Annotated in this window: 68 protein-coding genes (1 of these 68 cut by a window edge); 12 read left to right on the top strand and 56 right to left on the bottom strand. The window is 70.1% G+C overall.

Annotation, left to right across the window (positions count from 1 at the left end; all coding sequences use genetic code 11):
* Nucleotides 1-60: 60 nt before the first annotated feature.
* Together BLW76_RS05055 and BLW76_RS05060 are read left to right on the top strand one after the other, a co-directional pair.
* Nucleotides 61-960 carry a hypothetical protein gene (locus tag BLW76_RS05055; RefSeq protein WP_091304665.1) on the top strand — a complete coding sequence of 300 codons (900 nt, stop codon included), beginning with the start codon at nt 61-63 and terminating at the stop codon, nt 958-960.
* 28 nt (nt 961-988) lie between these two features.
* A complete protein-coding gene (locus BLW76_RS05060) occupies nt 989-1,846 on the top strand; it encodes a DUF4333 domain-containing protein (protein ID WP_091304666.1) in 858 nt (285 codons plus the stop codon).
* Nucleotides 1,847-1,939: 93 nt separating this feature from the next.
* Here BLW76_RS05060 and BLW76_RS05065 read toward each other — a convergent pair whose 3' ends face one another.
* The 5 genes from BLW76_RS05065 to eccCa form a co-directional block, all read right to left on the bottom strand.
* Nucleotides 1,940-2,233, bottom strand: a complete 294-nt coding sequence (locus BLW76_RS05065; protein WP_091304667.1) for a WXG100 family type VII secretion target — start codon at nt 2,231-2,233, stop codon at nt 1,940-1,942.
* A gap of 56 nt (nt 2,234-2,289) precedes the next feature.
* On the bottom strand, nt 2,290-2,616 hold the full coding sequence (locus BLW76_RS05070; RefSeq protein WP_091304668.1) for a WXG100 family type VII secretion target: 327 nt from the start codon (nt 2,614-2,616) through the stop codon (nt 2,290-2,292).
* A 255-nt stretch (nt 2,617-2,871) separates the two neighbouring features.
* Complete coding sequence (locus BLW76_RS05075) at nt 2,872-3,231, bottom strand: hypothetical protein (protein ID WP_091304669.1); 360 nt, start codon at nt 3,229-3,231, stop codon at nt 2,872-2,874.
* 14 nt (nt 3,232-3,245) lie between these two features.
* Nucleotides 3,246-5,264 (bottom strand): type VII secretion-associated protein, encoded by a 2,019-nt coding sequence (locus BLW76_RS05080; RefSeq protein WP_091304670.1) that lies wholly within the window; start codon nt 5,262-5,264, stop codon nt 3,246-3,248.
* A 103-nt stretch (nt 5,265-5,367) separates the two neighbouring features.
* Complete coding sequence (eccCa, locus tag BLW76_RS05085) at nt 5,368-9,381, bottom strand: type VII secretion protein EccCa (protein ID WP_091304671.1); 4,014 nt, start codon at nt 9,379-9,381, stop codon at nt 5,368-5,370.
* A gap of 305 nt (nt 9,382-9,686) precedes the next feature.
* On the opposite strand from eccCa, the gene eccD reads away from it, so the two are divergent.
* Complete coding sequence (gene eccD, locus BLW76_RS05090; RefSeq protein WP_091304672.1) at nt 9,687-11,051, top strand: type VII secretion integral membrane protein EccD; 1,365 nt, start codon at nt 9,687-9,689, stop codon at nt 11,049-11,051.
* Between the two features lie 20 nt (nt 11,052-11,071).
* Nucleotides 11,072-12,661 carry a type VII secretion-associated serine protease mycosin gene (gene mycP, locus BLW76_RS05095; RefSeq protein WP_091304673.1) on the top strand — a complete coding sequence of 530 codons (1,590 nt, stop codon included), beginning with the start codon at nt 11,072-11,074 and terminating at the stop codon, nt 12,659-12,661.
* Nucleotides 12,662-12,665: 4 nt separating this feature from the next.
* Here mycP and BLW76_RS05100 read toward each other — a convergent pair whose 3' ends face one another.
* The 3 genes from BLW76_RS05100 to eccB all read right to left on the bottom strand — a co-directional run bounded on the left by BLW76_RS05100 (nt 12,666) and on the right by eccB (nt 15,695).
* Nucleotides 12,666-13,685 (bottom strand): WXG100 family type VII secretion target, encoded by a 1,020-nt coding sequence (locus BLW76_RS05100; protein ID WP_091304674.1) that lies wholly within the window; start codon nt 13,683-13,685, stop codon nt 12,666-12,668.
* Nucleotides 13,685-13,999: a hypothetical protein gene (locus BLW76_RS05105; RefSeq protein WP_244170046.1), complete on the bottom strand. Its 315-nt coding sequence runs from the start codon at nt 13,997-13,999 to the stop codon at nt 13,685-13,687. The genes BLW76_RS05100 and BLW76_RS05105 overlap by 1 nt, the downstream gene beginning before the upstream one ends.
* Nucleotides 14,000-14,063: 64 nt before the next feature.
* Nucleotides 14,064-15,695: a type VII secretion protein EccB gene (eccB, locus tag BLW76_RS05110; RefSeq protein WP_091304675.1), complete on the bottom strand. Its 1,632-nt coding sequence runs from the start codon at nt 15,693-15,695 to the stop codon at nt 14,064-14,066.
* Nucleotides 15,696-15,948: 253 nt separating this feature from the next.
* On the opposite strand from eccB, the gene BLW76_RS49440 reads away from it, so the two are divergent.
* The 3 genes from BLW76_RS49440 to BLW76_RS05125 all read left to right on the top strand — a co-directional run bounded on the left by BLW76_RS49440 (nt 15,949) and on the right by BLW76_RS05125 (nt 18,393).
* On the top strand, nt 15,949-16,491 hold the full coding sequence (locus tag BLW76_RS49440) for a hypothetical protein (protein ID WP_244170048.1): 543 nt from the start codon (nt 15,949-15,951) through the stop codon (nt 16,489-16,491).
* On the top strand, nt 16,413-17,600 hold the full coding sequence (gene eccE / locus BLW76_RS05120) for a type VII secretion protein EccE (RefSeq protein WP_244170062.1): 1,188 nt from the start codon (nt 16,413-16,415) through the stop codon (nt 17,598-17,600). The genes BLW76_RS49440 and eccE overlap by 79 nt, the downstream gene beginning before the upstream one ends.
* A 73-nt stretch (nt 17,601-17,673) precedes the next feature.
* A complete protein-coding gene (locus BLW76_RS05125) occupies nt 17,674-18,393 on the top strand; it encodes a hypothetical protein (protein ID WP_091304676.1) in 720 nt (239 codons plus the stop codon).
* Nucleotides 18,394-18,444: 51 nt separating this feature from the next.
* Here BLW76_RS05125 and truA read toward each other — a convergent pair whose 3' ends face one another.
* The 41 genes from truA to BLW76_RS05330 all read right to left on the bottom strand — a co-directional run bounded on the left by truA (nt 18,445) and on the right by BLW76_RS05330 (nt 44,194).
* On the bottom strand, nt 18,445-19,275 hold the full coding sequence (truA, locus tag BLW76_RS05130; protein ID WP_091304677.1) for a tRNA pseudouridine(38-40) synthase TruA: 831 nt from the start codon (nt 19,273-19,275) through the stop codon (nt 18,445-18,447).
* Between the two features lie 73 nt (nt 19,276-19,348).
* A complete protein-coding gene (gene rplQ, locus BLW76_RS05135; protein ID WP_091304678.1) occupies nt 19,349-19,897 on the bottom strand; it encodes a 50S ribosomal protein L17 in 549 nt (182 codons plus the stop codon).
* A gap of 41 nt (nt 19,898-19,938) precedes the next feature.
* A complete protein-coding gene (locus tag BLW76_RS05140; protein ID WP_091304679.1) occupies nt 19,939-21,009 on the bottom strand; it encodes a DNA-directed RNA polymerase subunit alpha in 1,071 nt (356 codons plus the stop codon).
* 105 nt (nt 21,010-21,114) lie between these two features.
* A complete protein-coding gene (rpsD, locus tag BLW76_RS05145) occupies nt 21,115-21,720 on the bottom strand; it encodes a 30S ribosomal protein S4 (protein WP_043781959.1) in 606 nt (201 codons plus the stop codon).
* Between the two features lie 23 nt (nt 21,721-21,743).
* Nucleotides 21,744-22,151, bottom strand: a complete 408-nt coding sequence (rpsK, locus tag BLW76_RS05150) for a 30S ribosomal protein S11 (protein ID WP_004558885.1) — start codon at nt 22,149-22,151, stop codon at nt 21,744-21,746.
* A gap of 18 nt (nt 22,152-22,169) precedes the next feature.
* A complete protein-coding gene (locus BLW76_RS05155) occupies nt 22,170-22,355 on the bottom strand; it encodes a hypothetical protein (protein WP_004558884.1) in 186 nt (61 codons plus the stop codon).
* Entirely contained in the window at nt 22,352-22,732 is a 381-nt protein-coding gene (gene rpsM / locus BLW76_RS05160) for a 30S ribosomal protein S13 (protein ID WP_004558883.1), read from the bottom strand. Before rpsM ends, BLW76_RS05155 begins: the two co-directional genes overlap by 4 nt.
* A 206-nt stretch (nt 22,733-22,938) precedes the next feature.
* Nucleotides 22,939-23,052: a 50S ribosomal protein L36 gene (gene rpmJ / locus BLW76_RS05165; protein WP_004558882.1), complete on the bottom strand. Its 114-nt coding sequence runs from the start codon at nt 23,050-23,052 to the stop codon at nt 22,939-22,941.
* A 37-nt stretch (nt 23,053-23,089) separates the two neighbouring features.
* The gene (gene infA, locus BLW76_RS05170; RefSeq protein ID WP_004558881.1) at nt 23,090-23,311 is read right to left on the bottom strand and encodes a translation initiation factor IF-1; all 222 of its coding nucleotides are present in this window, start codon (nt 23,309-23,311) and stop codon (nt 23,090-23,092) included.
* 268 nt (nt 23,312-23,579) lie between these two features.
* On the bottom strand, nt 23,580-24,356 hold the full coding sequence (gene map, locus BLW76_RS05175) for a type I methionyl aminopeptidase (RefSeq protein ID WP_091304680.1): 777 nt from the start codon (nt 24,354-24,356) through the stop codon (nt 23,580-23,582).
* A gap of 44 nt (nt 24,357-24,400) precedes the next feature.
* Nucleotides 24,401-24,955 (bottom strand): adenylate kinase, encoded by a 555-nt coding sequence (locus BLW76_RS05180; protein ID WP_091304681.1) that lies wholly within the window; start codon nt 24,953-24,955, stop codon nt 24,401-24,403.
* A complete protein-coding gene (gene secY / locus BLW76_RS05185; RefSeq protein WP_091304682.1) occupies nt 24,952-26,259 on the bottom strand; it encodes a preprotein translocase subunit SecY in 1,308 nt (435 codons plus the stop codon). The genes BLW76_RS05180 and secY overlap by 4 nt, the downstream gene beginning before the upstream one ends.
* Before the next feature lie 253 nt (nt 26,260-26,512).
* Complete coding sequence (locus BLW76_RS05190; RefSeq protein ID WP_091304683.1) at nt 26,513-27,127, bottom strand: LysE family translocator; 615 nt, start codon at nt 27,125-27,127, stop codon at nt 26,513-26,515.
* Nucleotides 27,128-27,131: 4 nt separating this feature from the next.
* Nucleotides 27,132-27,908: a hypothetical protein gene (locus BLW76_RS05195; RefSeq protein WP_244170049.1), complete on the bottom strand. Its 777-nt coding sequence runs from the start codon at nt 27,906-27,908 to the stop codon at nt 27,132-27,134.
* 469 nt (nt 27,909-28,377) lie between these two features.
* Nucleotides 28,378-28,947, bottom strand: a complete 570-nt coding sequence (locus tag BLW76_RS05200; protein WP_143060539.1) for a hypothetical protein — start codon at nt 28,945-28,947, stop codon at nt 28,378-28,380.
* Nucleotides 28,948-29,025: 78 nt separating this feature from the next.
* On the bottom strand, nt 29,026-29,472 hold the full coding sequence (gene rplO, locus BLW76_RS05205) for a 50S ribosomal protein L15 (RefSeq protein WP_086842934.1): 447 nt from the start codon (nt 29,470-29,472) through the stop codon (nt 29,026-29,028).
* On the bottom strand, nt 29,469-29,684 hold the full coding sequence (gene rpmD / locus BLW76_RS05210) for a 50S ribosomal protein L30 (protein WP_091304685.1): 216 nt from the start codon (nt 29,682-29,684) through the stop codon (nt 29,469-29,471). The genes rplO and rpmD overlap by 4 nt, the downstream gene beginning before the upstream one ends.
* Before the next feature lies 1 nt (nt 29,685).
* Nucleotides 29,686-30,330: a 30S ribosomal protein S5 gene (gene rpsE / locus BLW76_RS05215; RefSeq protein ID WP_004558874.1), complete on the bottom strand. Its 645-nt coding sequence runs from the start codon at nt 30,328-30,330 to the stop codon at nt 29,686-29,688.
* Between the two features lie 34 nt (nt 30,331-30,364).
* Nucleotides 30,365-30,763, bottom strand: coding sequence for a 50S ribosomal protein L18 (rplR, locus tag BLW76_RS05220; protein WP_167384469.1), 399 nt, complete (start codon nt 30,761-30,763; stop codon nt 30,365-30,367).
* A 2-nt stretch (nt 30,764-30,765) separates the two neighbouring features.
* Entirely contained in the window at nt 30,766-31,305 is a 540-nt protein-coding gene (gene rplF, locus BLW76_RS05225; RefSeq protein WP_091304687.1) for a 50S ribosomal protein L6, read from the bottom strand.
* 16 nt (nt 31,306-31,321) lie between these two features.
* Nucleotides 31,322-31,720: a 30S ribosomal protein S8 gene (rpsH, locus tag BLW76_RS05230; RefSeq protein ID WP_004558871.1), complete on the bottom strand. Its 399-nt coding sequence runs from the start codon at nt 31,718-31,720 to the stop codon at nt 31,322-31,324.
* 90 nt (nt 31,721-31,810) lie between these two features.
* Nucleotides 31,811-31,996, bottom strand: coding sequence for a type Z 30S ribosomal protein S14 (locus BLW76_RS05235; protein ID WP_004558870.1), 186 nt, complete (start codon nt 31,994-31,996; stop codon nt 31,811-31,813).
* Between the two features lie 4 nt (nt 31,997-32,000).
* Complete coding sequence (gene rplE, locus BLW76_RS05240; RefSeq protein WP_091304688.1) at nt 32,001-32,564, bottom strand: 50S ribosomal protein L5; 564 nt, start codon at nt 32,562-32,564, stop codon at nt 32,001-32,003.
* The gene (gene rplX, locus BLW76_RS05245; protein ID WP_013222610.1) at nt 32,564-32,878 is read right to left on the bottom strand and encodes a 50S ribosomal protein L24; all 315 of its coding nucleotides are present in this window, start codon (nt 32,876-32,878) and stop codon (nt 32,564-32,566) included. The genes rplE and rplX overlap by 1 nt, the downstream gene beginning before the upstream one ends.
* Nucleotides 32,878-33,246, bottom strand: coding sequence for a 50S ribosomal protein L14 (rplN, locus tag BLW76_RS05250; protein WP_004558867.1), 369 nt, complete (start codon nt 33,244-33,246; stop codon nt 32,878-32,880). Before rplN ends, rplX begins: the two co-directional genes overlap by 1 nt.
* A 78-nt stretch (nt 33,247-33,324) precedes the next feature.
* Nucleotides 33,325-33,603, bottom strand: a complete 279-nt coding sequence (gene rpsQ, locus BLW76_RS05255) for a 30S ribosomal protein S17 (protein WP_004558866.1) — start codon at nt 33,601-33,603, stop codon at nt 33,325-33,327.
* Nucleotides 33,600-33,848 (bottom strand): 50S ribosomal protein L29, encoded by a 249-nt coding sequence (gene rpmC, locus BLW76_RS05260; protein WP_013222608.1) that lies wholly within the window; start codon nt 33,846-33,848, stop codon nt 33,600-33,602. Before rpmC ends, rpsQ begins: the two co-directional genes overlap by 4 nt.
* Nucleotides 33,848-34,267 (bottom strand): 50S ribosomal protein L16, encoded by a 420-nt coding sequence (gene rplP / locus BLW76_RS05265; RefSeq protein WP_004558864.1) that lies wholly within the window; start codon nt 34,265-34,267, stop codon nt 33,848-33,850. Before rplP ends, rpmC begins: the two co-directional genes overlap by 1 nt.
* Nucleotides 34,268-34,270: 3 nt before the next feature.
* On the bottom strand, nt 34,271-35,104 hold the full coding sequence (rpsC, locus tag BLW76_RS05270; RefSeq protein ID WP_091304689.1) for a 30S ribosomal protein S3: 834 nt from the start codon (nt 35,102-35,104) through the stop codon (nt 34,271-34,273).
* Nucleotides 35,104-35,523 carry a 50S ribosomal protein L22 gene (gene rplV / locus BLW76_RS05275; protein ID WP_086675501.1) on the bottom strand — a complete coding sequence of 140 codons (420 nt, stop codon included), beginning with the start codon at nt 35,521-35,523 and terminating at the stop codon, nt 35,104-35,106. Before rplV ends, rpsC begins: the two co-directional genes overlap by 1 nt.
* Nucleotides 35,524-35,554: 31 nt before the next feature.
* Nucleotides 35,555-35,836, bottom strand: coding sequence for a 30S ribosomal protein S19 (gene rpsS, locus BLW76_RS05280; RefSeq protein WP_003102083.1), 282 nt, complete (start codon nt 35,834-35,836; stop codon nt 35,555-35,557).
* Between the two features lie 18 nt (nt 35,837-35,854).
* Entirely contained in the window at nt 35,855-36,691 is an 837-nt protein-coding gene (gene rplB / locus BLW76_RS05285; RefSeq protein WP_003102084.1) for a 50S ribosomal protein L2, read from the bottom strand.
* Nucleotides 36,692-36,706: 15 nt separating this feature from the next.
* Nucleotides 36,707-37,018: a 50S ribosomal protein L23 gene (gene rplW / locus BLW76_RS05290; protein WP_003102087.1), complete on the bottom strand. Its 312-nt coding sequence runs from the start codon at nt 37,016-37,018 to the stop codon at nt 36,707-36,709.
* The gene (rplD, locus tag BLW76_RS05295) at nt 37,015-37,704 is read right to left on the bottom strand and encodes a 50S ribosomal protein L4 (protein WP_091304690.1); all 690 of its coding nucleotides are present in this window, start codon (nt 37,702-37,704) and stop codon (nt 37,015-37,017) included. Before rplD ends, rplW begins: the two co-directional genes overlap by 4 nt.
* Complete coding sequence (rplC, locus tag BLW76_RS05300) at nt 37,701-38,357, bottom strand: 50S ribosomal protein L3 (protein WP_003102093.1); 657 nt, start codon at nt 38,355-38,357, stop codon at nt 37,701-37,703. Before rplC ends, rplD begins: the two co-directional genes overlap by 4 nt.
* Before the next feature lie 33 nt (nt 38,358-38,390).
* Nucleotides 38,391-38,696, bottom strand: a complete 306-nt coding sequence (gene rpsJ / locus BLW76_RS05305; protein ID WP_003102098.1) for a 30S ribosomal protein S10 — start codon at nt 38,694-38,696, stop codon at nt 38,391-38,393.
* Between the two features lie 409 nt (nt 38,697-39,105).
* A complete protein-coding gene (gene tuf, locus BLW76_RS05310) occupies nt 39,106-40,299 on the bottom strand; it encodes an elongation factor Tu (protein ID WP_091304691.1) in 1,194 nt (397 codons plus the stop codon).
* Between the two features lie 129 nt (nt 40,300-40,428).
* Nucleotides 40,429-42,528, bottom strand: coding sequence for an elongation factor G (gene fusA / locus BLW76_RS05315; RefSeq protein ID WP_091304692.1), 2,100 nt, complete (start codon nt 42,526-42,528; stop codon nt 40,429-40,431).
* 75 nt (nt 42,529-42,603) lie between these two features.
* A complete protein-coding gene (gene rpsG, locus BLW76_RS05320; protein ID WP_003102106.1) occupies nt 42,604-43,074 on the bottom strand; it encodes a 30S ribosomal protein S7 in 471 nt (156 codons plus the stop codon).
* Complete coding sequence (rpsL, locus tag BLW76_RS05325; protein ID WP_003102113.1) at nt 43,074-43,448, bottom strand: 30S ribosomal protein S12; 375 nt, start codon at nt 43,446-43,448, stop codon at nt 43,074-43,076. The genes rpsG and rpsL overlap by 1 nt, the downstream gene beginning before the upstream one ends.
* Before the next feature lie 590 nt (nt 43,449-44,038).
* Nucleotides 44,039-44,194, bottom strand: a complete 156-nt coding sequence (locus BLW76_RS05330) for a hypothetical protein (protein ID WP_091304693.1) — start codon at nt 44,192-44,194, stop codon at nt 44,039-44,041.
* 157 nt (nt 44,195-44,351) lie between these two features.
* On the opposite strand from BLW76_RS05330, the gene BLW76_RS05335 reads away from it, so the two are divergent.
* Genes BLW76_RS05335 through BLW76_RS49445 form a run of 4 tightly spaced genes read left to right on the top strand, consistent with a single transcriptional unit; the run spans nt 44,352 to nt 47,077 of the window.
* Nucleotides 44,352-44,888: a YbaB/EbfC family nucleoid-associated protein gene (locus BLW76_RS05335; RefSeq protein ID WP_091304694.1), complete on the top strand. Its 537-nt coding sequence runs from the start codon at nt 44,352-44,354 to the stop codon at nt 44,886-44,888.
* Nucleotides 44,888-45,220 (top strand): hypothetical protein, encoded by a 333-nt coding sequence (locus tag BLW76_RS05340; RefSeq protein WP_091304695.1) that lies wholly within the window; start codon nt 44,888-44,890, stop codon nt 45,218-45,220. The genes BLW76_RS05335 and BLW76_RS05340 overlap by 1 nt, the downstream gene beginning before the upstream one ends.
* A gap of 10 nt (nt 45,221-45,230) precedes the next feature.
* A complete protein-coding gene (locus tag BLW76_RS05345) occupies nt 45,231-46,457 on the top strand; it encodes a hypothetical protein (protein WP_091304696.1) in 1,227 nt (408 codons plus the stop codon).
* Between the two features lie 2 nt (nt 46,458-46,459).
* Nucleotides 46,460-47,077, top strand: coding sequence for a hypothetical protein (locus tag BLW76_RS49445; protein ID WP_244170050.1), 618 nt, complete (start codon nt 46,460-46,462; stop codon nt 47,075-47,077).
* Here the strand turns inward: BLW76_RS49445 and BLW76_RS05355 are convergent.
* From BLW76_RS05355 to BLW76_RS05385, 7 genes are all read right to left on the bottom strand, one after another.
* Nucleotides 47,058-47,282, bottom strand: a complete 225-nt coding sequence (locus BLW76_RS05355; protein ID WP_091304697.1) for a hypothetical protein — start codon at nt 47,280-47,282, stop codon at nt 47,058-47,060. The genes BLW76_RS49445 and BLW76_RS05355 overlap by 20 nt on opposite strands.
* Before the next feature lie 58 nt (nt 47,283-47,340).
* Nucleotides 47,341-47,568, bottom strand: coding sequence for a hypothetical protein (locus tag BLW76_RS05360; protein ID WP_091304698.1), 228 nt, complete (start codon nt 47,566-47,568; stop codon nt 47,341-47,343).
* A gap of 12 nt (nt 47,569-47,580) precedes the next feature.
* Nucleotides 47,581-47,787 carry a hypothetical protein gene (locus tag BLW76_RS05365; protein WP_091304699.1) on the bottom strand — a complete coding sequence of 69 codons (207 nt, stop codon included), beginning with the start codon at nt 47,785-47,787 and terminating at the stop codon, nt 47,581-47,583.
* Nucleotides 47,788-47,812: 25 nt separating this feature from the next.
* On the bottom strand, nt 47,813-49,519 hold the full coding sequence (locus tag BLW76_RS05370; protein ID WP_091304700.1) for a hypothetical protein: 1,707 nt from the start codon (nt 49,517-49,519) through the stop codon (nt 47,813-47,815).
* A gap of 5 nt (nt 49,520-49,524) precedes the next feature.
* Complete coding sequence (locus BLW76_RS05375; protein ID WP_091304701.1) at nt 49,525-51,372, bottom strand: hypothetical protein; 1,848 nt, start codon at nt 51,370-51,372, stop codon at nt 49,525-49,527.
* A 298-nt stretch (nt 51,373-51,670) separates the two neighbouring features.
* Complete coding sequence (locus BLW76_RS05380; RefSeq protein WP_091304775.1) at nt 51,671-52,300, bottom strand: zinc ribbon domain-containing protein; 630 nt, start codon at nt 52,298-52,300, stop codon at nt 51,671-51,673.
* A 73-nt stretch (nt 52,301-52,373) separates the two neighbouring features.
* Nucleotides 52,374-53,546 carry an MFS transporter gene (locus tag BLW76_RS05385; RefSeq protein ID WP_091304702.1) on the bottom strand — a complete coding sequence of 391 codons (1,173 nt, stop codon included), beginning with the start codon at nt 53,544-53,546 and terminating at the stop codon, nt 52,374-52,376.
* Between the two features lie 95 nt (nt 53,547-53,641).
* On the opposite strand from BLW76_RS05385, the gene BLW76_RS05390 reads away from it, so the two are divergent.
* A protein-coding gene (locus BLW76_RS05390; protein ID WP_091304703.1) for an Lrp/AsnC family transcriptional regulator crosses the window boundary here: on the top strand, nt 53,642-53,682 show its 5' portion. Its footprint extends 460 nt past the window's final position; only the first 41 of its 501 coding nucleotides appear in the window; it begins with the start codon at nt 53,642-53,644; the stop codon falls past the right edge of the window.

Genomic DNA, 53,682 nt, shown 5'->3' on the forward strand with positions numbered 1-53,682 from the left:
GCGCCACCGCGACACGCGAGGATGGGGCCATCCGGGCGACACAGGCGAGCAGGGGACGGCATGAGGAAACGACCGACGGCGATCTTCGTCATGGGCGCCCTGCTGGCACTGGTGGTCAGCGCGTGCGGCCAGGCGAAGGCGGGCACCGCGCTGCCGAAGGGCGACGACGCGGCCGACTACGTCGGGGCCAAGTTCGAGCAGGTGATCGGCAAGCTCGGTGACGCCATCACCGACTCGCGCGACGTCACCAACTCGCTGGACGCCTACTTCAAGTTCGACGACAAGTGGATCCACAGCACGGTGACGTCCGCGCGCACCGGCAGCCCGGAGAGCCGGGTGGTGCGGCACCGGTCGCAGAAGAACCCGGACGAGATCATCGACACGTACACGCCCGCGGACGGCACGGTCGAGTACACCTACCTCGGCCCGCTGTACGTGCAGAAGGGCGTCTCGCCGACGGCGTGGGTGTCGATGGCGAAGCCGGAGGGCGGCGGCCTGCTCGTGCCGTGCGCCTGGGGTGGCGTGCTGACGCCGTGCCGGATGGCGGACTCGACCGTGGACGCGTACAAGGCCGACAAGCGGGCCGTCCGCGGGGCGAAGAGCCTCGGCGACGGCAAGACCGCGCTGACCGTGAACGTGCCGTTCGGGGTCTTCGTCGAGAACCGGGTCGAGATCCTGCCGCCGAGCCTGACGAGCCAGATCGGGCCGGAGCTGAAGAAGGCCGCGGTCCCGGCCACGATCACCCTGAACCCGGACGGCAACCTCGCCTCCTTCGTGATGGAGGCCAAGTTCGCCGGCGACGGCCACCAGCTCGAGCTCAAGTACGACTTCCGGTTCACCGGCAAGGCGAGCCTGCAGGACATGCCGAAGCTGCCGGACGCGAACCAGATCACGGCGCTGCCGGACCAAGCCGCGAAGGACGCGTTCTACCAGCGTCTCGGCGAAGCGCAGGGCAGTTGAGCGTGACCACGACCCGAGGTGATCTCCGATGACAGCACCGTCTCAGCCGCCTGACCCGCAGCAGCAGCCGCAGCAGCCGCAGTGGTGGCAGCCGCCTGCTGCCGGGGCCGCGCCGCAGCCCGGCGCAACACAGCCCGGCGCAACACAGCCCGGAGCGGCCCAGCCCGGTGCGTGGCAGCCCGAGCAGCAGGCGACCGGCCCGCACTCCGGGCAGTGGCAGCAGCAGCACGCCGACCCGGGCGCGGTGTCGGGCTCCTACACCGGCCAGTGGCAGCCGGGGCAGCCGTCGGGCTCGTTCTCCGGGCCGTGGCAGCCGGGCCAGCAGAGCGGACCGTGGCAGCCGGGGCAGCAAAGCGAGCCGTGGCAGCCGGGGCAGCAAACCGAGCCGGGGCAGCAGAGCGGGCCGGGGCAGCAGAGCGCGCCGTGGCAGGCCACTCCGTCGCAGCCGACGCCTGCCCAGCCGATGGCCGCTCCCGGCCAGGGGGCGCCGCCGCAATCGCAGTACGGGGGCGGCTTCCAGCCGTCGCAGTACGGCGGCCTGGGCGCTTTCCCAGCCGAGCCGGCGAAGAAGCCGAAGTCGAAGAAGCCGGTGCTGATCGCCGGCGCGGCTGTCCTCGTGCTCGCCCTCGGTGGCGGTGCGGCGTGGCTGCTGGGCGCGTTCCGCGGGGACGTGCTGGACCAACAGTCCCTTCAGGACGGTGTGGTCAAGGTCCTCAACGAGAACTACGGCGAGCCCGACGTGAAGAACGCGCAGTGCCCGGCGAACCAGGCCGCGCAGAACGGCACGACGTTCGACTGCACGGTGACCATCGGCGGGCAGCAGAAGAAGGTGACCGTGCGGGTGCTCAACGACCGGCCGGACTACGAGGTCGGCGCCCCGCACTGAGTTTTCCCTGCCCCAAAGGGCCCTGCTGCTCAAAAGAAAACGGCGGGCCCCGCACCGGAGTGCGGGCCCGCCGTGGTTTCCGGGGTTACCGGCTCAGAACAGGCCTTCGACGGCGCTGTCCGTGGCCTGGTAACCGTCGGCGATCGACGGCAGGGCGGACGCGATCTGCGCCAGAACCTGCTTCAGGTCCTCGAACTTCTGGTCCCAGGTGCGCTGGGCCTGGTCGTACTGCTCCTTCGCGGAACCGGTCCACGTGGTGGTCAGCGGACGCAGGTCGTCCTTGAGGCGGTCGAACGCCGCCTGCAGCTCGCCCCCCGTCGCGGTGCAGTCATCCGCGGCCTGGCGGATGGTGGCGTAATTGACGACAATGCCGGCGCCATCAGGCATGGCTTACTCCTTTTGAGCTGAAGATGAGAGGTGGTGGGAAAGGATTCGGGAGGTGCTCAGCCGAGGGCGTCGAAGCCGCGGTTCACGGCGCCGAGGATCTCCTGCTGCTGCTGCTCGGAACGCTCGTACTTGGAGCCGGCCTCGCGGAGCAGCTCACCGATGCGCTGCAGCGCCTGGTTCATGCCGCGGGCGTCCTCGTCGAACCGCAACATCACGTTGTCGAACGCCTTCTGCGCCTCACCCTGCCAACCGGCGCGGGTGGCCTCGATGCGGTCGCGCAGCGTCGAGAGGTTCTGGTCCATCTGGGCGCGAACCTCGGTCACCCGGCCTTCGGCCTCGGTGAACTGGGCGACTGTCCCTTGGAATCCCTGTCCGGCGCTCATACCGGAACCCCCTTCATAAGAGTGGTGGTTGTCCGTACCAAGCTTGTTCGTTCGTACGGCCCTACGACGCAGACACTGCCACGTCCGGTTCCCTCGTGTCGTGGTTTGCCCGGAAGTAGTTGCTTGCGTTAACGCTCCCCGCGGGAACCGGTCGCCACCGGTATCCGGGAAGCTCCCCGAACCGGTGGCGCGTCACCCGGAAAAGCGTTCCCCACCAGGGGGATTAGCACGCGCACAGCAACCGGCGACCGGATTTCACTGATCGCGCTGCATGATTCGCATCTGGGAAAAGTCCTCATCCTCATCACCCGATCGAGGGGTTCGCGCGGCAGGTTGCGAACGCGAAGGAACCGGATCGGGAACCGCGGGAACCGGATCGGGAACCGCCAGTCCCCGGGCGCGGCGGAACCGTTCGGCGGCCGCGCGCAGCGTGCCCGGCGTCGGGTCGCCGGACTTCGTGCCGCGCCCGCTCTGCTTCAGCAGTTCGGCGTTCTCGCTGTGCCGCCGGTGGCTGCGCGCGAGGGCGTTCCCGGCGACGCGCCGCGAATGCGTCACCGCGTCCTGGCCGATCCGCTTGAAGGACGCTGCAGCGCTCTCGAATTCTTCGGACGGCACCGCGTGCCCTCCTCTCAGTTGAGGATTTCGACCGTGCGCACAGCCTGCTCGCAAGCCGCGGCAACCCGCGCCCGCAGCGGGGCCGTGGCGTACTGGCAGCCGACGTGGACGCGGATCCGGCCCTTCGCCACGACGTACCAGTCGACCTGGAGGTCGGGCCGGTCCGGCTTGCTCTCGTGGTACCCGATCACCGTCTTCCCGGCGTAGGACAGGCTCGGGTTGAACGCGCTCCAGCGCTCCGGTTTGCCGGCGGCGAGCCGCCGGAGCTCCTCGACGAGCTTCTGCGGGTCGGCCGTCGCGTCGTAGTCCATGACGTACTCCTGCACGACCACGAGGTCGTTGCCGTCACGGGACTCCTGCGGGTGGATCACGACCTGCTTCTCGGCGACCCGGTCGTCGGTCTGGACCCAGTCCTCCGGGGCGACGAACTTGAAGTCGTACGCCGAGAGCGTCCGGCCGCTCTCGGCCCCGGAGCCGCGGAACACCGCGAACCCGGCGACGACGAGCGCGGCCACGACGACCACCGCGACCGCGACGATCCCCGCGAGCTTCCGGCGGCTCTTCGCGGCAGGCTCGGGCGCGGGCCGGGCGCCGGTGGCCGGGCCCGGCGGGTTCGGCCGGCCGGGCGGCCCGGCGGGCGGGGACCACGGCCGGGCCACCGGCTGGCCGGACGGCGGTGACGGCGGGGGCACCGGGCGGTTCGGGAACCCGGCCGGCGCGGGCGCCGGGGTGTGGGGCGGCCCCGGACGCCGGCCGGCGTCACCGGGGCGCGGGGCGACGTCGCCGGGGCGGACGACCTCCGTGCGCTGCGCCGCCGGGTTGTGGGCCCCCGGGCCGGGCGCGGCACCCAGCCGCGCCATGGCTTCGCCGGGCAGCGCGCCGGTGCGGTCCGGGTCCACCAGCACCGCCCGCAGCGCGCCGCGCGCGACGACCGTCTCGGGCTGGTCGAGGCTCGTCGGCACGACCCCGGTGCGTTCGTGGACCAGCCGCGAAATCATCGGGATCCGGCTCGAACCGCCGACCAGGAAGATCGCCGTGAGCTGCTTCGGCCGCAGGCCGGCGTCGCCGATCGCGGCGACGGTGAGCTCGACGGCCCGGCCCAGCGGCGCCGCGATCAGCCGTTCGAGGTCCTCGCGCGTGACGTGCGCGTCGGCGAACGGCGGCGGCATCGGCACGTCGGTGTAGGCGTGCCGCGACAACGTCTCCTTCGCGCCCCGCACGTCTTGCCGCAGCACGCGGCGACGGCGCCGGTCGGCCAGCTCGCGGCCTTCGACGAGCTCGCGCCAGGCGTCCGGGTCGGCGGCGCCGACCAGGGAGCCGACGTGCTCCAGCAGCGCCTGGTCGATGTCCGCGCCACCGAAGCCGGGGTCGCCCCGGGTGGCGAGCACCTGGAAACCGCCGCGCTGCGGACGGCCGGCCCGGTCGCGCGCGGTGTCCGGCGGCAGCCGCCGCACCACGCTGACGTCGACCGTGCCGCCGCCGAGGTCGAGCACCGCGAGCGCGTCGCCGGGGCGGCCGCTGAACTCGACGGTGCGGTCGTTCGTCACGTCCTGCGGCGCGAACGTCGCCGCGTGGTACACCGCCGCCGCGACCGGCTCCGGCACGAGCGCGACCTCGCGCGCCAGCCCGCCCGCGGCCTGCCGCAGCAGCCGGGTGCGGATCGCGCCCCAGTCCGCGGGGTGGGTCAGCACGAGCAGGTCGACCTCGGCGTCGCCGGCCAGGCGGCGTGCTTCGGACACCGCACGCCCCAGCACGGCGTGCACGACGTCGGTGACCCGCAGGACGTTCTCGCCGAGCAGCAGCTCGCCCTCGTCGATCCGCCGCTTCGGGTTCGGCTCGTACCGCGACGGGTCGACGGCCGCCTGCCGCTCGGCCTCTTGGCCTACGAACAGCGTGCCGTCCGCGGCCGCGTACACCGCCGAGGACATCAGCGGCTGGCCGTCGATCACCACGACCTGCGGTTCGCGCCCGTTGACCGAGGCGACGACGCAGGTGCTCGATGTCCCGAAGTCCACCGCAACCCGGACCGTCACCAGCAGCTCCCGAAAACAACACAGTCGATGTTCGCGCTCCACCGGGACGCGCCCTCGGGGAGGAACCTACCCACCTCGCCGAGAGCGCGTCCGGCCGACGTCGTCAGTCGGGCTGGATCCACGACACCTGGATCAGCTGCTTGCCGTTCTTCCGGGTCAGCAGGTTGCCCCGGCCCGGCGGCATCGCGCTCGCCTTGATGTTGCCGACCAGCGCGCCTTCGTCGCGCGAGCCGTTCATCACCATGCCCGGGGCCGCGATCTCCTTGAGCTTGCCGATGATCGGGTCGTACATCGCCTTGCTCGCGCCACCGGTGCGCCGCACGACGACCAGGTGCAGGCCGACGTCCTTGGCCTGCGGCAGGAAGTCGGAGATCTTGCGCAGCGGGTTGTTCGTCGACGTGGCGACCAGGTCGTAGTCGTCGACGAGGATGAACAGCTCCGGCCCCTTCCACCAGGACCGCGTCTTCAGCTGCTCCTGCGTGACGTCCGGGCCCGGCAGGCGGCGCGTCATCGAGTTGAAGACGTCGCCGACCATGCTCTCCAGCTGCGCGGACGAAACCGCGTACCCGAGGAGCGAGTCGCCCTGGATGAAGCCGAGCATCGTGCGCCGGTAGTCGACCAGCAGGATGAGCGCTTCCTTGGCGGTGTAGCGCTCCGAGATGCCCCGGGCGATCTGCCGCAGCAGGTTCGTCTTGCCCGACTCGCCGTCCGCGAAGGCGTAGAAGTGCGGCTCGGCGTTGAAGTCGATGTAGATCGGCTGCAGGTCTTCCTCGTTGACGCCGATCGGGATCAGCTTCGAGTCCCGCGCGGTGTCGAGCTTGAGCACGTCCTCGTAGGTGATCAGCTCCGGCAGCAGGCGGACCTGCGGCGCGACGCGGCCGCGCCAGGCGCCCTTGATCTTCGCCACCGCGTCGGCCACGCCGGCCGCGATCGTCTCCGGGTCGCTGGAGCCGTCGATCCGCGGGAGGCCGCCCAGCATGTGCAGCTTCTCGCGGGTCAGGCCGCGGCCCGGCCGCCCGGCCGGGATGTTGACCGCGACGCGCCGGTCGATGTCGGACTCGGTCGGGTCACCGAGGCGCAGCTCGAACCGGGTGCCCAGCATGTCCTTGATCGCCGGGCGGATGTCGGCCCACCGGTTGGCGGCGATGATGACGTGCACGCCGTAGGACAGACCCTGCGTGGCGAGCCGGGTGATCGTGGTTTCCAGCTCTTCGAAGTCGTCGCGCAGGGCGCGCCAGTTGTCGACGATCAGGAAGGCGTCGCCGAACGGGTCCTGGTCCGGCCGGATCTCCCCGCGGCGCTTGCGGTTGCGGAACTCGGTCATCGAGTCGATGCCCATCGCCCCGAACCGGCCTTCGCGCTCGGTGAGCAGGGTGGTCAGCTCGGCCACGATCCGGCGGGCCTTGTCCGGCTCGCGCCGGGCCACGGCCACGCCACCGACGTGCGGCAGGTCGGCCAGACCGGCCAACGTGCCACCACCGAGGTCGAGGCAGTAGAACTGCGCCTCTTCCGGCGTGTGGGTCAGCGCCATCGACATGATCAGCGTCCGCAGCATGGTGGACTTGCCGGTCTGCGGGCCGCCGACGATCACGCCGTGGCCCGCCGCACCGGAGAAGTCCGCCCACAGCGGGTCGCGCCGCTGCTCGTACGGCCGGTCGATGATGCCCAGCGGCACCTGCAGCCGCCCGTTGCCGAAGTAGCCCACCGGGGACAGGCCCCGGTCGTCGGTCGGGTTCAGGTTGGGCAGCAGGGTGTCGAGCGAGTTCGGGTCCTTCAGCGGCGGCAGCCACACCTCGTGCGCCGGCGGGCCCTGGCCGACCAGGCGCGAGACGATGACGTCGAGCTCGCTGGGTTCGACCGCCTCTTCCGACTGCCGCTGCTGTTCCTGGACCGGCGCCTCGATCTGCTGCGGCTCCGGCTCCTTCGGCAGCTCGACGAAGTCGGGGACGAACAGCTGCGGCCGCTTGTCCGCGCGGACGACGGTTGCCGCCGGGCCCGCCACCTTGAGGCCGGCCGGCCGGTACGGGCCCGAGACGTAGGACGCCTTGAACCGCACCAGCGTCGAGGTGTCGTACTTGAGGTAGCCACCACCGGGGACCGACGGCAGCTCGAACGCGTCCGGCACGCCGATCGCGGCGCGGGATTCCGCCGCCGAGAACGTCTTCAGGCCGATCCGGTACGACAGGTGCGAATCGAGGCCGCGCAGCTTGCCCTCTTCGAGGCGCTGCGAGGCGAGCAGCATGTGCATCTGCAGCGACCGGCCCAGCCGGCCGATGGCGACGAACAGGTCGATGAAGTCCGGCTTCGCCGACAGCAGCTCGGAGAACTCGTCACAGACGATGAAGAGCGCGGGCAGCGGGTCGAGGTCCGCGCCGTTTTCGCGCGCCTTCTCGTATTCCCAGACGTTCTTGAAGTTGCCGCCGTTCTTCAGCGCTTCCTGCCGCCGGTTCATCTCGCCGGCCAGCGCGTCCTTCATGCGGTCGACCAGGGTGACCTCGTCCGCGAGGTTGGTGATGACCGCGGAGACGTGCGGGGCCTTGTCGAGGCCGAGGAACGTCGCGCCACCCTTGAAGTCGACGAGCACGAAGTTCAACGTCGAAGACGAGTGCGTGGCCAGCAGGCCCAGCACCAGCGTGCGGAGGAACTCCGACTTACCGGAACCGGTGGCGCCGATGCACAGGCCGTGCGGGCCCATGCCCTCGGCGGCGGCTTCCTTGATGTCGAGCTCGACCGGCTGCCCGTACTCGCCGACGCCGAACGGCACGCGGTAGCGGTCGCGGATCGGGCGGGGCCGCCACGCCTGCTGGACGTCGAAGGTCATCGGGTCGCCGGGGATGCCGAGCAGCTCCAGCAGCGACGGGTTGGACAGCAGCGGCTCTTCGTCACCGACGTCCTGTCCCCCGGCACCGCCGACGCGGTACGGCGAGATGAGCCGGGCCAGGGACTCGGTCTCGACCAGGCTGAGGGTGTCCGGCCTGCCGAACCACTCGACGCCGCCGGCACTGCGCGCGCCGAGCCTGTCGGCCTCGACGACCAGCCGCAGGCCGCGGCGGGCGGCGAGGTTGCCGAGGGAGTCGGACAGGTCGATCAGCGTGACGCCGACCAGCCCCTCCTCCAGGACGATCTGCTCTTCGCGGGTGACCTCGGCGTCGTCGATGATGATGACGACGTGCGGCTGGTCCGGCGCCGGCGTGGCGTTGCGGGAGAAGCGCTGGCGGTCACGGAGTTCTTCGTCGAGCCAGTCTTCGATCTGGGCCAGCGAGCCTGCCATCATGCGGAGCTGGCCGATGCCGTCGGACAGCGTGGGGTGCTGGACGTGCGGGAGCCACTTCGCCCACTCCCACTCCTCCTTCGCCCGGCCCGCGGTGGCGACCGCGATCAGGACGTCGTCGGGGCTGTGGAAGGAAACCAGCTGCGCGAGCATGGCGCGGGTGAGTCCGCGGGTCAGCGTGCGGTCGCCCTGCATGCTGACCGCGGCGAACCCGCGGAGGGTGATCTGCGTGGGCAGGTCGGGGACGATCGAGTGCGCGCGCACGAACCGGCGCAGCGCGAGGGTGGCGATCGGTTCCAGCTCGTCGACGGGCCCGGTCTGGGGCGGGACCAGCCGCGTGGCGAGCCGGTGCGAGCTGCGCCCGACGCGCAGGTGCAGGAAGTCCTGGTCGTTCTGCCGTCGTTCCCACATCCGGCGGCTGGCGGCCAGCGACCAGAGCGACTGCGGGTCGGGGTGCACCCATTCCAGGGCGGCGCGCTGGTCGACCATCGCCTCGCGGGCGCGGTCGCGCATCTGGCCCAGGTAGCGCAGGTAGTCCTTGCGGTCCTCGTCCATCTCGGCGCGCTTGGCGCCGCCGCCCTTGCCGCCACCGCCCGCCATCATCCCGAGCGTCCCGACGACCATCATGCCGCCCATGGCCATCATCATCGGGTTCCGGTTGCTGGCCTGGAACATGAAGACCATCATCCCGAGCGACGCGACGATCATGACGACCGGAAGCGCCTTCATCACGATGTTCCCGGGGATGACCCGGGGCACCTCGGGCGGCGGCTCGAGGTGCACCTCACCGCCCGGCGGCCGCGGTGCCGCCAGCCGCGGCGACTTCTTGAACTGCAGCGTGCTCATCGAAGGACCCCTCATTCAAACTCGACGATGGCGGCCACCGCTTGGTGCGCGACCAACCTATCGAACGCCTCCGTGGAATTCCGCCGGATGCCGGAACCGCCCGGTAACGCTGTCTCATCGTCGTGGAGCGAGTGTACGGCCCGGCACCGACAGTAATCCCCGGTTCGTGCCTCTGAGCTGCTGTTGCCGGTGATTTTCGGACGTTCGATGATGTCGGCACCGGGGTTCGGTATAAGTTCCCCCGGGAGCAGTCTCATCAGAGCGGGGGCAGTGCAGTGGCTACGGGCACGACAGTATTCAGCAGGGTGACGGTCGTCGCGCCGTCCACCCGGATCGACGTGGCGCTGCCCGCCGACGTCGCGGTGGCCGATCTGCTGCCGATGCTGCTGGACATGGCCAAGGAGACCTCGCCCGACGGAGGCGCCCGGCACGGCGGCTGGGCGCTGGCGAAGCTCGGCGACGCCCCGCTCGACCCGAGCCGCACCCTGGCCTCGCTCGGCGTGGTCGACGGCGAGCTGCTCCAGCTGCGCAAGCGCAACGAAAACCCGCCGCCGCCGCTGTACGACGACGTCGTCGACGCCATCGCCGAATCCTCGCCGGACAGCTTCCGGCCGTGGACGAAGGAGACGGCGAACCGGTTCGGGCACGTCGCGGGCGGGCTGGCGCTGTTCGCCGCCGCCGTCGCGCTGTTCATGAGCGGCTCCTTCTACGGCGGCAGCGCGCTCGGCGCGGCCATCGCCGGCGGCATCGGCGCGATCGCCTGCGTCGCGGTCGGCGCGACCCTCGCCAAGGGCTACCAGGCCGAGCCGACCGGGGTGCTGATCGCCGCGGCCGGCGGCCTGCCGCTGGCCTTCGTCAGCGGCTTCTACATCGTGCCGGGCCTTTCCCTGCGGGCGAACCTGCTGCTCGGCGCGGTCCTGGTGATCATCGTCGCCTCGGTCTGCATCATGGTCATCGGCGCCGGCATCACGACGTTCATCGCCGCGGCCACCGCCGGCACCTTCGGCGCGCTGGCCTTCCTGTTCGGCACGCTCGTCGCGCACCCGGCCGCCGGCATCGCGGCCGGCACGGTCGCCGTCGCCCTCGCCTGCATCTCGATCCTGCCGCGCGCCACGATCTGGCTCGCGAAGCTGCCGCTGCCGCACGTCCCGAGCAACGCCGAAGAGCTGAAGGAAGACTCCGGCTTCCCCGACTACCGGGCGATCGAGCGCCGCACGGCGATCGCGCACAACTACATGACCGGCCTGATGGTCGGCTGCGGTGCCACGGTGGCGATCTCGGCGATCATCGCGGCGACCGCGCCCGGCGCGTTCGGCATCATCCTCGGCGTCGTCGCGACGCTCGTCCTGCTGCTGCGCGCCCGCGCGTACGCCAACGGCAGCCAGGCGATCGCCCTGCTCACCACCGGCCTGGTCTCGGCCACCGGGATCGCGGTCGGCTGGCTCGTCTCGGCGAGCGCGCAGAACCGCCTGCTCTACGTCTTCGGGCTGCTGATCCTGCTCGCCGCGGGCGCGCTCGTGGTCGGCGTGATCTTCCCGAACCAGCGGTTCTCGCCGCCGCTGCGGCGCACGGTGGAGATCATCGAAGCGATCTGCATCGCCTCCGTGCTGCCGCTGGCCCTCGGGGTGATGGACCTTTACACCACCCTGCGGCACCTGAACTTCAAGTGACCGGATCGGGTGAATCTCGGATGGCAGCAGGACGCCGTTTCGGCGCGACCCGGCGAACCACGACGGCCCTGATCGCCGGCACGCTCGGCGTCCTGGCCCCGCTGGGCGCGACGATCCCGGCGCAGGCCCAGACCGCCCCGGCCGACGGCTACTTCGCGACGCCGCCCCCGGTCGACATGGGCAAGCTGATCCCGGATTCCCGGCAGCCGGACAAGAAGTACAAGAAGTCGAAGGCCTGCGTCCAGCGCAGCACCCTCGGCCAGAACATCGTGCTGAAGAACCGGCCGTGGGGCCAGGACTACCTGCAGATCGCGAAGGCGCAGGAGATCGTCAAGGCGGCCACGGGAAGCGCCGGGGGCGGCGTCCGGGTCGCGGTCGTCGACACCGGCGTCACCCAGCACCCGTGGTTCCAGAACCGGGTGAAGTCCGGCGGCGACTACGTCGCGAAGCCGGACGGGAAGCAAGAAGGCCTCGAAGACTGCGACGGCCACGGCACCGAGGTCGCCGGCATCATCGCGGGCAAGCCGGACAACCCGGAGGTCGGGTTCATCGGCGTCGCCCCGGACGCGACGATCGTGTCCTACCGCCAGCTGAGCGAGAACTACGAGCCCGACACCTCGACCCAGGCACCGCCGCCGTCGAGCAGCACCGGGGGCACGCCGCCGTCGTCGAGCACCAGCCCGCCGCCGGGTGGTGGCGGGGGCGGTGCCGAAGGCGATGGGACGTCCCCCGGGCAGTCCAACGGCGGGCGCCAGCTGGAGAAGGCCGGCACCGCGGGCACCCTGAAGACGCTGGCCGAGATCATCCGCGGCATCGCCGAGCGGAACGAGGCCGACATCATCAACATGTCGGTCGACAACTGCCGCCCGGCGACCGGGTCGATCACCGAAGGCGAGCAGCAGGTCCAGGCCGCCGCCCGCTTCGCGGCGCAGCGGGGTGTCGTGATCATCGCCGCCGCGGGCAACGCGACGGACACCTGCCCGCAGAACGACCAGCCGGACGCGCGGAAGCCGAAGACGATCGTCACGCCGCCGTGGTTCGCCGACGACGTGCTGTCCGTCGGGGCGATCGACGAGTTCGGCAGCGTGGCCCCGTTCAGCGTGCACGGCCCGTGGGTCGGCGTCGCGGCACCGGGGACGCAGATCATGTCGCTCGACCCCGCCGAAGGCTCCGACGGCCTGGCGAACCTCACGTTCGAGAACGGCGACAAGGCCAGCCCGATCCAGGGCACGAGCTTCGCGGCACCGTACGTGTCGGGGCTCGCGGCCCTGGTCAAGGCCAAGTACCCGAGCCTGGACGCGAAGGGCATCATCAACCGGATCAAGGAGACGGCCCAGCACCCGGCGGCGCCGGGTGGGCGCGACAACTTCGTCGGCTACGGCGTCATCGACCCGGTGGCCGCGCTGACCCAGAGCCTGCCCTCCGAGGTGGGCAACCTGGCGCCGATGCCGGGCCCGCAGCTCGCCCAGCTCCCCCCGGCCAACGACCGCAGCCCGACCCCGGTGATCGTGGCGCTGGCCGGCACGGGCGGCGGCCTGGTGGCGTTGCTGATCACCCTGTTCGTGATGCGGACGATCCGCCGCAACCGGCCCGAACCCACCGGCCGCTGAGGCCTTACTTCGCGGGCGGTTTCTTCTGCTGCGGGTTCTCGTCCTCGCCGATCACCGGCGGGGCGACCAGGCCGGGCTCGCCCAGCAGGTCCGACGACTTCGTGACCGGGCGCGTCTTCGACGGGCGGCGCGCCTGGCCGCCGCCCCCGAAGGCGCCGAAGCCCATCATCGGCATCATCGGGACGCCGCCCGACGTGCTGTGCCGGTCCTCTGTGGACGGAGCGGGCTGCGGGTCCGCGGGGTGGTCGGGATCGGTCGGACCGGCGCCCGTGTGCCGCCCCTCCGCCGGGCCGTCGGCCGAGGACGGCGTCATGACCTCGTCGGTGGAAGCCGGCGCCGAGGCAGACGCCGCCGCGGTGGCCTGCTCGTCACCCTCGTTCAGCGCGTCGTCGTGCAGCTTGAAGCGTTCCGGTGGGTACCGGTGCCGGATCTCGATCGTGCGGGAGGCCGCGTCCGGGTCGTCGACGCCGTTGCACAGGCGGTCGAACGCCTCCATGACGTCGCGGGCCGTCTCGTGCAGGGCCTTCGCCGAGTCCTGGGTCTCCTGCAGCTGCGTCCGGGCCCGCTTCGCGCCGCCGGTCGGGAGCAGCATCGTCTCCGAGGTCAGCTCCGCCGCGTCCACCAGCACCTCGACCAGGTCGACGACGACGTGCCGCACGGTCGTCACCATCTCGTCGAGCGCGCCGGCCAGTGTCTCGAGGGCCTCGCGGAGGTCGCCGCCCGCCGCGCCGATCGAGCGGATGTACGCGACGAACGAATCCGCGTCGCGGCCGGCCCAGCCCGCGTCGAGCCGGCCGAGCTGGTCGTCCAGGCGCGCCGACACCTCGGCCGCGACGGACGCGGCCTGCCGCAGCCTGTCCGCTTCGGCGCCCAGGTCGGCCCAGCGGCCGAGCAGCGGCCGGAAGTACGTCTCGACCGGGTCGATCACGCCCAGCTGCCCCGACAGCTCCGTGAGGTACGCCAGGTACGGCTCGGCCGCCGCCGCGATGTCCTCGCCGGCCGGTACCGGCACCGAAGTCGTCATCACTCGAGCCGTCCGGCCCGCTTGATCAGCTCCGCGGCTTCCTCGTCCTGCCCGCCGTGGCGGACCGTCACCTGCCGCAGGGCCTCCGCGGCCGAGCGCAGCGCCTCGGCGCCGTCGGCCAGCTGCCGCCGCAACGCCCCGGCCGCGCGGCCGTACGACTCGCCGAGGCCGAGCTGCGCCCCCAGCGCCCCGTAGGACTCCGCGCCGACGTCGCCGCCGACCTCGGCCGCCGCCGCGTCCAGGTCGGCCGCGGCGGCGTCCGCCGTCTCGGCGTACCGGGCGACGACGACGCCGTCCATCTTCAAGCCGGCCACGGCACCTCCGCTCACGAGAAAGACCTACGAGCGTGGGACGCCCGCCGCCGGACGGCGGTTCCGCTCAGTTCCCGGCCGGTGCGGTCGGGGTCGGGTAGGCGCCGGCGTTCGGGTCGATCGGCACCGCGTCGAACTGCCGCAGCACGTCCTGGGTGTTCAGCGACGCCCCGGTCGGCAGCAGGCCGATGATCGACTCGGGCGCGGGCTGCCGGTTGTTCAGGCCGATCGCGTCCGCGGTCTGCGCGTCCGGGACGCTGTAGCGGACGCCCCGGTCGGAGATCAGCTGGATCGCGCCCTTGCCGAAGCTGGCCTTGCCGGTGGCGGACTGGACGACCGCGGCGAACCCGGGCTTGAGGTAGAAGCCGTTGAGCGGCACCCGGTTCGGGCCCGGCGTGGTCACCGCCATCGGGGCGAACTTGTCGCCGGTGCTCTTCTGGCCGGGCAGCTGCGTGTCGACGTACACCGAGGTGTGCGCGTCCTGGTCAGGGCCGGACCCGACCAGCGACCAGCCCAGGCAGGCGACCGACGAGTTCTTCGTCGCGTCGAGGACCGTCGGCACCGAGCGCGGGAAGTCGTCGACCGGGATGTAGTCCGGGTCGGTGGGCTGCAGGGTGCGCACGCCGGCGAGCTTGTCGAGCCCCAGCGTCTGGATGCTGCTGGAGCTGCCGTTCTTCGCGACGCGGATGATGTCGGCGACCGCGTTGGACACCCGCTGGATGCCGGTCGTGGTGATCGCCCAGTAGTTCAGGTCACGCTGGCCGGCCTGCTGCGTCGCGAAGACGTCACCGGCGGTCAGGCCGTCGAAGTCCGCCGGGGCCGGGCCGTTCGCGATCTTCGGCGGGGTCAGCTTCGCGACCTCGGGGATCGCGTTCAGCAGCCCCTGCGTGATCTTCCGCGGCGACGGCGGCAGCTGCAGCGCCGTCCGGACGGCGTCGTTCGGGTTGTCGACGTCGATCTCGGCACGCACGGTGTTGGCGTTCGGCCGGTTCCGGGAGCTCGGCAGCCGGTAGACGAGGTAGGTCTTCCCGTTGTCCGCCTTGGCCAGCAGCGCCTCGTTCTCGCCCAGCTCGGTGCCGAGGCCGCTCGGCGCGATGCCGCCGAAAACGTAGGTGTTGGTCCGGCCCGTGTCGGGGTTCGGCAACGCCGGATCGAGCTGAACCTGGTCGCAGACCGCCCAATTGGGGGTAATACGCTGGGAATCCGTCGGGATCAGCTGCGGACCGTCCGGAATTCCGGTGAGTTTGTCGCGCGGAATGTTCTTCAGCTGGTCGTCGGAAACGACCGTGGGATTCTTCACACTCGCCGGGCTCGCCGGGGCCGGGGCGGGTGCCCCGGTCGCGCCGCCCGCGCCCGGCTGTTTCTGCTGGGCCAGCAGCAGCAGCCGCGCCGACGCGAGGTTGAAGGTCGGGATGAGCTTCTTCGGGTTGCCCGCCACGACGTAGACCGTGCCGGACTGCTCGCCGATCACGATGTTCCCGGCCTCGGGCACCGACGGCGCCGGGCTGAGCAGGCCCCAGACGACGAAGACGATCATGCCGAGCGCGCCCAGCACGACACCCACGATCGTGGCCCGCGTGTGGGTGCGCATCGGGTCGTGCAGCATCACGGCGTCCCTGCGGACCAGCGCCGACTGCATCCGCCGTAGGACGAACTGATACGCCTGGACCTGAGACTTAGTCGTGGGTGTTGATGGCATTCTCGACCTACAGCTCTCCCCGTCGCGGTACGGTTCCGCAGGATAGCCGTACGGGGACCGTCTGGTGTGGGGTTTCTACCAACTCAAGCTAGTGTCGGGCACCCCGGGACCCGGCTTCCGGGTACGCAGCAAGCACGAGGGGAAGAGAAAGCGCGGATGTCCGTCACCACTCCTCCACGTCCGCCTGGCCCGCCCGGGCCCCCGCCGCCCGGTGGCCGTCCGCCGGGCCCGCCGCCGCGGCCGGGCAGACCCGGTGGCCCCGGTGGTCCTGGTGGAGTTCCCGGTGGGCCCGGTGGCGTTCCCGGCGGCCCGGGTGGTCCTGGTGGCGTTCCTGGCGCGCCCGGTGGTCCCGGCATGCCTCCTCGTGGTCCCGGTGGCCCTGGTCCCGGCGGACCGGGCGGCCCCGGCGGACGTCCTGGCGGCCCGGGTGGCCCCGGCGGTCCCGGCGGCGGTGGCCCTGGCGGTCCGGGTGGTCCCGGCGGCGGTGGCCCTGGCGGTCCGGGTGGTCCCGGCGGCGGTCCCGGCGGGCCTGGTGGCCCTGGCGGCGGTGGCCCTGGCGGCCCAGGTGGTCCCGGTGGCGGTGGTCCTGGCGGCCCGGGTGGCCCCGGCGGCGGCCCGCAGGGGCCCGACGACAGCGGTCCCGCCACTCCCCCGCCCGGCCCGGCCCGGGTGGCCCCGCCGGCGCGGCGCCGGTCCGCGGGCGTCACCCTCGGCCCGCTGCCCGTCGCGAACCTCGTCGTGCTCGAAGTCGGCCTCGCGATCGGTCTCGTCCTGCTCGCGATCGACATGTCGCTGAAGTACGTCGGCATCGGCATCGTCGGCTTCGCCCTGATCGTCGCGCTGCTGCGCCGGCGCGGCCGCTGGTTCACCCAGTGGGTCGGCCTGACGCTGCGCTACAGCTTCCGCTCGCACGACCGGGTGGCCAACCCGCTGCCGCCGAGCTCCGTCGAAGCCATGGCCGCCGAAGAGACCACCGTCACCGGCCCCGACGACGCCAGGGTGAACCTGCTGCGCATCGCCGTGCCCGACCTCGTCGTGGCGCACGGTGTCGACCACGAACGCCAGCAGGTCGGGCTCGCCTGGAACGACGGCACCTGGACGGCGGTGCTGCTCGTCGAGCCGGCCCCGGCGTTGATCACCCAGGCCGACGGGGCGCCGAGCCTGCCGCTGTCGGCGCTGGCGCCCTGCCTCGAAGACCGCGGTGTGGTCCTCGACTCCATCCAGATGATCTGGCACTGCTACCCGGGCAGCGCGGCGCTGCCGTCGGACTCGCCGGCACTCAGCTCCTACATGGAGGTGCTGGGCCCGCTGCCCGCGGCGGCGCGGCGGACGACGTGGGTGGCGATCCGGCTCGACCCGAAGCGGTGCCCGGCGGCGATCCGGGAGCGTGGCGGCGGCGTCGTCGGCGCCCACCGCGCGCTCATCGGCGCGCTGTCGCGGGTGCGCAACGCGCTGGAGTCCCAGGGTGTGCCGACGCGGCCGCTCGACCCGGACGAGCTGCTGCGCGCGAGCATCTCGGCCGCGGAGCTGACCGCCGTTGCCGGGTCGCCCACCAAGGTGACGCTGCAGGAACGCTGGTCCGGCGTGACCGCGGCCGGCATCGGGCACGCGAGCTACGCCATCACGGGCTGGCCGAAGGGCAAGGTCACCAGCAGCCTGAACGCGCTGACGAGCGTCCGCGCGCTGTCGGCGACGCTCGCGATGTCGATCTCGCCGGCGTCCGACGAGGGCAAGATCGGGCTGCGCGGCGTGGTCCGGTTGAGCGCGCGGAACCCGCGTGAGCTCGACGCCGCCGACCAGCGGCTGAACGGGCTGTCCGAGCGGCTGGGCGTGGACCTGACGCCGCTGCGCGGGCTGCAGGTGTCCGCGTTCGCCGCGACGTTGCCGATCGGAGGCACAGCATGAGGGAGCTTGCGCCCGAATCATCCAACACTGCGTCTTCGGCGAATGCCGCGCCGAGCGTTAGCGAGGTGTGCGCATGAGTTCGCGCGTCCGTGACGCCGGGCAGAACAGTGGCGTGGCACCGGAGTTCACGGTCGATCCCGCGCTGCTCGACGCGATCAGCCCGTCGGGTGACCGCGGGGGCATCGTGCTCGGCTCGGGCCTCAAGGGCGAGCCGCTGACGATCTCGGCGCTGCGCTCGACCCCGACCCGGATCGTGCTGGTCGGCGGGCTGTACCTGGCCCGCCAGGTGGCCATGCGGGCGATGGCGGTCGGCGCGTGGGTCGTGGTCGCGACCGGGCGCCCGACCGAGTGGCAGGTGCTGTCCCGGGCGGCGGGCAGCCGCGACGGGCGGCCGTCGCCGCTGGTGCAGATCCGCCGGCTCTCGCCGGTCGAGCTGCCGCGGCCGTCGGAGGACGCCCCGCTGCTGGTGGTGACCGACGGCGGCCCGACCCCGCAGGACCTGTTCCCGCCCCGCTCGCCCTGGCAGACGACGGTGTACGTGCTCCCGTACCTGCACCCGCAGGCGGGCGCGACGGCCAACGCGGCGGACCTGGTGCTGATGCAGCGCCTCCCGGCCGGCCAGGCCGAGCTGGCGGCCCGCATCTGGCGCCTGCCGCCCCAGATGATGCGCCAGCTGACGACGTTGCAGGACGACCAGGTGGTGGCCCTCGGCCGCAACCTGTGGCGCCCCCTGCGCCTGGTCACCACAGGCAAGGAGCAGCAGCTCCTCGGCCCAGTCCGCCGCGGCGACTGACTCATGTCATGAACGACTCTTTCATGACGTCTGGCGTCATGAAAGAGTCGTTCATGACATCGGGGTGCGGACGTTCCTCGTCTGCTCCGCGCGGGCCGCGAGTTCGGCGTCCGGCGGGTAGTCCACGCCGAGCAGGGTGAGGCCGTGGGCCGGGGCGACCGCGCTGTCGCGGATGCCGCTCTCCAGGACCTTCGACGGCCACGCGTCGGTGCGGCGGCCGTCGCCGACCAGCAGCAGCACGCCGACCAGGCTGCGGACCATCGAATGGCAGAACGCGTCCGCCGAGACCCGGACCTCCAGCAGGTGGTCGTCCACCCGCTCCCACTCGAGGCGCTGCAGCTCGCGGATCGTCGTGCCCGTGTCGCGCTGCTTGCAGTACGCCGCGAAGTCGTGCAGACCCAGCAGTTCCGCGGCCGCCGCGTTCATCGCGTCCGTCGACAGTGGACGGTTCCAGGCCAGCGTGTCGTGGCGGCGCAGCGGGTCCACGCCCCAGGGCGCGTCCGAGACGCGGTAGCGGTAGTGACGGCGGATCGCGGAGAACCGGGCGTCGAAGCCCGCGGGCGCGATCCGGGCGCCGAGCACGCGGACGTCACCCGGCAGGAGACGGTTCCAGCGGCCCACCATGCGGGTCAGGTCCGGGATGCCCTCGGGAGACACGGGAACGCGGCCTGAGGGCCCGGAAAGAGGCACCACGTCGACGTGGACCACCTGGCCGGTCGCGTGCACGCCGGCGTCCGTGCGGCCCGCCACGACGACGGACTTCGGCACGGCGGCCCCGGGCGGCTGCTTCCGCAGTGCCTCCTCCAGGAGGCCTTGGACCGTCCGGCGGCCCGGCTGCCGGGCCCAGCCCGAGAAGTCCGTGCCGTCGTAGGAGACGTCCAGGCGCAGACGAACGAGCCCGCCCTCCCCGGGGGGAGTGGCGGGCTCGTCCGGTGTCGAATCGGCCGTCAGGACGTCAGTCCTTCTTGGCGTCGGCGTCGGTCTCCTCCGAGGCAGGAGCCTCGGTGGTCTCCTCGGCCTTGGCCTCCTCGGCGGCGGGCGCCTCGGTGGTCTCCTCGGTCGAGGTCTCCTCGGCAGCCGGGGCGGCGGCCTTCTCGTCCTTGGCGAACTTGGTCTTGCGCGCGCGCTCGGCCTCGGACGTCACGGTCTTCTCGGCCACCAGCTCGATGACGGCCATGGCGGCGTTGTCGCCCTTGCGCGGCATCGTCTTGGTGATCCGGGTGTAGCCACCCGCACGCTCCGCGAAGTGCGGACCGATCTCGGCGAACAGCTTGTGCAGGACGTCCTTGTCACGGACGACCTTCTGCACCTGACGGCGGTTGTGCAGGTCGCCCCGCTTCGCCTTCGTGATCAGCTTCTCGGCCAGCGGGCGGACCCGGCGGGCCTTCGCCTCGGTGGTCGTGATCTTGCCGTGCTCGAACAGCTGCGTGGCCAAGTTGGCCAGGATCAGCCGCTCGTGCGCGGACGACCCGCCGAGCCGGGCTCCCTTGGTAGGGGTGGGCATTGGTTCTCCTAGTTCAGCTCACAGCGTCCAGGCACAAAGCCTCAGAGCTGCTCGGTCTCTGCGTAGTCCTGGCCATCGTCGTGGCCGTCCGAAATCCCGTCGGCGATGCTGCCGACACCCTCCGACCAGCCTTCACCGTCGTAGCTGGCGGCCGCCGCGGTCGGGTCGAACCCGGGCGGGCTGTCCTTCAGCGCGAGGCCGAGGCCGACGAGCTTGAGCTTGACCTCGTCGATCGACTTGGCGCCGAAGTTGCGGATGTCGAGCAGGTCCGCCTCGCTGCGCGAGACGAGCTCGCCCACCGTGTGGATGCCCTCGCGCTTGAGGCAGTTGTACGACCGGACGGTGAGGTCCAGGTCCTCGATCGGCATCGCGTAGGCGGCGATGGTGTCCGCCTCCTGCGGCGACGGGCCGATCTCGATGCCCTCGGCGTCGACGTTCAGCTCGCGGGCGAGACCGAACAGCTCCACCAGCGTCTTGCCGGCCGACGCGACCGCGTCGCGCGGCGTGATCGACGGCTTGGTCTCGACGTCCAGGATCAGCTTGTCGAAGTCGGTGCGCTGCTCGACACGGGTGGCCTCGACCTTGTAGGTCACCTTGAGCACCGGCGAGTAGATCGAGTCGACCGGGATCCGGCCGATCTCCGCGCCCGCCTGCTTGTTCTGCAGGGCCGGAACGTAACCGCGGCCGCGCTCGACGACGAGCTCGATCTCGAGCTTGCCCTTGCCGTTCAGCGACGCGATGTGCAGATCCGGGTTGTGCACGGTGACACCCGCCGGCGGCACGATGTCGGCCGCCGTGACCTCACCCGGGCCCTGCTTGCGCAGGTACATGGTGACCGGCTCGTCCTCTTCCGAGGACACCACGAGCTCCTTGAGGTTCAGGATGATGTCGGTGACGTCTTCCTTCACCCCGGGAACGGTGGTGAACTCGTGCAGCACGCCGTCGATGCGGATGCTCGTCACGGCCGCGCCCGGGATGGACGACAGCAGCGTGCGACGCAGCGAGTTGCCGAGCGTGTAGCCGAAGCCGGGCTCCAGCGGTTCGATGGTGAACCGGGAGCGGGTCTCGTTGACCGTCTCTTCGCCGAGAGCCGGCCGCTGGGAAATCAGCATTTCTTCCTAGTTCCTTTCCAGACGACGCCCGCCATATGACGTCGAAGGGATGGCGCGGCGGCGGCGCACCTGTCGCGCCGCCGCCCTGCGTCCGACGGTGCCGGACTACTTCGAGTAGAGCTCGACGATCAGCTGTTCCTGAACCGGAACGTCGATCTGCGCACGCTCCGGCAGCTGGTGGACCAGCACGCGGAGGTTGGACTGGACGACCTGCAGCCACGCCGGGATCGGGCGGTCGCCGAAGGACTCCTTCGCCGCGACGAACGGCAGCATGCCCATGGACTTCGGCCGCACGTCGATGATGTCCCACTTGGTGACCTGGAACGACGGGACGTTCACCTTCTGGCCGTTGACCAGGAAGTGGCCGTGGCTCACCAGCTGACGCGCCTGGCGGCGGGTGCGGGCGATGCCGGCGCGGTAGATCACGTTGTCCAGGCGGGACTCGAGGATCTGCAGCAGGTTCTCACCGGTCTTGCCAGGACGCCGGACGGCTTCCTTGTAGTACCGGACGAACTGACGCTCGAGAACGCCGTAGGTGTAGCGAGCCTTCTGCTTCTCCTGCGACTGCAGGAGGTACTCGGACTCCTTGATGCGCCCGCGGCCGTGCTGGCCCGGCGGGTAGGGGCGACGCTCGAAAGCCTGGTCGCCGCCGATGAGGTCAACCTTGAGGCGACGCGAAATACGCGTCGCGGGGCCGGTGTAACGAGCCATTTCTTCTTACTCCTCCCCGTTCCTCAGACCCGGCGCCGCTTGGGCGGGCGGCAGCCGTTGTGAGGCTGCGGGGTCACGTCCTGGATGGTGCCGACCTCGAGGCCGGCCGCCTGCAGCGAGCGGATCGCCGTCTCGCGGCCCGAACCCGGGCCCTTCACGAAGACGTCGACCTTCTTCATGCCGTGCTCGGCGGCCTTGCGGGCAGCGTTTTCGGCGGCCATCTGCGCGGCGAACGGGGTGGACTTGCGCGAGCCCTTGAAGCCCACGTGACCACTCGACGCCCACGCGATCACGGCACCGGTCGGGTCCGTGATCGAGACGATGGTGTTGTTGAAGGTGCTCTTGATGTGCGCGTGACCGTGCGCGACATTCTTCTTTTCCTTGCGGCGGACCTTCTTGGCCCCGGCCGCAGTACGAGACTTCGGTGGCATGTTCTGAGGGTTCTCCTGTTAGCGCGCGTTCTCTTGGTGAGCGGCGACCGCTTCGGCCTGGCCGCGCCGGATGATCGAACCGGCGTCGGTGTACAGGTTGCGGAGCGCCATCGGGCGGGCGTAGAGCGCCTTGGGCGAGACACAAGCCGAGCCGCGGCGGTGCACGCCACCCATCTGCACGACCTTCTTGCCCTGGACGCTCACTTCTTGCCAGCCTTCTTCTTGCCGGCGACCGTCTTCTTCGGACCCTTGCGGGTGCGGGCGTTCGTCTTGGTGCGCTGACCACGGACGGGAAGTCCGCGGCGCCAGCGAAGGCCCTCGTAGCACCCGATCTCGATCTTCCGACGGATGTCGGCGTTCACCTCACGGCGAAGGTCACCCTCGACCTTGAAGTTCTCTTCGATGTACGTACGCAGCTTCGCGAGGTCGTCATCGCTGAGGTCCTTGACGCGGGTGTCCGCGTTGAGCTCGGCAGCCTTGATGAGCTGCTTCGAGCGGGTACGGCCGATGCCGTAGATGTACGTAAGCGCGATCTCCAACCGCTTCTCGCGGGGGAGGTCTACGCCAGCGAGTCGTGCCATTGGCGCTGATGCTCCTTCTTCGGTTTCGTCTTCAGGTCTGCTCCCCGTCCGGTTCCGGGACCGACTCGCCTGTCGTGCCCTCGGCTTGCGCTTCGGGTGTCCCGGCCCCGGCCTGAAGCCCGGGGGTGGTCCGGCTCACGCGTGAGCCGGCAGGTGCGGGGAGGTTGGGTAAAGCCGTCAATCCACTCTGGTCGAGTGCTTGGCGATCAGCCCTGCCGCTGCTTGTGCCGCAGGTTCTCGCAGATCACCATGATCCGGCCGTGACGGCGGATCACCTTGCACTTGTCGCAGATCTTCTTGACGCTCGGCTGGACCTTCACGTCTTCTGCTCTCCTGCTTCTGAGCTGCTCTTCGTGATCACTTGTAGCGGTAGACGATGCGACCACGAGAGAGGTCGTAGGGCGAAAGCTCCACGACAACCCTGTCCTCCGGCAGGATGCGGATGTAGTGCTGCCGCATCTTGCCGCTGATGTGAGCCAGGACCTTGTGACCGTTCTCCAACTCGACGCGGAACATCGCGTTGGGGAGCGGCTCGACTACGCGGCCTTCGACCTCGATGGCCCCGTCTTTCTTCGCCATGTCCTCCGCTTTTCCTGTCGCTTTACTGCCTGCCGCCACACTGGTGATCATCATGAGCACTAGTGCTGGTTGGGTGGTGCGCCGGCACACCGGTGCCCGAGTCCCAGTAGACCGTGAATTCACGAGCGCGCAGGATCCGGGCGCGATAAGTGCGCCGACTTGACAGTGTACGCAACTCGTGTCGCGACCCCCAAACCGGGGGTGACCATGCTAAAGGAGCGTGCAGGTGGATGTGATGGCGATCACCACTTGTGGGTGAATCCCCAGCTCAGGAGTCCTCGGCGGCAGTGAGCACCCAGGGGCCGTCTTCGGTGATCGCGACGGTGTGCTCCCAGTGGGCCGCGCGGGAGCCGTCGGCCGTGACGACCGTCCAGCCGTCGTCCAGCTCGCGGGTCTCGCCGCCGCCGCCGGTGAGCATCGGCTCGATGGCCAGGGCCATGCCGGGCTTGAGCCGCGGGCCCTTACCGGGCTTGCCGACGTTCGGCAGGAACGGGTCCATGTGCATCTGGCGGCCGATGCCGTGGCCGCCGTACTCGACGATCATCCCGTACTCGATGCCGTCGTCGCGGCCCGCGCGCTCGGCGGCGGACTGCACGGCGTAGGAGATGTCGGTGAGCCGGCCGCCGGCGGTGACCGCCTCGATGCCGGCCCACATCGCCGCCTCGGTCGCCGCGGACAGCGCGAGGTCGGCGTCGGAGACCTTGCCGATGGCCAGCGTGACGGCGGAGTCGCCGTGCCAGCCGTCGAGGATGGCGCCGCAGTCGACGGAGATGATGTCGCCGTCGGCCAGCACCTGGGTCTTCGCCGGGATGCCGTGGACGATCTGCTCGTTGACCGACGCGCAGATCGACGCCGGGAACCCGTGGTAGCCCTTGAACGACGGCACCGCGCCGGCGTCCCGGATCGTCTGCTCGGCCAGCTCGTCGAGCTCGGCCGTGCTGACGCCGGGCTTCGCCGCCGCGCGGACCGCCGCGAGCGTGCGGGCGACGACGAGGCCCGCGGCCCGCATCGCCTGCAGCTCGTCCGGGGTCTTGACTTCGATCATGCGCCCACGGCGGAGCACTTGCAGAACACGCAATCCTCCGAGGTTCACGTGCGGTCGCGCAGCGCTTTCAGCACCCGGCCGGAGATCTCCTCGACACTGCCGACGCCGTCGACGGTCACCAGGATGTCGGCGTAGTACTCCAGCAGCGGCGCGGTGTCCGACACGTAGATCTGCTGACGGCGGCGGATGACCTCTTCGGTGTCGTCCGCCCGGCCGCGCGACATGAGCCGCGCGACGACGACGTCCTCCGGGACCTGGAGCTGGATGACGGCGTCGAGCGAGACGTCGGCGTCGCCCAGGATCTCGCCGAGGACCTCGGCCTGCTTGGTGTTGCGAGGGAAGCCGTCGAGCAGGAAGCCGACCTTGGCGTCCGGCTCGGCGAGCCGCTCGCGCACCATTTCGTTGGTCACCGAGTCGGGCACGAGCTCGCCCGAGTCCAGGTAGCGCTTCGCCTCCTGGCCGAGCGGGGTCTCCTGGCCGACGTGCGCGCGGAACAGGTCGCCCGTGGAGATGTGCGGGATGCGCAGCTGCTCCGACAGGGCCACCGCCTGCGTGCCCTTGCCCGCACCGGGCGGGCCGACGAGAACCAGGCGCGTCACTTCAAGAACCCTTCGTAGTTGCGCTGCATCAGCTGGCTTTCGATCTGCTTCACGGTGTCGAGGCCGACACCGACCATGATCAGCACAGCCGTGCCACCGAACGGGAAGTTCTGGTTGTTCCCGCTACCGGTCAGAGACAGGAAGAAGTTCGGAAGGATCGCGATGATGCCCAGGTAGAGCGAGCCCGGCAGGGTGATCCGGCCGAGCACGAAGCTCAGGTATTCGGCGGTCGGGCGGCCGGGGCGGATGCCCGGGATGAAGCCACCGAACTTCTTCATCTCCTCCGCACGCTCGTCCACGTTGAACGTGATCGTGATGTAGAAGTACGTGAAGAAGATGATCAGGCCGAAGTACAGCGCGATGTGCACCCAGCTGGACTGGTTCACGATGTAGTTCGTGATGAAGACCTGCCAGCCGGAGTCGGCGTTCGCGTTGCCGACGAGGCGGCTGATCAGGTCCGGCAGGTACAGCAGCGACGACGCGAAGATGACCGGGATGACGCCGGCCTGGTTGACCTTGATCGGCAGGTAGGTCGACGTGCCGCCGTACATCCGGCGGCCGATCATGCGCTTGGCGTACTGCACCGGGATCCGGCGCTGCCCCTGCTCGACGAAGATGACGCTGGCGATGATCACCAGGCCGAAGACGCAGACCATCGCCAGGCCGATGCCACCGGCGTTGCTGAGGATGTTGCCGCCCTCGACCGGGATGCGCGCCGCGATGTTCAGGAAGATCAGGACGGACATGCCGTTGCCGATGCCGCGCTCGGTGATCAGCTCGCCCAGCCACATCATGACGGCGGTGCCCGCGGTCATGGTGATGACGATGATCGCCAGCGAGTAGACGCTGTTGTCCGGGATGATCGGCTGGTCGCAGTCGGGGAAGAGCTGCTTGCGGTCCGCGAGCGCGACCACACCGGTGGCCTGCAGGATCGCCAGCGCGATCGTCAGGTACCGCGTGTACTGGGTCAGCTTGCCCTGGCCGGACTGCCCTTCCTTCTTCAGCTCCTCGAACCGCGGGATGACCACGGTGAGCAGCTGGATGATGATGCTCGCCGTGATGTACGGCATGATGCCGGTCGAGAAGAGCGACAGCTGCAGCAGCGCACCACCGCTGAACAGGTTCAGCAGCTGGTAGACGCCCTCCTGCTGCGCCTGGGAGCTACAGGCCTGTACGGCACCGTACGAGATGCCGGGCGCCGGAATGGTCGCACCGATTCGGTAAACCGCGACGATGGCTAGCGTGAACAGGATCTTCTTGCGTAGATCCGGCGTCGCGAGAGCCGAGCGGAAGGCGCTGAGCACGCGGGGGACCTCCTCGGCGTCGTCGGCTGTCCTAACCGACGATCGGCTTGGCCGGCACGGGGCCGGCGGGAACACACAGCACTACTGGCACGCAAGCCAGGAACGCTTCGGGGCACACTCGTCCCGAAGCGTGTCGCCGACTCTAACAGCTTCACAGGGCGTGTCCGCAGTCCGTGTGCGTTTTCCGTACCAAGGTTGCTCCGGCGGGTTGATCCACATCGCCGTCTTGGCCGTATTCCTTGACACTTGTGGATCAGGCGTTCGACGTCGCGAGCACGCCGGCCAGGCCGACGAGCACCACGCCGGTCCCCCGGTCGACGTTGCGCCGGGCCGTTTGCGACAGCTTGATCGTCTTCACGGCGGCGCCGGCCACGACGTAGACCGAGCCGGCCAGGAACTCGGCCAGCAGGTAGACCGCGCCGAGCAGCGCGATCTGCGTCGAAAAGGCGCCGTGACCTGGGTCGATGAACTGCGGGACGAAGGCGGTGAAGATCAGGATCGCCTTCGGGTTGGTGATGGCGACGCCGAACTCCTTGCGGGTGACGCGCCAGGCCGTCGTGGGCGTTTTCGGCAGCTCTTTCGGGGTGTTTTGGCCCCGAAAGGTGGACACCAGCAGGCGGAGGCCGAGGTAGAGCAGGTAGGCGGCACCGGCCCACTTGATGATCGTCAGCGCGGTCTCGGAGGCGGCCAGCAGCTGCCCCAGCCCGGCCGCGACGGCGGCGATCAGCAGGGTGAAGGCGGCCAGCCGGCCGCCCAGCCCGGCGAGGCCGTGGCGAACACCGTGCGTCATGCCGTGGTGGAGGCCGAGCAGGTTGTTCGCGCCGGGCGTAAGGGCGACGAGGACGGAGGCGCCGAAGAAGACCCACACGTGTTCACCGTAGCCGGGGGTCTTCGGGTTCCTCCGGTGGCAGGACGGTGATGGCGACCCCGGAGGGCGGCGTCGGGGTGTCGGCGTAGGCGACGGCCGGATCGGCCCACCCGGGAGCCCGGTTCGGCAGGTACGCCACCACGGCCGCACCGGCGGCCAGGACGGCGGCCGCGACCAGCAGCCACATGCCGGCGCCGGTGCTGACCTCCAGCGCGACTTCTTCACCGGCGATGGCGGCCAGCTCGAACCGGCCCATCCCGATGGTGGTGACGACACCGGCGGTGAAGACGGCCCCGGCCGAGAGCAGCCACCGGCTGAGCCCACGCTCCGGCCGCGAGAAGCCCGCGAAGGCGGCAACGGCGAGCACCACGATCGCCACGACGACCGGAATCCCGACGGGCAGCGCAGGCCGATCGGTCGGCGGCTGCCCGGTGACCTGGATGCGGTTGCCCCAGGCGGTCTGGGTGATCGTCAGGCGGGCGTCGACGAAGCCCTGGCGGAAGTCGAGCTCCTGGAACATCTGGAAGAGCGGGAGGAAGCAGCCGCCGACGGCCAGGAGGGCGGCGACGGCGGCGAGGAAGGGTGGGCCGAAGCGGAACCAGGGGGAAGGTGCGGTGGGCGCTGGTGGCGGTGCGGCTTGGGGGGCCGGCGGGAGTGCTGGTGTGGGGATGCCGGGTATTTCGGCGACGGGGAAGGGCAGGGGTGGGGGCGCGGTTTCGGCGGGGAACAGCGGTGGGGCGGTGAGCGGGGTGGCCGCCGCGGGGAAGGCCAGCGGGTCCACAGGCGACCGTGCGCCCTCCGCCGACGAGAGCGGCGAATCAGCGACCGGCGCAGGCGCGCCCGCGCCTGGCTCGGGGCCGGTGGGCCTTGGTGCCTCCACCGGGAAGCTCAACGGCGACTCAGCGGCCCCGGCGAGCCCAGCCTCGGCGGGCCCCGCGGCCTTGGCGACCTCAGGGACACCAGCGGCCCCGGCGAGCCCAGCCTCCGCGGGCCCGGCGACCTTGGCGACCTCAGGGACACCAGCGGCCCCGACGAGCCCAGCCTCCGCGGCCTTGGCGACCTCAGGGGCACCAGCGGCCCCGGCGGGCCCGGCGGCTCCGGCGACCTCGGCGGGCCCAGCGGCCTTGGCTATCTCAGCGGCCCCGGCGGGCTCGGGCTGCGGAGCGGGCTGGGGTGCCGGCTCCCGCGACGTTCTGTCCACCCCTCCGATACTCCGTCCGGACTCCCGTCGCGGCAAGGAATCCGGCCGTTCAGTCGCGCTCGGGCGGGAGCACCGTGATCACCACCCCCGATGGCGGGGTGTCCGTGTCCGCGTACGCCGCGTCGGGGTTGGCCCAGTCGGGGTTGTCCGGTGATGCGGGGGTGCGCCAGCTCAGCGCCGTGGCCGCCGCGGCCAGGGCCGTTCCGGCGATCAGGAGCCACATTCCGGTTCCGTACGTGATCTCCGCCCGGGCGCTGCTGGGGTTCCCCACGGTCACGCCCTGCATCGCCACCGTGCCGACCGTGCCGAGTTGGAAGGCCGCCGCGACGACGGTTGTCTTCGGGCCTGCCCTTCGGGAGCCGAGGACGGCCGCGAGCAGGAGGAGGGCGCCGGCCGGCAGCAGGGGGATGCCGAACGGCGTGTACGGCGAACTCTGCTCTTCCTGGCCGGGGAACGAGTACCAGTACCGCCAGGCGCCGATCACCGAGTGGACCTTTTCGGTTCCGAAGCCGAACGGCTCGTCACGGACGAACAGCGGCAGGAACGAACCGATGATCGTCAGCGCGCCCGCGAGCGTGGCGAGCGCCGGCACGGCGAAACGGCGGGCATGGGTTTTCACCCCGCCAATCCTTCACCCGGATCACGGAATGCCAAAGGCCCGTCCGGCGGAGCCGGACGGGCCTTTGGACGAGCAACCTCAGTTGGTGGTGGCGGAGCCACCGGCCGCTTCGAGCTTCTCCTTGGCGGAGCCGGAGAACGCGTCGGCGGTGACGTTCAGCTTGACGCCGTTCACGTCGCCGTTGCCGAGGACCTTCACCAGCTTGCCCTTGCGGACCAGACCGCCCTTGACCAGCTCGTCGGCACCGATGGTGCCGCCGTCCGGGAAGACGCGGGCGATGTCGCCCACGTTCACCGGCTGGTACTCGGTGCGGAAGCGGTTCTTGAAGCCGCGGAGCTTCGGGAGCCGCATCTGGATGGGCATCTGCCCACCCTCGAACCGGGCCGGCACGTTCTTCCGGGCCTTGGTGCCCTTCGTACCGCGACCGGCCGTCTTGCCCTTCGAACCCTCACCACGGCCCACGCGGATCTTGTCGCGCTTGGCGCCCGGAGCCGGACGCAGGTGGTGAATTTTAATCGCCGTCATGCTGTGTCCTTCGAATTGCTCGCAAGCTCGCTCGCGACCTCCTCGACCTCCACCAGGTGGCGGACGGTGTGGATCAGGCCGCGCACCTGGGGGGTGTCTTCACGCACGACGCTCTGGCGGATCTTGCGCAGCCCGAGGGTGCGCAGCGACTCGCGGTGAGCGTGCTTCGTGCCGATCTTGCTCTTGACCTGCGTGACCTTGAGCTGAGCCATGTCAGACCCCCTGGCCGGCACGCTGGCGCAGCATCCGGGCCGGGGCGACGTCCTCGAGCGGCAGGCCACGGCGGGCCGCCACCTCTTCGGGACGCTGCAGACCCTTCAGGGCCGCCACGGTCGCGTGCACGATGTTGATCGCGTTGTCGGAGCCGAGCGACTTCGACAGCACGTCGTGGACACCCGCGCACTCCAGCACGGCGCGCACCGGGCCACCGGCGATGACGCCGGTACCGGCGGAAGCCGGGCGGAGCAGGACCACACCGGCGGCTTCCTCACCCTGGATCGGGTGCGGAATGGTGCCGCCGACGCGCGGGACGCGGAAGAAGTTCTTCTTCGCTTCCTCGACGCCCTTGGCGATGGCCGCGGGAACTTCCTTGGCCTTGCCGTAGCCGACGCCGACCTGACCGTCGCCGTCGCCGACGACCACCAGGGCGGTGAAGCTGAAGCGACGACCACCCTTGACGACCTTGGCGACGCGGTTGATCGTCACGACCTTCTCGAGGTGCGGGGTCTTGTCCTGGGCCGCCCCGCCACGGCCGCTGTCGCGCCGGTCCCGGCGGTCGCGACGGTCACCGCGGTCGTTGCCGCCCTGCCCGCCGGGTCCACCCTGGCCGCCGCCGAATTGCCGTGTACGTCCCGGCATCAGGCTTTCCTTCCATTCACGAACTGCTGCATCGTCAGAACTCCAACCCCGCCTCACGGGCGGCGTCGGCGAGCGCGGCGATGCGGCCGTGGTAGGCGTTGCCGCCACGGTCGAACACCACAGCCGAGATCCCGGCGTTCTTGGCCCGCTCGGCGACGAGGGCCCCGACCTTGGCGGCCTTGGCCTTCTTGTCGCCGTCGACCGCCCGGACGTCCGCCTCGAGGGTGGACGCCGACGCCAGCGTGTGGCCGGCGAGGTCGTCGATCACCTGCACGGCGATGTGCCGCGAGGACCGCTTGACGACCAGGCGCGGACGCTGCTCGGTGCCCGAGACCTTCTTGCGGAGCCGGAAGTGCCGACGGGCCTTCGCGACGCGGCGGCGGGTCGAGATGTCCTTGCCCACCGGCTTGCGCTTCGTAGTCGTGTCGCTCATGATCACTTACCCGTCTTTCCGACCTTGCGGCGGATCTTCTCACCCTCGTAGCGCAGGCCCTTGCCCTTGTACGGGTCCGGGCGCCGCAGCTTGCGGATGACGGCCGAGATCTGGCCGACCTTCTGCTTGTCGATGCCCGAGACCGAGAACCGGGTCGGGGTCTCCACCTTGAAGGTGATGCCCTCGGGGGCCTCGATCTTGACCGGGTGCGAGTAGCCGAGGGCGAACTCGAGGTCCGAGCCCTTGGCCTGCACGCGGTAACCCACGCCGTGGATTTCCATCTTCTTCTCGTAGCCGGCGGTGACGCCGACGACGAGGTTGTTCACCAGCGTGCGGGTGAGCCCGTGCAGCGCCTTGGAGTTGCGCTCGTCGTCCGGGCGCTTCACCAGCAGCGTGCCGTCCTCGTCGCGCTCGACGGTGATCGGCTCGGCGACGGTGTGCTCGAGGGTGCCCTTCGGCCCCTTGACCGTGATGTGCTGACCGTCGATGGTCACCTCGACCCCGGAAGGGACGGCGACCGGCAGCTTTCCGATGCGTGACATGCCTTTACCCCTTCCCTTACCAGACGTAGGCGAGGACTTCGCCGCCCACGCTGTTGCGCTTGGCCTGCCGGTCCGTCTGCAGGCCACCGGACGTCGAAATGATCGCGATGCCCAGGCCGCCGAGGACCGACGGCAGTTCGGTGGACTTTGCGTAGACCCGCAGACCGGGCTTGGAGACGCGCCGCAGGCCGGCGATGCTCCGCTCACGGTTGGGGCCGTACTTGAGCTCGACGACGAGGTTCTTGTGCTTCTCGCCCGGCTCGTCGTGGTAACCCGCGATGTAGCCCTCGCGCTTGAGGATCTCGGCGATGTTCGCCTTGAGCTTCGAGTGCGGGAGCTTGACCTCGTCGTGGTACGCCGAGTTCGCGTTGCGCAGACGCGTCAAGAAGTCTGCGATGGGGTCGGTCATCGTCATGGTGACCTGTCAACCTTTCTCGCCTGGTTCCCCGCCGCCCGGTACACGGGCGGCAGGGCCTGTGGCGAATCTGGAGTTAAAAAGAAGCTCTTACCAGCTGGACTTGCGGACGCCGGGCAGCTCGCCCGCGTGCGCCATCTCGCGAAGGCAGATCCGGCAGAGCCCGAACTTGCGGAACACGGCGTGCGGGCGGCCGCACCGCTGGCAGCGGGTGTAGGCGCGCACGGCGAACTTCGGCTTCTTCGCGGCCTTGTGGACCAGTGCTTTCTTGGCCATCGGCTCAGTTCTCCTTGAACGGGAAGCCGAGCTTGCGCAGCAGCGCCCGGCCCTCGTCGTCGTTCGTGGCGGTCGTGACGACGGTGACGTCCATGCCGCGGGGGCGGTCGATGGAGTCGGGGTCGATCTCGTGGAACATCGACTGCTCGTTGAGACCGAACGTGTAGTTGCCGTGGCCGTCGAACTGCTTCGGCGAAAGCCCGCGGAAGTCGCGGATACGCGGCAGCGCGATGGTCAGCAGCCGGTCGAGGAACTCCCACATCCGGTCGCCGCGCAGCGTGACGCGCGCGCCGATCGGCTGGCCCTCGCGCAGCTTGAACTGCGCGATGGACTTGCGGGCCTTCCGGACCTCGGGCTTCTGGCCGGTGATCAGGGCGAGGTCCTTGACCGCACCCTCGATCAGCTTGCTGTCGCGGGCGGCGTCGCCGACGCCCATGTTCACGACGACCTTCGTCACGCCCGGGATCTGGTGGACGTTCTCGAAGGAGAATTCAGCCTGCAGCTGGCCCTTGATCTCGTCGCGGTAGCGCACCTTGAGGCGCGGCGCGACCTTCTCTGCGGTGGTCATCAGATGTCCTTACCGTTCCGGCGCGAGATCCGGACCTTCTTGCCGTCCTCGCCGATGCGGTAACCCACCCGGGCCGGCTTGCCGTCCGAGTCGACGACCATCACGTTCGAGACGTGGATGGGCGCCTCCTGCGTGACGATGCCGCCGGACTGCGCACCGCGCTGGGTCTGGCTGATCCGCGTGTGCTTCTTGATCCGGTTCACGCCCTCGACCAGCACGCGCTCGCGCTCCGGGTAAGCCTGGATGACCTTGCCCTTGGCGCCCTTGTCCTTGCCGGCGATGACGACGACCGTGTCGCCCTTCTTCACCTTCATCACAGCACCTCCGGCGCGAGCGAAATGATCTTCATGAACTTTCGGTCGCGCAGCTCGCGGCCCACCGGACCGAAGATGCGGGTGCCGCGGGGCTCGTTGTCGTTCTTGATGAGCACGGCGGCGTTCTCGTCGAACCGGATGTAGGAACCGTCCGGACGACGGCGCTCCTTGACCGTGCGGACGATGACGGCCTTGACGACGTCGCCCTTCTTCACCCCGGCAGCCGGGATGGCGTCCTTCACGGTGGCGACGATGATGTCGCCGATGCCGGCGTAGCGCCGCCCGGAGCCACCGAGAACGCGGATGCAGAGGATTTCCTTCGCACCCGTGTTGTCGGCTACCCGAAGCCGCGACTCCTGCTGGATCACGTCTACTCCTGTATGTCGCGCCGGTTCTCGCCCGGACGAGCGAGCCTTGCGGAACTAAGAACTCTTAAAGAGCCCTGCTTACTTGGCCTTCTCCACGATCTGCACCAGGCGCCACCGCTTCGATGCCGACAGCGGGCGGGTCTCCATCAGGGTGACCCGGTCGCCCACGCCCGCCTCGTTGTTCTCGTCGTGCACCTTCACCTTGGAGGTGGTGCGGACGACCTTCGAGTAACGGGGGTGCTTCTTGCGGTCCTCGAGCTCGACCACGATCGTCTTGTTCATCTTGTCCGAGACGACGTAGCCCTCGCGGACCTTGCGGTCGTTCCGGGCCGGCGTCTCGGTGGTGGGCTCGCTCATGCGGCACCTTCACTCTCGGCGTCGGGGGCAACGGACAGGCCGAGTTCGCGCTCGCGCATGACCGTGTAGATCCGCGCGATGTCCGTGCGGACGGTGCGCAGACGGCGGTTGTTGTCGAGCTGCCCGGTCGCCATCTGGAAGCGGAGGTTGAAGAGCTCCTCCTTGTATTCCTTCAGACGCAGGACGAGCTCTTCCGCGGTGAGCTCACGCAGCTCCGATGCCTGAGCGGCACCTGCGTTAGCCATCAGAACTCACCACCTTCACGGGTCACGATGCGGCACTTCATGGGCAGCTTGTGGATCGCGCGGCGCAGCGCCTCGCGAGCCGTCTCCTCGTTCGGGAACGAGATCTCGAACATCACGCGGCCCGGCTTCACGTTGGCGATCCACCACTCGGGCGAACCCTTACCGGAACCCATGCGGGTCTCGGCCGGCTTCTTGGTCAGCGGGCGGTCCGGGTAGATGGTCGTCCACACCTTGCCACCACGCTTGATGTGACGGGTCATGGCGATACGAGCGGACTCGATCTGCCGGTTCGTCACGTAGCTGTGCTCAAGCGCCTGGATGCCGTACTCGCCGAAGCTGACCTTCGTGCCACCCTTGGCGGCGCCGTGGCGCTTCGGGGAGTGCTGCTTCCGGTGCTTGACCCTGCGCGGGATGAGCACGTCTCAGCCCTCCGTCTTTTCTGCGGTCTCGGTGGCCGGGGCCGCCGGGGCATCGGTCGTCGCGGCCGCGGCCGCACGACCGGCTTCGGTCGAGGTGGCGGTCGTGCCCGAGGCGCCGGAACGACGCGGACGGGACGGCCGGTCGCTGCGGTCGCGACCACCGCGCGGCGCACGCTCGGCGGCGTCACGGGCTTCGCGGGCCTTCAGGCCACCGACGAGCTCACCCTTGTAGATCCACACCTTGACGCCGATGCGACCGAACGTCGTCTTGGCCTCGAAGAAGCCGTAGTCGATGTCGGCGCGCAGCGTGTGCAGCGGGACGCGGCCGTCGCGGTAGTGCTCGGAGCGGGACATCTCGGCACCGCCGAGACGACCGCCGCACTGCACGCGGATGCCCTTGACCTGCGGCGAGCGCATGGAGGTCTGGATCGCCTTCCGCATCGCGCGGCGGAACGCCACGCGGTTGGAGAGCTGCTCCGCGACCGCCTGGGCGACCAGCTGGGCGTCGGCCTCGGGGTTCTTGACCTCGAGGATGTTCAGCTGGACCTGCTTCTTGGTCAGCTTCTCCAGCGCGCCGCGGATCCGGTCGGCCTCCGCACCGCGGCGGCCGATGACGATGCCCGGCCGGGCGGTGTGGATGTCCACGCGGACGCGGTCACGGGTGCGCTCGATCTCGACCTTGGAGATGCCCGCGCGCTCCATGCCGGTGGCGAGGAGCTTGCGGATCTTGACGTCCTCGGCCACGTACTCGGCGTACTGCTTGTCGGCGTACCAGCGCGACTTCCAGTCCGTGGTGATACCCAGGCGGAAACCGTGCGGGTTGATCTTCTGGCCCACTACCGGCCACCTGCCTTCTTCTTGCTCTGAGCCTTCTGCGCGACGGCCGGACGCGACTCCACCTCGACGGTGATGTGGCTGGTCCGCTTGCGGATCCGGTACGCGCGGCCCTGGGCCCGCGGGCGGATGCGCTTGAGGGTGGGGCCCTCGTCGGCGTACGCGTTCTTGACCCAGAGCGTCTCCGGGTCCAGCTGAAGGTTGTTCTCGGCGTTGGCCACGGCGCTGGCGAGCACCTTCGCGACCGGCTCGCTGGCCGCCTGGGGGGCGAACCGGAGCACGGCCAAGGCGTCGGCGGCGCTACGTCCCTTGATGAGCTCGATCACCCGGCGCACCTTGGTCGGCGAGTCCCGGACGAAGCGAGCCCGCGCGTACGCCGTAGGCAGTTCAGCCTCGGTCGTCACGTCGTTCTGGGCGTTCATCGCTACTTCCCTTGTCTTGTTTCGTGCCCGCTCAGCGGCGGCGCGACTTGCGGTCGTCCTTGATGTGGCCCTTGAAGGTCCGCGTCGGGGCGAACTCGCCCAGCTTGTGACCCACCATGGCCTCGGTGACGAACACCGGGACGTGCTTGCGTCCGTCGTGCACGGCGATCGTGTGACCCAGGAAGTCCGGGATGATCGTCGAGCGGCGCGACCAGGTCTTGATGACCGTCTTCTTGCCCGATTCGTTCAGCGCGTCCACCTTCTTGAGCAGGTGGTCGTCCACGAACGGGCCCTTCTTAAGGCTGCGTGGCATGTGCTTCTACCTCCCTGCTCAGCGCTTGTTCTTGCCGGTGCGACGGCGGCGGACGATGAGGGCGTCGGAAGCCTTGCGGCGACGCGTGCGGCCCTCGGGCTTACCGTTCGGGTTGACCGGGTGGCGACCACCGGAGGTCTTGCCCTCACCACCACCGTGCGGGTGGTCGACCGGGTTCATGACGACACCGCGGACCGTGGGGCGCTTGCCGCGCCAGCGGTTGCGGCCGGCCTTGCCCCAGTTGATGTTGGCGTGCTCGGAGTTGCCGACCTCGCCGACCGTGGCGCGATTGCGCACGTCCACGTTGCGGATCTCGCCCGAGGGGAGACGCAGCTGGGCGTACGGACCGTCCTTGGCGACGAGCTGCACCTTCGCGCCCGCGGACCGCGCCATCTTCGCGCCGCCGCCGGGGCGGAGCTCGATCGCGTGGATCACGGTGCCGACCGGGATGTTGCGCAGCGGCAGGTTGTTGCCCGGCTTGATGTCGGCCCGGGGGCCGTTCTCGACGGTGTCGCCCTGCTTCAGCTTCTCCGGCGCGATGATGTAGCGCTTCTCGCCGTCGGCGTAGTGCAGCAGCGCGATGCGAGCGGACCGGTTGGGGTCGTACTCGATGTGCGCGACCTTGGCGGGGATGCCGTCCTTGTCATTGCGACGGAAGTCGATGACGCGGTAGGCGCGCTTGTGGCCGCCACCCTTGTGCCGGGTGGTGATCTTGCCGGACGAGTTGCGACCGCCCGAACCGCTCAGCGGACGAAGCAGCGACTTCTCCGGGGTGGAGCGGGTGATCTCGGCGAAGTCCGAGACGCTCGAACCGCGACGACCCGGGGTCGTCGGCTTGTACTTGCGGATGCCCATTGTCAGCTCAGTCCTTTACGCGGTGGGTCCGCCGAAGATCTCGATCGCCTTGCTTTCGGGCGAAAGAGTCACGATGGCGCGCTTGGTGTCCTTGCGCTTGCCGAAGCCGGCGCGAGTCCGCTTCCGCTTGCCCTGGCGGTTGGCCGTGTTGACGCTGACCACCTTGACGCCGAACACCTTTTCGACCGCGATCTTGATCTGGGTCTTGTTGGCGTCCGGGCGGACGATGAACGTGTACTTGTGGTCCTCGAGCAGCCCGTAGGACTTCTCCGAGATGACCGGCGCGAGCAGGATGTCGCGGGGGTCCGGAATGGCGACCGAACTCACTTCTCGTCACTCCCTTCCGTGACCTCGCCCGACCGCGCGGAAGCCTTGACGGACTTGCCACGGACGGGGCCGGCGACGAACGCGTCGTACGCGGCCTTGGTGAACACGACGTCGTCGTTGACCAGCACGTCGTAGGTGTTGAGCTGGTCGGCCCAGAGGATGTGCACCTCGGGCAGGTTCCGCAGGGAAACCCAGCTCAGCTCGTCGGCCCGGTCCAGCACCACGAGCACGCGCTTCGCGGCCGTGACGGCGGCGAGGGCGGTCTTGGCGGCCTTGGTCGACGGCTTCTCGCCGGTCACCAGCTCGGTGACGACGTGCAGCTGGCCGGCGCGGGCCCGGTCGGAGAGGGCGCCACGCAGAGCGGCGGCCTTCATCTTCTTCGGGGTGCGCTGCGAGTAGTCACGCGGCGTGGGGCCGTGGACGACGCCACCGCCGGCGAACTGCGGCGCGCGGGTCGAACCCTGGCGGGCACGGCCGGTGCCCTTCTGGCGGTACGGCTTCTTGCCGCCACCGCGAACCTCACCACGGGTCTTCGTGTCGTGCGTGCCCTGGCGCGCGGCGGCCTGCTGGGCCACCACGACCTGGTGCATCAGCGCGACATTGGCCTGCACGTCGAAGATCTCCTCGGGGAGGTCCACGGTGCCGTCGGCTTTACCGGCCGGGGTCTTCAGCTCGACGCTTGTCATTCGGAGTTACCACCCTTCGCGGCGCTGCGCACGAACAGCAGGCCGCCCTTGGGACCGGGCACAGCGCCCTTGATCAGCAGCAGACCGTCCTCGGCACGCACGGCGTGCACGGTCAGGTTCTGCGTGGTGACCCGGTCGTTGCCCATCCGGCCCGCCATGCGCAGGCCCTTGAAGACGCGGCCGGGGGTGGCGCAGCCACCGATCGAACCCGGCTTGCGGTGCACGGCCTGGGCACCGTGGCTCGCGCCCTGGCCCTTGAAGCCGTGGCGCTTCATGACACCCGCGTAGCCCTTGCCCTTGCTGGTCCCGGTCACGTCGACCTCGACGCCGGCGGCGAACACCTCGGCGGTGATCTCCTGGCCGACCTCGTAGGTCTCGGCGTCGGTGGTGCGCAGCTCGGCGAGGAACCGGCGCGGAGTCACGCCCGCCTTGTCGAAGTGGCCGGTGCGCGGCTTGTTCACCTTGCGCGGGTCGACCGCGCCGAACGCCAGCTGCACGGCCGCGTAGCCGTCCTTGTCCTGGGTCCGAACCTGGGTGACCACGTTCGGACCGGCCTTGACGACGGTGACCGGGACAACCCGGTTCTGCTCGTCGAAGACCTGGGTCATGCCGAGCTTGGTGCCCAGGATGCCCTTCATCTGCCTGTCAGACATGTGAGTCTCTTATCTCCGCCGCTCGCCCAACGCTTACTGGATGTTGACGTCGACGCTCGCCGGCAGGTCGATGCGCATGAGCGCGTCGACCGTCTTCGGCGTCGGGTCGAGGATGTCGATCAGACGCTTGTGCGTGCGCATCTCGAAGTGCTCGCGCGAGTCCTTGTACTTGTGCGGCGAGCGGATGACGCAGTAAACGTTCTTCTCGGTGGGCAGCGGCACCGGCCCGACAACACGGGCGCCGGTGCGCGTGACCGTCTCCACGATCTTGCGCGCCGAGGTGTCGATCGCCTCGTGGTCGTAGGCCTTGAGCCGGATGCGGATCTTCTGTCCCGCCATGGTGGCTGCTCGTTCCTTGTCGTCTCGTGCCGCTATCTCACAAAACCCGGCCTGGTGTCCCCACCAGCTCTCGAGTTTCCGCAGTTCAACGGCCCTGTCCCCGGTCCACGCGGTCGGGCGTGTCGCGCCCGACGCACAGACGGATCCCGCGGGATCGTCGTCTTGCCTGGTCTTCCTCAACGTGAGGAGGCTATGAGCCGGCTGCGCTTTTGCAAGAACACCGTCTCACTGCCTTTGCCCGCTCGCCTGCAACCCGAAGGAAGAGCTCGGCGGACCGTGGCCACTCGCACCGAGGCGGCCGGACCCCCGAAGGAATCGGCCGCCCCAGGACGAGCAACCTGAATAGTGTCGCACACGTGATTTGACGCCCCGAACCCGGGGGTGTATTGCCCCCGGGTGGGGCGCCGAATCACTTGATGATCTTGGTGACCTGGCCCGCGCCGACGGTCCGGCCACCCTCACGGATGGCGAAGCGCAGACCCTCGTCCATCGCGACCGGCTGGATCAGCTGGACCGAGATGTCCGTGTTGTCGCCCGGCATGACCATCTCGGTGCCCTCGGGGAGGGTCACGACGCCGGTCACGTCGGTGGTGCGGAAGTAGAACTGCGGGCGGTAGTTGTTGAAGAACGGGGTGTGACGGCCACCCTCGTCCTTCGACAGGATGTAGACCCGGCCCTCGAAGTCGGTGTGCGGGGTGGTGGTGCCCGGCTTCACGACGACCTGGCCGCGCTCGACGTCCTCGCGCTTGATACCGCGGACCAGCAGGCCGACGTTGTCGCCCGCCTGGCCCGAGTCGAGCAGCTTGCGGAACATCTCGACACCGGTGACGGTGGTCTTGGTCGACTTCTCGCGGATACCCACGATCTCGACCTCTTCGTTGACGTTGATCTGGCCGCGCTCGACGCGACCGGTCACCACGGTGCCACGACCGGTGATGGTGAAGACGTCCTCGATCGGCATCAGGAACGGCTTGTCGAGCTCACGCACCGGGTCCGGCACGTTGTCGTCGACGGCGGTCATCAGCTCGAGAACGGCCTCGGACCACTTCTCGTCGCCCTCGAGGGCCTTCAGGCCGGAGACGCGCACGACCGGCGCGTCGTCGCCCGGGAACTCCTGCGAGGACAGCAGCTCGCGGACCTCCAGCTCGACGAGCTCGAGGATCTCCTCGTCGTCGACCATGTCGGCCTTGTTCAGCGCGACCACGATGTAGGGCACGCCGACCTGGCGGGCGAGCAGCACGTGCTCACGGGTCTGCGGCATCGGGCCGTCGGTGGCGGCCACGACCAGGATCGCGCCGTCCATCTGGGCGGCACCGGTGATCATGTTCTTGATGTAGTCCGCGTGACCGGGGGCGTCCACGTGCGCGTAGTGACGCTTCTCGGTCTGGTACTCGACGTGCGAGATGTTGATCGTGATGCCGCGCTGCTTCTCTTCCGGCGCGTTGTCGATCTGGTCGAACGCCCGCGACTCGTTCAGCTCCGGGTACTTGTCGTGCAGCACCTTGGTGATGGCCGCGGTCAGAGTCGTCTTGCCGTGGTCAACGTGACCGATGGTGCCGATGTTGACGTGCGGCTTGGTCCGCTCGAATTTCGCCTTCGCCACTGGAATGTCCTCCTGGACTGATTTCGCTTTGTGCTCGTGGGGCGGCGTGGCTGCCGCCCCACGATTGTTCCTTCGTCGGTGCTGCGGACGTTCAGGAGAGTCCCTTAATGCCCGCGAGCGCTGGGGGAGTTATTCCCCCGTCGCCTTCGCGATGATTTCCTTCGCGACGTTCGCGGGAACCTCGGCGTAGGAGTCGAACACCATGGAGTAGTTCGCCCGGCCCTGGGTGCGGGACCGCAGGTCGCCGACGTAGCCGAACATCTCCGACAGCGGAACCAGCGCCTTCACGACGCGGGTACCGGACCGCTCCTCCATGGCCTGGATCTGACCACGGCGGGAGTTGAGGTCACCGATGACGTCGCCCATGTAGTCCTCGGGCGTGGTCACCTCGACCGCCATCATCGGCTCCAGGATCACCGGGCCGGCCTTCTTCGCGGCTTCCTTCATCGCCATGGAACCGGCGATCTTGAACGCCATCTCCGAAGAGTCGACCTCGTGGTAAGCACCGTCCAACAGGGTGAACTTCAACCCGACGAGCGGGTAGCCGGCCAGGACGCCGTACTGCATCGCGTCCTGCGCGCCCGCGTCCACCGACGGGATGTACTCCCGCGGCACGCGACCACCGGTCACCTTGTTGTCGAACTCGTAGAGCGCGCCGTCGGTGCGCTCGAGCGGCTCCAGCTTCACGATGACCTTCGCGAACTGGCCGGAACCACCGGTCTGCTTCTTGTGGACGTAGTCGAGCTTCTCGACCGTCTTCTTGATCGTCTCGCGGTAGGCGACCTGCGGCTTGCCGATGTTCGCCTCGACCTTGTAGTCGGACTTCATCCGGTTCACCAGCACCTCGAGGTGCAGCTCGCCCATGCCCGCGATGATCGTCTGGCCGGTGTCCTCGTCCAGCTTGACCTGGAACGTCGGGTCCTCTTCGGCCAGCTTCTGGATCGCCAGGGACAGCTTCTCCTGGTCGGCCTTCGTCTTCGGTTCGATCGCGACCCGGATGACCGGCTCGGGGAACGTCATCGACTCCAGCACGATCGGGTTCTGCGGGTCCGCCAGGGTGTCACCCGTGGTGGTGTCCTTCAGCCCGATGACCGCGTAGATGTGGCCGACCTGGGCGTCGTCGACCGGGTTCTCCTTGTTGGAGTGCATCTGGAAGATCTTCCCGATGCGCTCCTTGCGCTCCTTGGTCGCGTTGATGACCTGCGCGCCGGAAGCGACCTTGCCCGAGTACACCCGGATGTAGGTCAGCTTGCCGAAGAACGGGTGCGCGGCGATCTTGAACGCGAGCGCGGCGAACGGCTCGTCGACCGACGCCTTGCGGGTCGCCGGGGTCTCACCGTCGGGCAGCAGGCCCTCGACGGCCGGGACGTCCAGCGGCGACGGCAGGTAGTCGATCACCGCGTCGAGCATGGGCTGCACGCCCTTGTTCTTGAACGCGGAACCGGCCAGGACCGGGAACGCCGCCCGGGTGACGACCAGCTTGCGGATGCCGGACTTGATCTCCGCCTCGGACAGCTCTTCGCCCTCGAGGAACTTCTCCATCAGGGCGTCGTCGGTCTCGGCGACGGTCTCGACCAGCTTCTCGCGGTACTCGGCCGCGCGGTCGGCGAGGTCGGCCGGGATGTCCTCGACCGCGTAGTCCTCACCCTTCTGCACCTCGCCGCGCCAGACCAGGGCCTTCATGCGGACCAGGTCGACGACGCCTTCGAAGTCGTTCTCGGCGCCGATGGGCAGCTGGATCGCCAGCGGCTTGACGCCGAGGCGCTCCTCGATGGTGCGCAGGGTGTAGTAGTAGTCCGCACCCAGCTTGTCCATCTTGTTGACGAAGCAGATGCGCGGGACGTCGTACTTGTCCGCCTGCCGCCAGACCTGCTCGGACTGCGGCTCGACGCCCTCCTTGCCGTCGAAGACGGCGACCGCGCCGTCGAGCACCCGCAGGTTGCGCTCCACCTCGACGGTGAAGTCGACGTGCCCGGGGGTGTCGATCAGGTTGATCTGGTGGTCGTCCCAGAAGGTGGTGGTGGCAGCCGAGGTGATGGTGATACCCCGCTTCTGCTCCTCCTCCATCCAGTCCATGGTGGCGGCGCCGTCGTGGACTTCACCGATCTTGTAGTTGACCCCGGTGTAGAACAGGATCCGCTCGGTGGTCGTCGTCTTGCCGGCGTCGATGTGGGCCATGATGCCGATGTTGCGGACCTTGTTCAGGTCGGTCAGCACTTCACGTGCCACGAGAGTGTTCCCCTGTTCTCAAGCTTGGGGCCCGGCATGGCTAACCCATAAGGACGGGCGGCAATGCCGGACTACTTACCAGCGGTAGTGCGCGAAGGCCCGGTTGGACTCGGCCATCTTGTGCGTGTCTTCGCGACGCTTCACGGAGGCACCGAGGCCGTTGGAAGCGTCCAGGAGCTCGTTCTGCAGGCGCTCGATCATCGTCTTCTCGCGGCGAGCCTGCGAGAAGGAGACCAGCCAGCGCAGGGCCAGCGTGGTGGAGCGGCCCGGCTTGACCTCGATCGGCACCTGGTAGGTGGCACCACCGACGCGGCGGCTCTTCACCTCGATGGTGGGCTTCACGTTGTCGAGGGCGCGCTTCAGCGTGACGACCGGGTCGGTGCCGGTCTTCTCGCGAGCGCCTTCGAGCGCGCCGTACACGATGCGCTCGGCCAGGGACCGCTTCCCGTCCTTCAGCACCTTGTTCACCAGCTGGGTGACCAGCGGGGAGGCGTAGACGGGGTCGGAGATCAGCGGCCGCTTCGGGGCCGGACCCTTGCGGGGCATTAGCTCTTCTCCTTCTTCGCGCCGTACCGGCTGCGCGCCTGCTTGCGGTTCTTGACACCCTGCGTGTCGAGCGAACCGCGGATGATCTTGTAACGGACACCCGGAAGGTCCTTCACACGACCACCGCGCACGAGCACCATCGAGTGCTCCTGCAGGTTGTGGCCCTCACCGGGGATGTAGGCGGTGACCTCGATGCCGCTGGTCAGCTTCACACGCGCGACCTTGCGCAGCGCCGAGTTCGGCTTCTTGGGGGTCGTGGTGTACACGCGGGTGCACACGCCACGCCGCTGCGGGCTCCCCTTGAGGGCCGCCGTCTTCTGCTTGGCAGCCTTGTCCTGGCGGCCCTTGCGGACCAGCTGCTGGATCGTGGGCAATGGACCAGCTTCCTGTCGTGATCTGCTTCTTCGTGTCTTCACCGGCCCCCGCGGTCGGGCGTGTCGGCCCGCGTCACGGTCTCGCGACCGGTAACTTCCCGGAGGGATTTCCGTCGGAACCCCGACCTGCCGAAGCCGGTGACCGGGTGCCTGAGCACCCCGCCCATGCGCACGGCACGCGGAGCGGCCCGACGCATGCCGGGCACGGTCTCCAAAGATACCCGCCCGGGTCCGGGAGGAGCGCGGCGGGGGGTCTGAAGGTCTCAGTAGGGCGACGAACCTCCAGCGTACCTCTCAACGCCCCGGGCCTGCGGGACATTCCCACGCCTCGGGTCGCACCGACCGTCCGGATGTCATGAACGAGTCGTTCATGACATCCGGCGACCTGAACGAGTCGTTCATCGCATCCGGAAGCCCGGCTCCACCAGCACACCGCCTCCGACGAGGTGCGCTCGTGCCGAGCCCGCGCGGCCGCCGGCCCCCGCGCTGCCGCGGCGGCGCCCCGGATTCAGAACGTCCTGAACGACTCTTTCAGTGCGTCCGACGTCATGAACGACTCTTTCATGACGTCGGCGGGACGGCCTCCGGGCTCAGTCCTCGTCCGGCTTGGCGTGGTCCGGGCGGCCCGGGTTCGGGTCGCGGGACAGGTCGATCAGGGGGTGCACGCCCGCGCCCTCCGGGGCCGCGTGACTGCCCGTCGACTTCGGTTCCTCTGTGGAGCCTCCGGCCCCTTCGGTGCTGGTCATCACACACTCCTCGCGCGTTGTCCCCCGGCTTCCCTCTCGGCCGAAACCTACCCATTACCCGGTCGGGTGATGCAGTGGGATCGGATCGGCCGTTCCGTGCGTCACAGTGCGGTCGAGGGGTCACGATGGGTGCACCACAAACCGGAAAGGGGGCGGCATGCCGGGCGAGTTCGAGCAGCTGGTCGCCGAGTTCGAGCGGTTCCAGGCCGGCGTGCGCAACGCCGACGACCGGTTCACCGGGCTGGGCGCCATGCAGCAGCAGCTGACCGAGCTGCGGGCGAGCGCCGCGTCGCCGGACGGGGGTGTCACCGTCGTCACCGGGCCGGGCGGGGCCGTCCTGGACGTCAAGTTCACCGAGGCCGCGCTGGCCAAGGGGCCGCACGCCCTCTCCGCCGCGCTGCTGGCCACGCTGCGGGAGGCCGTCGGCGAGGCGGCGCGGCGGCAGGCCGTGATCGTCGAGGAGGCCATGGGCGACGACCTCGGCCTGGTCGACCAGGTCCTGGAAACCCAGGCCGTCGCGTTCGGAACCACCGTCGAAGAACTGCGGTCGAAGCTGCCGGACGGGACACCGCAGGCCGAGGACTTCTCGGAGCAGCGGGTGCTGCGGCCGGCCGATCCGCCGACGGCACCACCCGCGCCGGGCCCGTCCGCGGGTGACCGCTTCCTGCGCACCCTGTTCGACGAGGAGGACTGATGGGCGGCGGTTACCGGGTCCAGGTGGACGCGCTGCACAAGTACGTCGGCGACCTGGAGAAGTACCGGGATCAGGGCGCGAAGATCACCGAAAAGGTGGCGCAGGCCGACGTCGGCGACAAGTCGTGGGGCGTGGTCGGCGTCTTCACCAAGGGCGGCTACGACGACACCCTCCGCGAGCTGCACTCCTTGCTGACGTCGATCGCGGACGGGCTGGCGTCGGCGCAGGCCAAGCTCACCGACGCCGCGAACGTCTACCAGGGCGTCGAAGACGACCACAAGATCTTCTTCGGCCAGGTCGAGACCCTGCTCGACGGCCCGGGAAAGCACTGAGGGGGCCGCCATGGCAGAGGTCGAAGACGTCGCGAGCGGGATCACCGTCAAGCCCGACGACCCCAAGACGGTGCTCGGGGTCAACGTCGACAACGCGGTCAAGGCGACGCCGTTCGCCGGGAGCGCGGTCACCGTCGGCAAGGACGTGGTCTCGGTGAAGAAGGCCCTCTTCGCGCCGCAGCCCGACGGTGCGGACATCACCCTCGCGCTCGGCACCATCGCCACCGACACCGCGAGCTTCATCCAGTCGAGCGCGAGCACGATCACGGACATCGCGACCGACCCGCTCGGCTGGCTGGTCGGGCAGGGGCTGAACTTCCTGGTCAGCGCCGTCCAGCCGGTCCAGGACGCCATCCACTTCGTCAGCGGCGACGGGCCGGCGCTCGGCATCGCGGCGGAGAACTTCGGGGCGATCGCCACCGGGCTCGACAAGCTGGCCCGGAACTTCGCCGACGTCGCCGACGAGTCCCTCAAGAGCTGGGAGGGCGACGCGAGCAACGCCGCGAAGGCAGCGCTGGGCGAGTTCGCGCACGGCATCGAGGGCGTCGCCGGGAAGTCCGGTGACCTGGCCCGGATGCTGCAGCTCAACAGCATGCTGATGAGCTTCGTCGAAGACCTGATCAAGGCCATCCTCACCGAGTTCGTGACCTGGCTGATCCTGTTGTGGGTGCCCGCGCTGGCCGCCGCGGTGCCGACGTGCGGGGCTTCGCTGTCCGCGGCCGCCCCGGTGACCGAGGTCAAGGCGGCGCAGACGACCGCGAAGACCACCCAGAAGGTGAACAAGCTGCGCGAGCTCCTGCAGAAGGTGCTCGACTGGCTCCGGAAGCTGCAGCAGAAGTTCGCCTCGACGACGCTCGGCAAGTCGCTGACGAAGATCGCGAAGGAGAACGAAGGCAAGGATCTCCTCCAGAAGGCCGTCGGCGACAAGGGCATGATCGGCAAGCGCTGGGCGAAGGCCTTCGAGAACCCGGTGCTCGACGCCGCGGGGAAGATCGACTACCAGAAGACGATGCTCAAGGCCGGCGCCGGCGAAGCGCTGAAGAAGGGTGGCGAGGCGGCCATCAAGGGCGTCCTCGGCTACAACCCGGCCAACCCCGGCGACAACCCGGCCAAGACGGTGAACGACCACCTCGGCAAGCTCAACAGCCACGTCAAGAACGCGAAGAAGACGAGTGACTTCGACGGGACCGGCCGCGACCAGTCCGTCGAGGAGACCCGCGAAGACCTGGACTTCTGACGATGGAGACGCTCTTCACGATCGGTCTCCTGGTGGTCGTGGCCGCGGTGGCCGCGGCGATCTGGTGGCGGTCACAGCGGAAGGCGGCCGCGAGCCGCGCGGGCCACTGGTTCAAGGCGTTCGCCGCCGAGCGGGGCGGCACGTTCGGCAGCGGCGACGGCGGCCCGGCGCCTTCGTTCGGCGTGTTTCACCCGACCGGGCGACCGCTGACGGGTGCGCCGGTCGACCCGTGGGTGGAGTTCCGCCTCGGCGACCGGCCGGTGCTCGGGATCGACACGAACGAGTCCTACCGGAACTTCGACGACCACATCCACTTCCGCGACCTGCACGTGACGCAGGTGCGCGTGCCGCCGGGCCCGGAGCTGCGGATCGTCCCGGGCCGTGGAGTGTCGATGCCGACGCTGCCGCCGGATTCCCCGCTCGACGCCGAAGTGGCCCGGTGGCTGGCGGCCAACCCGCGGTTCGGGCAGCGCGAGGTCGTCGTGGCGAACGGCGCCGCGCGGACCTGGGGCCCGGGCTGCGCGACGCGGCAGAACCTCACCGCCGAGGCCCGGTACCTCGCCGAGCTGGCCGACCACCTGCCGGCCGCGCTGTGGAACCTCAGCGGCGGCGCGCGGTGAGGTGGGTCAGGCCGGCCGACAACGCGAACAGCAGCCCGAGGCCGACGACATAGGGCCCGGCGAGGAGGGCGAAGCCGGCGCCGATGTTGGCGTCGGGCTGGTCCGAGGTCGCCTGGAAGCCGATCGCGCCGACCGACAGCAGGACAGCGCCCGCCGTGATCAGCACGACGGCGACAACCGTGAGGCGCTTCGTGACGGGCGTCATGTCTCCATGGTGCCCGGGGCCGCGCCGATCCGCCGGATCAGCGGGCCCCGGGCGAGGGTCAGAACGAGGGCAGGAGCTTGCCCGGCACGCCGTTGACCGACTGGATCAGGCCGAGCACCGGCACCCCCAGCGGCGCGAACGTCCAGATGTTGTTCAGGCCGCTGGTGTCGGGCTCGTCGACGACCACCACCCCGGGGGTGTCGGCCAGCGCGGGGGCCGCCGCGCCGAACAGGGCCGCTCCGGCGATGACCGCGGCGCCGGCCGCGCGGACGAGGTTCTTCTTCATTTCGGGGTCCTTTCAGGAAACTGCGGTGATGAGGCCGAACACGGGGGCGAGCAGGCCGACCGGCTGGCCGAGCGGACCGAGGACACTGCCGAGGTCGACGCCGGGCGCGAGCCAGACCGGCCCCTGCGTCGGGTCGGCACTGGCGACGCCGCCGGCCAGGCCGGTCAGCGCCGTCGCCGCGGCCAGGGGCAGCAGCACGCGGGCGGCAAGACGTTTCATTTCTTTTCCTTTCCTGCCAAGGGTTTCAGCGGAGAACCGCCGTGATCGGCACGATGGTTCCGTCGGGCACCCACTGGCCCGCGTAGTCGCGGTCCATGAGCATCCCGGGGGCGTGGGGTTCGCCCGGGTTCATCGGCATGGCGTTGACCTGGGCGGCGGCGAAGATCTGGACGTCACCCGCCGCCCCGCCCGCGCCCAGCCAGTTCCGGAAGCCGCCGAGGGTCGGGCTTTCGCCGCCGAAGTGGTTGCCGACCGCCACCGCGTAGCCGACGGCGGTCGCCTCCCGCGGGTCGAACCGCAGGGGCAGCGAGGCGCTCGCGACGGCGTTGACGATCGGCCCGTTCAGCAGCCACGGCGCCAGGTACAGCCCGTACTGGTGGGTGGGTTCGAGGCGCTGCAGCTCGGCCGCGCGCGTCATCGCCGTGTAGCCGGGACCCCAGCCGGAGACGACGACGAGCGCGGTGTCGGGCCCGGCGTCCGGCCGCACCGCCAAGCCGGTGCGGGCCGCGGTCTCGCGCACCAGCTTCGCGGCCGCGACTCCGCGCGGCGAGTCGTCGGCGACCAGCGTGACCGCCGACGGCTTCCGGACGGCGAGGAACTCGACCAGCTTGACGAGCGCTCCCCCGTCCTCGGGGGCCAGCGCGCCGGACGGGCACGCCGTCAGCACGTCGGCGCGGCCGGCGACCAGGCCGCCGAGCGCCGCCGACGCGCATTCCGGTGCGTCCGCTTCGGCGATCGCCGGGCCGGGCGCGGTGCCCGCGTCGACCTGGACGACCGTGGTCGTGCCGCCGCGGTGGATCTCCAGGTCGCTGCGCCCGGGTGGCAGCTCGACGTCGGCCCAGGTGCCCTCGGCGCCGGGCCGCGCGACGGCCTTGGTGATCAGGCCGCCGCGGACCCCGGCGGACAGGTCGTCGCCCGCGCTCGCCGGGAAGTGGACGACGTTGTGCCCCGGCCGCTGCGGGCTGACCAGCACGGGGAACCCCGGCTCGTCGGCCAGCAGCGGTACGCCCGGCACGGGCAGCGGCGGCGGCACCGGGATCGCGCCGAGCGCGCTCCAGGCGAGGAACGCGACCGCGACCCCCGCCGCGCCGAGGCGGTAGGCGCGGGCCCGCAGCACCGCCGCGAGCCCGCTCACCACCACGGGCAGGACCACCACGGCCACCACCACGACCCCGAAGACCGTCGTGACCAGCCGCCGGTCGAAGCCGAGCCCGGACAACCCGAACCGCGCCGCACCGGCGACCACGAGCAGGCCGCCGAGGGTGATGGACAGCGGCCCCGGCCGGACGGCCGCCGTCGCGACCGGACCGGACAGCGCGAAGCCGAACCAGACCGCCGCCGCGGCGACGAACACCGAGTCGAGCGCGAACTCGACACCGGTCCCGCCCAGCGAGGTTTCCAGGACGACCAGCGCCAGCAGCGCGACCGACGCCCAGCGCCCGGCCCGCGGCCACCGCGCGAGCACGGGCACGGCCACCGCGAGCACGACGTGCCCGGCCAGCGCGACGACGTTGACGTCGGCCGCGAACGCCGACAGCACGGCCAGCAACGCCGACAGCCCGCCGAGGCCGTACAGGGTGAACTGCCGCGTCCGCGGCACCTCCCCCGCCGGCGGGCGCACCAGGCCACCGCCGGCGAGGAACGCCGTCGAGAGGAGCAACGCCAGCCGGAGGACGAGCGCGAGCACGTCCACTGTGGACGAACCGGTCACCGGGTCGTGGTGGTGGTCCATCGTGCCTACCGCACGTCCGCGTCCGCGACCACGAACAGCTCGGAGTGCGGCTTGGCGTTGCCGAACGCCCCGTGCGGCCAGGACTTGCGGTTGAAGTTGATGCCGACCTGGCCGGTGAACTCGTCCCGGAAGTTCTGGTCGACCGAGACCTTCCCGCCCGGCCCGAGGTTCAGCAGGTTGACCTTGTGGTCACCGTCCAGCCCGGACCGCGCGACGAAGTAGTTCGACACCGCGAGGTGCTGCGGCGTGTCGGTTTCGTGGTAGAAGCCGTCGCTGCCGAGCACGAAGTTGTCGTAGGCGCCCCAGTGCGGGCCCGCGCCCGGCGTGCCCGGGTTGATCGGGGCCGCGCCGACGACGGTCGGCAGGTCGCCACCCCCGCCCTGCTGCGCCTTCGCCTTCGTGTCGATCCGGCCGTCGATGTCCTCGATCCGGTCGCCGGCGTTGACCAGCTTCTGGATGTCGAGGACGTAGACGCCGCCGGTGGTGCCGGGGTCGTCGGCCGAGAGGGTGCCCTTCTGCCGCCCGACGATCGCGCGGTAGAGGTACTTGTCGTCCGGGCTGGTCTGGATCCAGCCGCCGTTGGAGCTGCCGCCGTTCGAGTCGTTGTTCGCGTGGATCGCCTTGTTCGCGGCGCCGTCGTCGAACACCTCGATCCAGTGCGGCTCGGCCGCGGTGATGTCCGGCGTGTAGAACACCGCGCCGCCCTGCATGGTCTGGGCGAACGCGCCCTTGTGGCCCGGCAGGTTGGTCACGGTGGTCTCCATGACCGCGCGGCTCTCGGCGTGCAGCGGGTCGGCCGGGTCGGCGCGCGGGCCGTCCGGCAGGTACGAAACCGCCTTCAGCTTCGGGTGGTTGCGGTCGGCGATGTCCCAGGTCCGCACGGTCGGCCGGCGCAGGTACGGCGAAGGCTGCTTCACCGGGTCGAGGATGATGTTGCGCGGCTCGGCGTAGTCGCTGGTGACGAGGGTGTTCAGGTCCTCGCGGGCCTGGATGCCGTGCGGGTTGGCGCAGGTCGGCTTGCCCAGCTGCGGCAGGTTGTCGCAGAGCTTGGCGTTGTCGCCCTGCGGCGTCGCGGCCGGGGACTCCGAGAGGACTTCGGCGTTCTGTCCGAAGTGGACGACCTCGCCGGGGCTGCCCGCGAAGCCGTTGCCGATCTGCGTGGAGCCGTCGGCGTAGGCGTGCGGGCCGGGGACGACCGGGCCGCCCATGTACGTGCCGTACGCGGTGCCGTCCTTGAGCACCCAGTAGGCGTCCGGGACGCTCCCGCCGAGCGTGTTCGTCGGCAGGCTGACGCCCTTGAGCTTCAGCTGCGGCAGCGCGCTGACGTCGAAGGCGTACGTCGCCGCGGCGAACAGGGCCCCGGCGTAGATGGTGTCGCCCTTGTGCCACACGTACTGCATGTGGTGCGGCTCGTTCTCGACGAGCGGGCCGACGGTGGCGGTGTTGACGACCTTGCCGTACGTCGGCGAGCCCTGCGTCGCGTCGATCACGGCGAGGAAGTCCGGGCCGGGCAGGGCGTTCTTGAGCTTGTTGAGGCCGCCGCCGAGGGTGCCGGGCAGGTTCTTGACGTCCTTGACCAGCGTGTCGGCGATGTTCTCGTCACCGGCCCAGACGAGCAGCCACTTCTTGGGCGTGCCGCTCGCCGAGCGCGCGAGGTCCTTCGTCACCAGGTGGTTCTGCACCCAGTACTGCTTGCCGTCGGACGCGGTCTTCGCGTCGGTGACGGTCTGGACGTCGGCGTAGGCGCCGGTGACGGAACCGGTGTACGTGACGGCGCCGGCCGCGAGGGCGAGTGCCGCGGCGCCGGTCACCACCTTCCGCCACCGGCCGGAGCGCAACGGGGTTGATCGCATGGTTCTCCCAGTTCTTTTCGCACGGACGGAAACCGTTGGGACACAACGGAAGGCTGACGTCAGCGGACCCGAACGGGATATTCGCGCCAAGGGCGCAAAGGGTCCAGTCGTGATCAAAGAATGAGATCCGACCCGAAAGGGTTAATCTCCCACGAAGTGGGCCGAGTTGACGCGGTCCACTGGGCCGAACGAGTGGCGGCCGAGGCTAGGCCAACCGGCGGTGTCACGGTTGGTCACAACGGCGCAGCCCCGACGCCTGAACGCCGGGGCCGCTCGTTATGTGTTCGTTATGAAGTGGTCAGAGTTTGCTGCCGCAGTCCGAGCAGAACAGCGCGCCCGGCTTGTTGCCTTCGTTGCCGCAGCCGCCGCAGGTGACCTTCAGGGCCAGCGACGTCCCGCACGACGAACAGAACTTGCCGCCGTCGGCCTTCAGGCCGCAGCCCGGGCAGGTGACCTTGGCGCGGGTGTCGATGTCCAGGTCCGCCGTCCAGTTCTTCTCGCGGGCCTGCTCCCAGATCTGGTCGCGCTGGGCCGACGCCTGGGCGCGCGAGATCTCCTCGGCGACGCTGGGCGAGCAGCGCAGGCACTGGCCGATCTCCTCGTTCCAGCACTGGTCGTGGCACATCCAGTCGCCGCAGCCTCGGCACTGGCGGAAGCTCGGGGTGATCTCCTCGACCGCCGCCGCCAGTGCCCGGTCCTTGGCCGGCGAGTTCGTCGCGCGGTCGTAGCGCCACTGGTCGGCCGAATGGCTCAGGTCGCGCAGCGTCCCGCCGAAGAACGAGCCGACCGCGCGAAGCACGCTTCGGCCCGTCTCGATGTTGTCGCGCTGGAAGGCGGAGCGGAAGCCGTTGCCGCAGCGTTCACACCGGAACTCGAACTGGTACCCCTGCGTGTTCGAGAGGTCCGAGAAGTTGTCCGTGAAAGGCACCGAGTCAGCCACGGCCCATCTTGGCCGCGCGGCCGCTTCCGCCGGGACGAGAGATTTGCCGACAACGGCCCGGCTACCGGCGGTCACGGGGCACGAGCAGCGCCAACGGGAGCAGGGCCAGTACCCCGCCGACGACCGCGACGAGCGCGTACCCGCCGCCGGCGAACAGCTGGCCGGAGCCCAGCCCGGCCAGCGCGGACGCCGACCACACCACCGCGTCGACGGTGCCCTGCACCCGGCTGCGCGTCGCCGGGGCGAGGTCGCGGCTCAGCTGCGCGCTGCCGCCGACGAACACCAGGTTCCAGCCGTACCCGAGCAGGAAGAGCGCGAGCGGCAGCCCGGACGTGTGCGCGGCCGGGGCCGCCAGTGCGGTCGCCGACGCCAGCGCCAGCACGCCGAGGCCCGCGTTGACCGTCACGGCCGGGCCCCAGCGGTCGGCGATGCGGCCGGACAGCGGTGCCAGCGCGAACATGCCGGCCAGGTGCGCGCTCAGGACCCAGCCGACGGTGCCGAGGCCGTGCCCGTGGCTCTGCAGCTGCAACGGCGTCATCGTCATCACCGCGACCATGGCCAGCTGCGCGCCGACCATCGCGGCCAGCGGGCGCACGACGGCGGGCGAACGCACCGGCCCGCGGGCGGCCCGCACCCGCGGCGGCGGGACGTCCCGCGGCAGGAGAACGGCCGCCAGCGCCGCGGCCGCCGTCGCGACCACGGCCACCGCGACCGGCCCGGACAGCGACGGCCAGCCGAAGCCGGTCACGACGTGGGCCGCGGGCGCCATGAGCGCCGGACCGGCGAGCGCGCCGATCGTCCCGGCCCAGACGACGGTGGCCAGCGCGCGGCCCCGGCGTTCCGGCGGGTACAGGTCCGCGGCGAGGTAGCGCGACAGCTGGGCGCCGCCGTTGCCCACGCCGACCAGCAGGATCCCCAGCAGCAGCGGAAGCACCGACGTCGCGAGCGCGGCGGCGAACGCGACCAGCGCGCCGAGCGCGGCGGTGCCGTACCCGGCCACCAGGACGCGGCGACGGCCGTTGACCGGCAGCAGCAGGCCCGCACCGAGCGCGCCGCCCGCCGTGCCGAGCACGCTCGCGACGCTCGGCAGCCCGCTCCAGGCCGTGCCACTGCCCGCGGCGACGATCAGCGTGGCCGCGGTCGTCAGGCCGACCGTGGCCGTGTTCAGCAACGCGACGCCGGCGAACAGAACCCCCATGGACCGGGTCCGGCCGGCCACCGTGAAAGTCCCCATGACCAGCAACGTTAGGGAATTCGCGACGCGGTTCGAAGGGCCCGTGAACGGGATTTCGCTCGCCCGGCCCCCGCTTCGGAAGGAAAATGGGGCCCATGACCTTGCGTTCGGAAAAGGCGCTGGACGACGTCGACTG

The sequence above is a fragment of the Amycolatopsis tolypomycina genome (assembly GCF_900105945.1).
Lineage (GTDB): Bacteria > Actinomycetota > Actinomycetes > Mycobacteriales > Pseudonocardiaceae > Amycolatopsis > Amycolatopsis tolypomycina.

Excerpts from the sequence above, each read along its gene's own strand:
- BLW76_RS05055 (WP_091304665.1), top strand. The coding sequence starts at position 61 with ATGAGGAAACGACCGACGGCGATCTTCGTCATGGGCGCCCTGCTGGCA.
- BLW76_RS05060 (WP_091304666.1), top strand. The coding sequence starts at position 989 with ATGACAGCACCGTCTCAGCCGCCTGACCCGCAGCAGCAGCCGCAGCAG.
- BLW76_RS05065 (WP_091304667.1), bottom strand. The coding sequence starts at position 2,233 with ATGCCTGATGGCGCCGGCATTGTCGTCAATTACGCCACCATCCGCCAG.
- BLW76_RS05070 (WP_091304668.1), bottom strand. The coding sequence starts at position 2,616 with ATGAGCGCCGGACAGGGATTCCAAGGGACAGTCGCCCAGTTCACCGAG.
- eccCa (WP_091304671.1), bottom strand. The coding sequence starts at position 9,381 with ATGAGCACGCTGCAGTTCAAGAAGTCGCCGCGGCTGGCGGCACCGCGG.
- mycP (WP_091304673.1), top strand. The coding sequence starts at position 11,072 with ATGGCAGCAGGACGCCGTTTCGGCGCGACCCGGCGAACCACGACGGCC.
- BLW76_RS05100 (WP_091304674.1), bottom strand. The coding sequence starts at position 13,685 with ATGACGACTTCGGTGCCGGTACCGGCCGGCGAGGACATCGCGGCGGCG.
- eccB (WP_091304675.1), bottom strand. The coding sequence starts at position 15,695 with ATGCCATCAACACCCACGACTAAGTCTCAGGTCCAGGCGTATCAGTTC.
- BLW76_RS05125 (WP_091304676.1), top strand. The coding sequence starts at position 17,674 with ATGAGTTCGCGCGTCCGTGACGCCGGGCAGAACAGTGGCGTGGCACCG.
- rplQ (WP_091304678.1), bottom strand. The coding sequence starts at position 19,897 with ATGCCCACCCCTACCAAGGGAGCCCGGCTCGGCGGGTCGTCCGCGCAC.
- BLW76_RS05140 (WP_091304679.1), bottom strand. The coding sequence starts at position 21,009 with ATGCTGATTTCCCAGCGGCCGGCTCTCGGCGAAGAGACGGTCAACGAG.
- rpsD (WP_043781959.1), bottom strand. The coding sequence starts at position 21,720 with ATGGCTCGTTACACCGGCCCCGCGACGCGTATTTCGCGTCGCCTCAAG.
- rpsK (WP_004558885.1), bottom strand. The coding sequence starts at position 22,151 with ATGCCACCGAAGTCTCGTACTGCGGCCGGGGCCAAGAAGGTCCGCCGC.
- rpsM (WP_004558883.1), bottom strand. The coding sequence starts at position 22,732 with ATGGCACGACTCGCTGGCGTAGACCTCCCCCGCGAGAAGCGGTTGGAG.
- infA (WP_004558881.1), bottom strand. The coding sequence starts at position 23,311 with ATGGCGAAGAAAGACGGGGCCATCGAGGTCGAAGGCCGCGTAGTCGAG.
- map (WP_091304680.1), bottom strand. The coding sequence starts at position 24,356 with ATGATCGAAGTCAAGACCCCGGACGAGCTGCAGGCGATGCGGGCCGCG.
- rplO (WP_086842934.1), bottom strand. The coding sequence starts at position 29,472 with ATGACGGCGATTAAAATTCACCACCTGCGTCCGGCTCCGGGCGCCAAG.
- rpmD (WP_091304685.1), bottom strand. The coding sequence starts at position 29,684 with ATGGCTCAGCTCAAGGTCACGCAGGTCAAGAGCAAGATCGGCACGAAG.
- rpsE (WP_004558874.1), bottom strand. The coding sequence starts at position 30,330 with ATGCCGGGACGTACACGGCAATTCGGCGGCGGCCAGGGTGGACCCGGC.
- rplR (WP_167384469.1), bottom strand. The coding sequence starts at position 30,763 with ATGAGCGACACGACTACGAAGCGCAAGCCGGTGGGCAAGGACATCTCG.
- rplF (WP_091304687.1), bottom strand. The coding sequence starts at position 31,305 with ATGTCACGCATCGGAAAGCTGCCGGTCGCCGTCCCTTCCGGGGTCGAG.
- rpsH (WP_004558871.1), bottom strand. The coding sequence starts at position 31,720 with ATGACGATGACCGACCCCATCGCAGACTTCTTGACGCGTCTGCGCAAC.
- BLW76_RS05235 (WP_004558870.1), bottom strand. The coding sequence starts at position 31,996 with ATGGCCAAGAAAGCACTGGTCCACAAGGCCGCGAAGAAGCCGAAGTTC.
- rplE (WP_091304688.1), bottom strand. The coding sequence starts at position 32,564 with ATGACCACCGCAGAGAAGGTCGCGCCGCGCCTCAAGGTGCGCTACCGC.
- rplX (WP_013222610.1), bottom strand. The coding sequence starts at position 32,878 with ATGAAGGTGAAGAAGGGCGACACGGTCGTCGTCATCGCCGGCAAGGAC.
- rpsQ (WP_004558866.1), bottom strand. The coding sequence starts at position 33,603 with ATGAGCGAGCCCACCACCGAGACGCCGGCCCGGAACGACCGCAAGGTC.
- rpmC (WP_013222608.1), bottom strand. The coding sequence starts at position 33,848 with ATGGCTAACGCAGGTGCCGCTCAGGCATCGGAGCTGCGTGAGCTCACC.
- rplV (WP_086675501.1), bottom strand. The coding sequence starts at position 35,523 with ATGAACGCCCAGAACGACGTGACGACCGAGGCTGAACTGCCTACGGCG.
- rpsS (WP_003102083.1), bottom strand. The coding sequence starts at position 35,836 with ATGCCACGCAGCCTTAAGAAGGGCCCGTTCGTGGACGACCACCTGCTC.
- rplB (WP_003102084.1), bottom strand. The coding sequence starts at position 36,691 with ATGGGCATCCGCAAGTACAAGCCGACGACCCCGGGTCGTCGCGGTTCG.
- rplD (WP_091304690.1), bottom strand. The coding sequence starts at position 37,704 with ATGACAAGCGTCGAGCTGAAGACCCCGGCCGGTAAAGCCGACGGCACC.
- rplC (WP_003102093.1), bottom strand. The coding sequence starts at position 38,357 with ATGTCTGACAGGCAGATGAAGGGCATCCTGGGCACCAAGCTCGGCATG.
- rpsJ (WP_003102098.1), bottom strand. The coding sequence starts at position 38,696 with ATGGCGGGACAGAAGATCCGCATCCGGCTCAAGGCCTACGACCACGAG.
- rpsG (WP_003102106.1), bottom strand. The coding sequence starts at position 43,074 with ATGCCCCGCAAGGGTCCGGCCCCGAAGCGGCCGCTGATCTCCGACCCC.
- BLW76_RS05330 (WP_091304693.1), bottom strand. The coding sequence starts at position 44,194 with ATGACCAGCACCGAAGGGGCCGGAGGCTCCACAGAGGAACCGAAGTCG.
- BLW76_RS05335 (WP_091304694.1), top strand. The coding sequence starts at position 44,352 with ATGCCGGGCGAGTTCGAGCAGCTGGTCGCCGAGTTCGAGCGGTTCCAG.
- BLW76_RS05340 (WP_091304695.1), top strand. The coding sequence starts at position 44,888 with ATGGGCGGCGGTTACCGGGTCCAGGTGGACGCGCTGCACAAGTACGTC.
- BLW76_RS05345 (WP_091304696.1), top strand. The coding sequence starts at position 45,231 with ATGGCAGAGGTCGAAGACGTCGCGAGCGGGATCACCGTCAAGCCCGAC.
- BLW76_RS49445 (WP_244170050.1), top strand. The coding sequence starts at position 46,460 with ATGGAGACGCTCTTCACGATCGGTCTCCTGGTGGTCGTGGCCGCGGTG.
- BLW76_RS05355 (WP_091304697.1), bottom strand. The coding sequence starts at position 47,282 with ATGACGCCCGTCACGAAGCGCCTCACGGTTGTCGCCGTCGTGCTGATC.
- BLW76_RS05360 (WP_091304698.1), bottom strand. The coding sequence starts at position 47,568 with ATGAAGAAGAACCTCGTCCGCGCGGCCGGCGCCGCGGTCATCGCCGGA.
- BLW76_RS05365 (WP_091304699.1), bottom strand. The coding sequence starts at position 47,787 with ATGAAACGTCTTGCCGCCCGCGTGCTGCTGCCCCTGGCCGCGGCGACG.
- BLW76_RS05370 (WP_091304700.1), bottom strand. The coding sequence starts at position 49,519 with ATGGACCACCACCACGACCCGGTGACCGGTTCGTCCACAGTGGACGTG.
- BLW76_RS05375 (WP_091304701.1), bottom strand. The coding sequence starts at position 51,372 with ATGCGATCAACCCCGTTGCGCTCCGGCCGGTGGCGGAAGGTGGTGACC.
- BLW76_RS05385 (WP_091304702.1), bottom strand. The coding sequence starts at position 53,546 with ATGGGGACTTTCACGGTGGCCGGCCGGACCCGGTCCATGGGGGTTCTG.